Raw genomic sequence first — 56,425 nt, 5'->3', positions numbered from 1 at the left:
CCAGCTTGTTGCCCGTAGGGTCGCGCAGATAGGCCGCGTACCAATGCGGCCCATAGTCCGGGCGCGGTCCCGGCTCGCCCTCGTCGGCGCCGCCGTTCGCCATTGCGGCGGCGTGAAAGGCGTCGACTTGAGCGTGATCGCGCGCCGTAAAGGCCACCATCATGCCGTTGCCGACGGTGGCGGGCGCGCCGTCGAACGGCTTGCATACCCACACCGATTGCCCCTCGCCCTTTCCGTCCAGCGAATAACCGCGCCATTCGCCGAAGGTCATGTGCGCCTTCCAGCCCAGCGTGCCCAACACGGCGTCATAAAAGCGGTGCGCGGTCTCGGCGTCGTTCGCGCCGATCGTGACGTAACCCAGCATGTCGTTCTCCCTGTCTGCCGGAAGCTTCGCCTTATTGAGGGAACACATCAAGAACAAATGTGCCCAACACGCCATACGCCAGCCCGCCTGTCGTCTCATCCCCAGGCCAAGCTTGCATCATCCCCAATTTCCTCCGTCAGAACCACAACATATAGCGCCATAGAAAAAAGTGATCACAACATAGGTGATTTCCGGCTTGGCGCCGTCGCCGCCGTTGCGCATGGTGATCGCCTCCTTCCGGATTCGTTTCAGGTCTCGCCCCGATGAACGCCATCACCCCGATCATCCGTCCCGAAGCCGCCGGTCTTCTGACCCCGTCCGTCGCCTACAAGCCCTTCCGCTATCCGTGGGCGTTCGACATGTGGAAGAAGCAGCAGCAGGTCCACTGGATGCCCGAAGAGGTGCCGCTGGGCGAGGACGTCAAGGACTGGGCCTCGACGCTGAACGACGGCGAGCGCAACCTGCTGACCCAGATCTTCCGCTTCTTCACCCAGGCGGACATCGAGGTTCAGGACAACTACATGGAACGCTACGGTCGGGTGTTCAAACCGACCGAGGTGAAGATGATGCTGGCCGCCTTCGCCAATATGGAGACGATCCATATCGCGGCCTACGCCCTGCTGCTGGAAACCATCGGCATGCCCGAGAGCGAGTTCGGCGCCTTCATGGAATACGAGGCCATGCGGGACAAGCACGACTATATGGGCCAGTTCGGGGTCGATACCGACGCCGACATCTGCCGGACCCTGGCCATGTTCGGCGGCTTCTCCGAAGGGGTTCAGCTGTTCGCCTCCTTCGCCATGCTGATGAACTTCCCGCGCCAGAACAAGATGAAAGGCATGGGCCAGATCGTGTCCTGGTCGGTGCGCGACGAGAGCCTGCACTGCGAGGGCATCATCAAACTGTACCACGCCTTCAACAAGGAGACGGGCGCGGTGACGCCCTCGGTGGCCGACGACATCGTCGACTGCTGCAAGACGGTGGTGAACATGGAGGACAAGTTCATCGACCTGGCCTTCGAAATGGGTTCGGTCCAGGGCATGACGCCGGACGACATCAAGCAGTACATCCGCTTCATCGCCGACTGGCGCCTGCGTCAGTTGAAGCTGCCGGAAGTCTATGGGGTGAAGGAAAACCCCCTGCCCTGGCTGCAGTCGCTGCTGTCCGGCGTCGAACACGCCAACTTCTTCGAGGCTCGCGCCACCGAATACTCCAAGGCCGCGACGCAAGGATCCTGGCACGGCGCCGACGGCGTCTGGACCGAGTTCGACCGCATGATGGCCCGCCGCGACATGAGCCTGGTCGCGGGCTGACACCCATCGCCTTTCAGGCGTAGGCTCTGCCGAAAGGGAGAGCTTGCCATGACCGAAGCCGAGATCGTCTTCTACACCAATCCCATGTCGCGTGGACGCATCGTCCGCTGGATGCTGGAAGAGGTGGGGCGGCCCTATCGCACCGTGGTGCTGGACTACGCCACGACGATGAAGTCGCCGGATTATCTGGCGATCAATCCGATGGGCAAGGTGCCGACCGTCACTCATCGGGGCGCGGTCGTCACCGAATGCGCCGCCATCTGCGCCTATCTAGCCGACGCCTTTCCCGAAGCGAACCTGGCGCCCGCGACGGACGATCCGCTGCGCGGCGCCTATTACCGCTGGATGTTCTTCGCCGCAGGGCCTGTCGAGGCGGCAGTGACGGCCAAGTCCGTAGGCCTGCTGCCGCCGCCCGAAAAATCCACCATGGTCGGCTACGGCTCGTTCGATCAGGCGGTGGAGACCCTGGACTACGCCGTGTCCCAGGGCGGCCCCTGGTTGTTGGGCGACCGCTTCACCGCCGCCGACGTCTATGTGGGCAGTCAGGTCTCCTGGGGCCTGATGTTCGGAACCCTTCCGACCCGTCCCGTCTTCCAGGCCTACGCCGAGCGTTTGGCCGCCCGTCCGGCCGCGGTTCGCGCGCGAGAGATCGACGACGCCCTGGTCGCGGCCCAGAAGAAGGGCGGGGCTTAACGCGGCCCAGGCGTCGGGGCCGCGCAGGCGCTGCGGACGCCCGATTCGCATAGGCGCACCTGCTCGCGCCAGGCGGCGTAATCGCGGTCGTACTGTTCCTGGGCGGCGCGGGTCGCCTGGGCGGCGGCGTGAGCCTGTTCCTCGTTGCGGCGCACCTCGGTCTGATAGCGGGCCAGGGCGGCGTCATAGTCCAACTGGGCGGCCGCGTCCGCCTTGTCCGCCGCATCGTTGGCCGCGGCGATCCGGTCGTTCAGCCTGCGGGTCTCGGCCATCTCCGCCTCGCTCTGCTGGGAATCGGGCGCGCGGTGATAGGCCTCTCCTCGCGCCTTCAGCACGGCGTCGCGCGACGCCGGGTCGGACGGGTCCGGCAGGGCGCGCTGATCACGATAGGGGTCCGCGGCGGCCGGGCTCTTGGCCTGACCCGCAGCGGCGGCCGAAAGGGGCGCGGCCAGAAGAGCGGCGGTCAGGACCATCCCGATCGGGGCGGAGTTACGCAGGGCGATCATGGGGGCTTCTCCAAAGAGGCGGACGATCCGGCGGCCGGCTAGCTTGGCCGTTGAAGCGCCGATCCGCAACAACGCGCCGCACATGAAAAGGTGGCGCACGGTCTCGCTTCGCGGCATGGTTCCGGCGACCTTAGCGCACATTCGAGACACCCCATGATCCTCAGCACCGCGTCCGGCGACTATCCCATTCCGGCCGAGGTCGCGCGCCAGCTGCCGAACGTGCCCGCCCTGCCCGATCCGACAGCGCCGGACGCGCGCCTGCAGATGGAGGATTTCCGCCACTGGCTGGACGCTTCGCCCGAGCATGCCATCGACTATGAGCGGCTGCGGCGCTGGCATCTGGTGCAGGAAGAGCTGGCCGCCCAGGCCAAGACCGAGAACCGTCCCTTCGTCGTCTCGGACGACGGCCTGGAATAGGGCTCAATCCGGCAGGCGCAGTTCGAAGGTCGCGCCGCCCTCGCTGGCGACCAGCCTCAGGTCGCCGCCGTGCAGGGCCGCCAGCTCGCGCGAAATGGTCAACCCCAGCCCCGTTCCGTCCGAACTCTTGGAACTGACGAAGGGCTCGAACAGCCGTTCGGCCAGGCGCGACGGAATACCCGGCCCGTCGTCGGCGATGCGGATCACGCAGAATCCGTCGTCACCGAAGGCGCTGACGGTGATCGCCCCCTTGCCACGCCGCTCGGGGGGACGGCCTGGATCCGCCTCGATGGCCTGTCGCGCGTTCCGCATCAGATTGACCAGGATGCGATACAGTTGATCCGGATCGGCCTCGACCGCGAACCGGGGCGGCAGTTGCTTGATCAGGCGCACTCCTTCGGGATCCAACCCGGCGTCCTCGGCCGCCAGGGTCAGGGCCTTGGTCAGGACGACGCGGGTCTTCTGCGGCGCCGGCTCCTCGCTCTTGCCGTACTCCAGAACATTGCGCGACAGGGCGGCCGCCCGGCTCAGCGCCCGCTCCAGCCGCGGCAGAGCCTTGGCCACCTGCGGGTCGGCCGAGGTCGCCAGCCGCTCGGACGCCATCTGGGCCGAGGTCAGCATATTGCGCAGGTCGTGGTTGATCTTGGCCACGGCCTCGCCCAGCGCCACCAGGCGGGCGCGCGAGCGCAGGGACTGGCGCACCTCGTCCTGCATCCGCGCCAGTTCGCGCTCGACCCGGCCGATCTCGTCGTGCCGGTCGGAGGGCGCTTCGGGATCGCTCTCGGGGTCGGCGGCGAACCGCTCCATCGACCGGGTCACGCGCCGCAGCGGACGCAGCACCAGAAGCGCCAGGCCGCCATAGAGCAGCGCCCCGGCCGTCGCCGACACCAGCAGCGACACCAGAAGACTGTTCAGCAGAAAGGCCCGCAGTTCGATCTTCAGCGGCTGAGCCGGGGTGACGATCTCGATGAAGTCGCCCGACCGGTAGCGCGGCTTGGCCTGAACCCGCAGCGAGCGGTCCGGATGGCCGAACAGGGTGCGCCACGGATCGGTCAGCCGCGCCCAGGTGTTCTCGCGCCGCAGATCGATCAGTTCGGGCGCGCGCGGCAGGTTGGGGGCCTGAAGCAGCAGCCGGCGCACCCCTTGTTCGGTCAGGGCCACGGCCTGAACCCCGCCGATCCGCATCAGCTCGGCCGCCGTGTCGTCCTCCACCGCGCTATAGGGCAGGGCCTCAACCCCGACCGAGGCCAGTTCGGCGGCCTGCAGACGGTCGCGCAGCCAGCGTTCGTGGAAGGCCGCCAGATTGGGCGCCAGAATCACCGCCTCGACCGCCAGGGTGAAGGCGACCGTCAGCAGCAGCAGCCGCGCCGACAGCCCGTCCGGCGCGCGCGGGCGCAGACGTTCGCGCCAGGTCTCGGCCGCCTCGGGCGACAGGCCCAGCCGCCCGGCGATCCGGTCGAACAGGGCGCTCACGCCGCCCGCCCCCCAGCATCCCTGGCCCCGGCGCGCCGGTCGCGCGCCATCTGACCCAACTTCAGTCCCAGCGGCAGCAATAGCGACAGGAAGACCACCCCCATCAGAGGCCAGAAGAACTGCTTCAGCAGCATCGGCAGGTCGGGCCGCACGCCCGCCTTCAGAAGGTCGCCCAGCTCGGACCCGATCCAGGTGTAGATGAAGGTGGACGGCAGCAGACCCACGAAGGTGGCGACGATGTAGGGCCTCAGCGGCACCGCCATCATCCCCGCCGTGGCGTTGACCAGAACGAAGGGCACGCTAGGGATCACCCTGAGGGTGAACAGGGTGGTGAAGGCGTTGCGGTCGATGCCCTTGGCCAGCCGGTCCATGAAGCCCGCGTCCGCCGCGAACTTGGCGCGCAGCCACGTCCCGATCGAGGTGCGATAGACGCAATAGATGACGACCGAACCGATCGTGGCCCCCGTCGACTGGGCCAGGGCGCCGACATAGGGACCGAACATCATCCCGCCCAGCAGGGTCAGGAACACCGGCCCCGGAATGGTCGAGGCGGTCGCCAGGGCGTAGACGCCGATGAAGCCCGCCAGGGCGATCCACCAGTGGTCGCGCGCATAGGCCTGAAGGTTCAGCCCGTGCTCGCGCAGCATGTCCATCGACAGATAGCGATTCCAGCCCAGGGCGAAGAAGGCGACGGCCAGGCCGGCGACGGCCGCCAGCGGCAGCAGCCGCAAGGCCCATTCCTTCGCCGTTCGTTTCGCCATACGCTCTTCGTTCCCGAAATGCCGGCCGAGCGTTGACTCGCGCGACCATGCGACTTATACGCCCGCCCTTCCTGCGGCGGACGCCCTGTTGCCCCGTCGCCCAACCTTTTAACGTCAGGAGCCGACCGTGAAGCGGACCTATCAGCCGTCGCGACTCGTGCGCAAGCGCCGTCACGGCTTCCGCAGCCGGATGGCCACCAAGAACGGCCAGAAGATCGTTGCGCGCCGTCGCGCCAAGGGCCGCAAGCGCCTGACGGCGTAAGCGGCTCTCGCGTCCGGGACCAAGGACGCATGAGCGACCCTTTACAGATCAAACGTCTGTTGCGGCGGCCCCAGTTCCTGGCGGCCGCCAAAGGCGTTTCCGAGGCCCGCGGCGGCGTGGTGATCCAGCGGCTGGAGCGGGGCGACGGTTCGCCGCACGTCGGCATGGGCTTCACCGCCACCAGGAAGATCGGCGGCGCCGTCCAGCGCAACCGCGCCAAGCGACGCCTGCGTCAGGCCGCCCGCGCCCTTTTGCCCGACCACGGCGTCCCCGGCAGCGACTATGTCTTCATCGCCCGCATGGGCACGACCGAGCGCGCCTGGGACCGTTTGCTTGACGACGTGAAATCGACGCTTACAAGGCTGGCGAGACCGAAGGCCGACACGCCCTCGCCCGCCCGCGCCCCTTCCGGCCAGGACCGCCAGAATCCATGAAAAACGAGAACTCGCGCAACACGATCATCTTCATCGTGTGCTCGGCCCTGATCCTGGGTATCTACTATTTCACCGTCCTGCGCCCGCAGGCCGAGCGCCGCGCCATGCAGCAGCGCGCCCACGCCGAACAGTCGCAGTCGGCCGACAACGCCGCGCGCACGGCGCTGAGCCCCCAGGCGTCGACCTTCGTGACCAGCCGCGCCCAGGCCCTGTCGGGCGCCGCGCGCGTGCCGATCCAGTCGGGCACGCTGAAGGGCTCGCTGTCGCTGCAGGGCGGCCGCATCGACGACCTGTTCCTGACCGACTATCGCGAGGCCCAGGACAAGCCTGACCCGGTGGAGCTGTTCCGCCCGCAGGGCATGCAGAACGCCTATTTCGCCCAGTTCGGCTGGACCGGCCCCAACGTCCCCGGCGGCGTTCCCGGCCCCAACACCGTCTGGCGCCTGACCAACGGTTCGACCCTGACGCCGACCACGCCGATCACCCTGACCTGGGACAACGGGCAAGGTCTGCGCTTCACCCGCGTGGTGTCGGTCGACGACAGATACGTCTTCTCGGTTCAGGACACGGTGCAGAATCTGGGAACCCAGGCCATCACCATCGCCCCCTACGGCAGCGTCCAGCGTCTGGGCGTGCCCCAGGCCGCCGGCTCTTCCCACATCGTCCACGAAGGCGCCATCGGCACCTTCGGCAAGCCGGGCGACTATCGGACCGAGCAGAAGAAGTACAAGGACTGGCTGAAGGAGCCCCGCATCGAGAACGCCTCGACCGGCGGCTGGCTGGGCATCACCGACAAATACTGGCTGGCGGCCCTGCTGCCCCAGCAGAACGAGGCGGTCGAAACCGAGTTCCGCGTGCGTGAGAACGGCGGCGCCCAGCAGCTGGAAGCCAATGTCCTGGGCACGACCCGCACCATTCAGCCGGGCGGAACCGCGACCGAGACCCAGCGCCTGTTCGCCGGGGTCAAGCGCGCCGAGGTGCTGAAGGCCTATGAGCAGTCCCTGCACCTGCCGCGCTTCGTCTATGCGATCGACTGGGGCATGTTCTGGTTCCTGACGCGCCCGATCTTCTGGGTGCTGGAGAACGTCTATGGCTTGGTCGGCAGCTTCGGCGTCGCCATTCTGGCCCTGACCGTCATCGTCAAGCTGATCATGTTCCCGCTGGCCAACAACGCCTACGCCTCGATGTCCAAGATGCGGAACCTCCAGCCCAAGATGGAGGAGATCAAGAAGAAGTTCAAAGACGACCCGCAGAAGCAGCAGCAGGAGACCATGGCCCTGTATCAGCGGGAGAAGATCAATCCCGTGGCGGGCTGTCTGCCTCTGTTGCTGCAGATTCCGGTCTTCTACGCCCTCTACAAGGTGCTGACCGTCACCATCGAGATGCGCCACCAGCCGTTCCTGGGCTTCATCCACGACCTGTCGGCGCGCGACCCCTCGTCGATCTGGAACCTGTTCGGCCTGATCCCCTGGGATCCCGCGGCGGCGCCGCTGATCGGCGGCCTGCTGGGCGGTCCGCTGCACCTGGGCCTTCTGGCCATCGCCTACGGCTTGACCATGTGGCTGCAGACGGCGATGAACCCGCCGGCGGCCGACCCGATGCAGCGTCAGATCTTCCAGTTCATGCCGCTGGTCTTCACCTTCATCATGGCGCCCTTCGCGGCGGGCCTCTTGGTCTACTGGGCCTGGTCGAACATCCTGACCATCCTGCAGCAGTACGTCATCATGCACCGCTACAAGGCCGAGAACCCGATCGACGCTTTCTTCGCCCGCTTCAAGAAATCACCGGCGTGATCGAAGAGACCGAGTTCACGCCCGAGGACATCGAGGCCGCGCGCATCCTGTTCGCGCGGCCCGCGACCTTCGTCATGGGCGCGGCCAAGATCGAGCAGCTGCCCGATCCCGACCTGCCCGAAATCGCCTTCGCCGGCCGCTCCAACGTCGGCAAGTCCAGCCTGATCAACGGCCTTGTGGGCATGCACAAGCTGGCCCGCGCCTCCAACGAGCCGGGCCGCACGCGCGAGGTCAACTTCTTCGATCTGGACGGCCGTATGCGTCTGGTCGACCTGCCCGGCTATGGCTGGGCCAAGGCGTCCAAGACCACGGTCAAGAAGTTCCAGGACCTGGGCCGCGACTATCTACGCGGGCGGGTGACGCTGAAGCGGGTCTATCTGCTGATCGACAGCCGCCACGGGCTGAAGAGCGTGGACGCCGAGGCGCTGGACGCCCTGGATATGGCCGCCGTCAGCTATCAGATCGTCCTGACCAAGGCCGACAAGCTGAAGAAGGGCGAGGGGGAGAAGGTTCAGGAGGCCACGCTGAAGGCCATCTCCAAACGCCCCGCCGCCTTCCCTGTGGTCGCCCTGACCTCGTCCGAAAAGGGCCTGGGCCTGCCCGAACTGCGCGCCGAGATCATGCGCACGACCGGCGCGACGCTGGACTGAAAACCGCCGTCACGGGCGACCCGCCGCCGTGTAGGTCCAAGCGACATTCAGCCTCTAATCGTCATTCCGGGGCATGCGCGTCTGGCGTTGAATGCATCCGGCTGGGTGGCCGTATCACTGGCTTTCGGGTTCTTCGCTCTGCTCAGCCCCGGAATGACGAATCAGGATGTCGGCGCACCGGATGTCGATTGGACCTGACGCCAGAAGCCAAAGAAAAGGCCCGGAGATCGCTCTCCGGGCCTTCGTCGTTTCGCCTGTCGGTCCTTACTGCGTCGCCGCAGCCCGCACCTCGACCGGAATGCCTAGCGCGTCCAGCTGCGGCTTGACCTTGGCGGCGTCGCCCACGACCACCCAGACGAACCGGGCCGGGTCGATGGCGGCGCGCGCGGCGGCGTCCAGCTGGTCCGCCGTCAAGGCGTTGGTGCGCGCCGCGACCGTTTCCGGATAGTCGTCCGGACGACCCAGCATGTCGTTGGTCCGCAAGGCCCCCAGCACGGCGCCGGAGGTTTCGTAGCTGCCGGCCAGACGGCGGGTGTTGCCGTTGACCGTCCGCTCCAGCTCGGCCGGGGTCACGCCCTTGCCGCCCTTCAGGAAGTCGTTGAACTGGGCGTTCAGGGCCGCAATGGCCGGGCCCGTCTGGTCGGCCTGGACCGGCGCCGTCACCAGATAGGGCACGCGGTGCTGGAAGCCGGAGACGGAGGCGTTGACGCCGTAGGACCAGCCCTTGGTCTCGCGCAGGTCCGAGTTGATGCGTGACAGGAAGTCGTTGCCCAGGACGTTGTTCGCCGCGTTCAACACCAACAGGTCGTCCGTACCCGAGGCGTCCAGCACCTCGCCGCCCATGATGAAGGACTGGGGCGACTGCGGACGGTCGATCAGCACGATCTTGGGCGTCGCCGCCGGGATCGGGGCCGAGAAGTCCTTGACCGGCTTGGCCGAGGCGGGCGGGACCCACTGGCCCAGCTGGGCGTTCAGGATCGGCAGGATTTCGGCCAGAGGCTTGTCGGAGACGACGAAGATCTTGGCGTTGTCCGGGCGAATCCACTTGGCGTAGTCGGTGCGGATGTCGGCTTCGGTGATCGACCGAACGCTGGCCTCGTCGCCGTTGCCGCTGAACGGACGGCCATAGGGGCTGTTTGCCCCGTACAGCAGTTCCGGCAGGGCGCGACTGGCCAGGGCGGCCGGCTGGGTCCGTTCGGCGGCGATCCGCGACAGCCGCGCGGCGCGCAGGCGCTCCAGTTCGGCCGGGGCGAAGGCCGGGGTGCGGATCACCTCGGCTAACAGGCCGACCGACGGGGCCAGGTTCGGCGTGACCGCGTTCAGGCTGATCACCGACCGGTCCATCGTCGCGCCGGTCGATATCGTGGCCCCCAGGGCTTCCTGCGCCTCGGCCAGCTGGGTGGCGTTGCGCGTGCGGGTGCCCTCGTCCATCAGGTCCAGCATCAGGGTCTGCAGCCCCAGTTTGGCGACGTCGTCCGCCGCCAGGCCGGCGTCGAAGTCCACGGCGATCTTGGTCACGGGGACGGCGTCGCGTTGGGCGTAGACGACCTCCATGCCGTTGGACAGCCGCGCGCGCTCGACGGCCGGGAAGTCGACGTTGGCGACCTGGCCGATCTCGGGCTTGGCCATCCGCGCAACCCGCTCGATGGGGGGCGCGGGGGTGTGGTTGGCGCCGGCCGGATTGGTCGCCGCTTCCTGATAGGCTTCGCGATCCCCGACCAGGGTCGTCAGCGTATAGGCCGGACGGGTCAGCCACTTCTGCATGGCCGCCTGGACCTGGGCCGGGGTGACGGCGGCATAGGCGGCCAGCTGCTTCTTGTAGAACTCGGGATCACCCGCATACAGTTGACCCTCGGCCAGAGCCACGGCCTTGCCGCCGAAGCCGCCGACCTGTTCCAGCCCCTGGATGCGGCGCGAGACGTATTGCGTCTTGACCCGCTCGACCTCATCGGCCGTCGGGCCGTCGGCGATCAAGCCGTTCAGGATTTCGCGCGCGCGCGCCTCGACGGCGGCAGGATCCTGTCCCGGCTTGATGTTTAGCGTGATCTCGAAGATGCCGATCCGGTGGTAGGCGCCGTTGCCGGCGCTGACCGACACAGCCGTCTGCTCGCCCCGCACCAGTTCATTGTCCAGGCGCGAGGACGCCAGGCCGCCCAGCACCGAGGCGCCGACGCTCAGCGGCACCGAATCCGGGTCCAGCATGCCGGGCACCGCCCAGCTGATCTCGACCTGGGCGTTGGCGACGCGGTCGCGTATGGTTTCGTTGACCGGCGCGGCCAGGGTCGGGACGGGCGCCTGTGCCGGGTTGTTGACCGGGCCGCGCGGGATCGGACCGAAATACTTCTCTGTCAGCTGCCGCGCCTGGGCCGGAGTGATGTCGCCGGCCAGCACCAGCACGGCGTTGTTCGGGCCGTAGTTGGAGCGGAACCAGTCGCGCACCGTCTCCATCGAGGCGGCGTCTAGATCGGCCATCGAACCGATGGTCGAGTGGCGATAGGGATGCCCTTCGGGGAACAGGGCCTCCAGCTGCTTGTACTGGTTCAGGCCGTAGGGCTGGTTGTCGCCCTGGCGCTTCTCGTTCTGGACCACGCCCCGCTGCAGATCCAGCGTCTCCTGGGTGATGGCGCCCAGCATATAGCCCATGCGGTCGCTTTCTAGGAACAGGGCCTGTTCCAGCGCCTGGGTCGGCACGGTCTCGAAATAGTTGGTGCGGTCGAACCAGGTGGTGCCGTTCATGTCCGTCGCGCCCATGTTGCGCATCGGGGTGAAATAGCTGCCGGGGGCGTTTTCCGAACCGCCGAACATCAGGTGTTCGAACAGGTGGGCGAAACCGGTCTTGCCGGCCGGTTCATCCTTGGACCCGACATTGTACCAGACCGAAACGGCGACGACCGGCGCCTTGTGGTCTTCGTGGACCAGCACAGTCAGGCCGTTGTCCAGAGTGAACCGGGTGTAGGGAATATCCACTTCGCGGACCAGTTCGGACACGGGCGCGGCCTGGACGGCCGGCGCGGCGGCCGGGGCGTTCCGGGCGGCGGGAGCCGAGGCCCAGACAGGGGTGGAAACCGCCAGAAGGGCGGCGGCGGCGACGAGAGACCCGGTGCGGCGCATGAAAGCAGACATCCTTGGATTCCAGATGCCCGAACCATAACCGGGGTCGCCCGTGTGACAACGCGGCGGATTGACCATGACAAAAGCTTAATCTTGGTGTGTCCCGTTGTCGGAAAAGGGGGCGGAAAAGGTTGCATCACCGGACCCCCGGTCTTATGCGCGCGTCAACTTCCCGTCCGCCGCCACCGCCTTGCTGAAAGAGCCGCCATGTCCGCCCCCGCCGACAAGCCCGTCAAGAAAGTCGTCCTCGCCTATTCCGGCGGCCTGGACACCTCGATCATCCTGAAGTGGCTCCAGACCGAATATAACGCCGAGGTCGTGACCTTCACCGCCGACCTGGGCCAGGGCGAGGAGCTTGGCCCGGCGCGCGAGAAGGCGCTGAAGCTGGGCATCAAGCCCGAGAACATCTTCATCGACGACCTGCGCGAAGAGTTCGTGCGCGACTTCGTCTTCCCCATGTTCCGCGCCAACGCTCAGTACGAGGGCGACTATCTGCTGGGCACCTCCATCGCCCGTCCGCTGATCTCCAAGCGCCAGATCGAGATCGCGCGTCAGGTCGGGGCCGACGCCGTCTGTCACGGCGCGACCGGCAAGGGCAACGATCAGGTCCGGTTCGAACTGGGCTACTATGCGCTGGAGCCCGACATCCGCGTCATCGCCCCCTGGCGCGAGTGGGAGTTCCGCAGCCGCGAGGCCCTGCTGGACTTCGCCGAAAAGAACCAGATCCCGATTTCCAAGGACAAGCGCGGCGAGGCGCCGTTCAGCGTCGACGCCAACCTTCTGCACTCCTCGTCCGAGGGCAAGGTGCTGGAAGACCCGGCGGTCGAGGCCCCCGAGTTCGTCCACCAGCGCACCATCAGCCCCGAGGACGCGCCGGACGTGGCGACGGTCATCGAGATCGGCTTCGAAAAGGGCGATCCCGTCTCGATCAACGGCGAGGCCATGAGCCCGGCGACCCTGCTGACCGCCCTGAACCAGTATGGCCACGACAACGGGATCGGCCGTCTGGACCTGGTCGAGAACCGCTTCGTCGGCATGAAGTCGCGCGGCGTCTATGAGACGCCCGGCGGAACTATCCTGATCGCGGCCCACCGCGGCATCGAAAGCATCACCCTGGACGGCGGCTCCATGCACCTGAAGGACCAGTTGATGCCGAAATACGCCGAGTTGATCTACAACGGCTTCTGGTTCTCGCCCGAGCGCGAGATGCTTCAGGCCGCCATCGACCTGAGCCAGGAAAAGGTCTCCGGCACGGTCAAGGTCAAGCTGTACAAGGGCAATGTCTCGGTCATCGGCCGCGAAAGCCCCAACAGCCTGTACGACCAGGACCTCGTCACCTTCGAGGAGGGCGTCCAGGCCTACGACCACAAGGACGCCGCCGGCTTCATCAAGCTGAACGCGCTGCGTCTGCGCGTCCTGGCCAAGCGCGAGGCGCGCGAGGGCTAATCCGTTGGCCGGGCGATCCTCAGGATCGCCCGGCTGCGGTCGTCCGTGACCCAGATCGCGCCGTCGGCGGCGACGGCCATCACCACCGGCGATCCGCGCGGCTGGCGGCCCGCAACGGTATCCCAGCCGGGCGTCAGCACCTTGCCGCGTACGCTGGGCGCGCCAGTCGGATAGGGCGCCGAGCCGCGCGGATACAGGGCGTAACGCCCGCCGATGTCGGTCAGGGGCCGTCCCTGGTCGTCCGTCTCGGCCGCCACGATCCGCCCGCCCGTGCGGCGATAGCCGTGCCAGCTCATCAGCAGCCGGCCGCGAAGTTCGGGGAACATCGTCCCCTCGTAATAGATCAGGTCCAGCGGCGCGGCGTGCGGCGGCAGAAGCGCCACGGGCCGGACGCGCTGGCCGCACCGCGCCTGGGCCGCGCTCCAGCCCGGCAGGGGCGTGGCCAGATCGACGCAATAGGGCCAGCCGTAATCGCCGCCCCGGCGCAGGACGTTGATCTCGTCATAGGGATGGTCGGGCGTGGTCAGATCGACCGAATTCTCGCCCTGCAGGATCGTGCCCGACGGATGCCGAACCAGGGCGATGGAGTTCCTAAGGCCCGAGGCGAAGACCGTGCTGTCTTCGGCCCAGCGGCCGTCGCCCAGATAGGCGTGACGCCGCACCTGGGCCGTCCCGGCGCTGTCGATGCAGGCGCCAGAGGCCGTCGTGCGCGGCCGGCCCCGGTCGTCCACGCAGCGGTCGCTGGGCGCCCCGACATTGACCAGCAGCGCCCCGTCGCCGTCGAAGACGAAGCTGGACAGCGGGTGGCGATTGTCGTGCAGCCGGTTGTCGGGCAGGCCGCCGATCACCGTCCGCACAGTCGCCGCCGGATCGGCCGCGTCTGGGTCCAGCGTCAGGATGCGGTTCATCTCGGACACATAGACCCGCCCGTCCGGACCGCGCGCCACGGTGTGGGGCATGGACAGGCCCTGGGCCAGCCTGCGCCAGCGCGCCGAGCCGTCCGGCGCGAACGACAGCCGCCACACCGAACCCCGCCCCGCCTGCCAGCCGCCCAAGTCAGTGACCAGCCAATCGCCGCCGGACAGCGCCAAAAGACCCCGCGGCATCCGGGGGCCGTCGTTTGCCGTCCCCTGCCACACCAGCCCCAGACAATAGCCCGGCGCCATCCGCACCGTGGTCATCGGCCGCCCGCCGCACTGGCCTTCCGTCGCATAGACCCACTGGGCTGCACTGGCGCTGGCTGGGGCGCCGACGGCCGCGGCGATCAGAGCGAGGATCAAGAGCAGGGGACGCAGCATCAGGCGGCCAGCTTCTCCCTTTCCCCATCCTGCGGCAAGTCGACTTCAGTCCAGATGCGCCCAGAACCAGTCGCCGCGTCGGTCGACCGTGACGGGCAGGCCGAACAGGTCGCTGAGGACCGGGCGGGTCAGCAGGGCGTCCTTGGCCCCGTCCGCCAGCACCCGACCCTCGCGCAGCAGGACCAGATGGTCGATCTCGGGCAGGATTTCCTCGATGTGGTGGGTGATCAGCACCAGGGTCACGCCCGACCGCGCCACGTCGCGCAGCGCCTCCAGAAATTGCCGCCGCGTCGCCGGGTCCAGTCCGCCGCAGGGTTCGTCCAGCAGCAGGGCGCGGGGCTGGTGAACCAGGGCGCGGGCGATCAGCACCCGACGCGCCTCGCCGGTCGACAGGGTGGCCATCTTGCGCCCGATCAGATGTGCGACGCCCATCCGCCCCAGCGCCTTGCGGCTGGCGTAGCGCATCGCCTCGGTCACGACGTGGTTCCACGCGCCGCGTGCGGCGAAGAAGCCGGACACGACCGCGTCGAACACCTCCAATCCCTCGTCGCTGGTGAAGTCGGACTGGACAGCGGGCGACACCACGCCCAGCAGGCTGCGCAGCTCGAACACGTCCCAGTGGGCGCGGCCCAGAATGCGGACCTCGCCCAGGCGGCCGTCGCCGCCTGCGCCGACGGTCGGATAGATCTGGCGGGTGATCAGCTGGACCAGGGTGGACTTGCCCGACCCGTTGCGGCCCAGGATGGCGGTGTGGCGCCCCTCGGGCAGGGTCAGGGTGACGCCGTTCAACAAGGCGCGGTCGCCGCGCGCGACGCTGACGCGGTCTATCGACAGAAGCGGTGGAGGCATGGCCAAAAGCTTAGCCTTAGGCCGCACGAGACGGAACCCTTCGGGTCGGCTTCAGATCAGGCCCTGTTCGCGCGCCTCTCGCGTCAGGCCGTCGCGGAACTCGGGCGCGGCCAGGGCGATCAGGGCGCGCGCCCGTTCGCTGGTCGACTTGCCCTTCAGGTCAGTCCAGCCGTGTTCGGTGACGATGATGTGGGTGTCGTTTCGCGGCGTCGTCACCGGCCCGTCCAGCCGCGCCACGATGCGCGAGGCCGTCCCCTTCGCCGCCGTGGAATGGCAGGCGATGATCGACTTTCCGCCCTCCGAGCCATAGGCCCCGCGCACGAAGTCCAGCTGGCCGCCCGAGGCCGTGAACTGTCGTCCGTTCAGATACTCCGAACAACAGGCCCCGGTCAGATCGATCTGAAGCGTGGCGTTGACCGAGATCATCTTCGCATTGCGGGCGATCACCGCCGGATCGTTCACATAGGAGACCGGATGGGCCTCCAGGCCGCGATTGCCGTTCAGGAAGTCGTAGGTGTTCCGGTCCCCCATCGAAAATGCGAAGACGCCGACGCCGGGGTGCAGGGTCTTTCGGGAATGATCGGCCGCCCCCGCCTGCATCAGCTCCACCAGGCCGGGCGTCAGCATCTCGGTATGGACGCCCAGATGGCGGTGGTCCTTCAGCGCGTCGCAGACAGCGTTGGGCAGGGCGCCGATGCCCATCTGCAGGGTCGAGCCGTCCTCGACCAGATCGGCGATGGTCCGGCCGATGATCAGGTCCGCCGCCTGGGGCTGTGCCTTGGGCACGACCAGAAGCGGGGCGGCGTGTTCGACGATGGCGGCGACCCGTGACACATGAACGGTGCAGTCGCCGAACACGCGCGGCATATGCGGATTGACCTCGACGATCACCGTGCGCGCCGTCTCGGACACCGGTTTGGCGTAGTCGGTGTTCGTGCCGAAGGAGAAGAAGCCGTCCTCGTCCATCGGCGACACGGTGCAGATCAGCGTATCCACCCGGACCTCGTGGCACAGCAGGCGCGGCGACTGCTGAAAGCCCGTGGGGATGAACTGGACCGGATTGGGCCGGCCGGCGTCGCGCGCCCTCTGCTCCAGCCCGCGTTCGATGGCCGTATGGAACAGGCTCCACGGCCGGATGCGCCCCATCAGTTCGTCGCGCAACACCGTCTGGCCGGCGATGGCGGTGCTGAGCAGATAGTAGAGGTTGACGTCCTCGACCTCTCCCCGCTCGGCCCGGTCGGCCAGGGCCTTCAGCAGGGCCGGCGGCTGGGACGCCCCCAGCCCCATGACGACCTTGGCGCCCGAGGCGATCAGGGCGGCGGCCTGGTCGGGGGTCTTCAGCCGTTCGGCGTAGAGGCGGGCGGCGGTCATGGGGTCTCTCCGTCCTACGCCCCTCTCGCGATCCCGGGGGCGTCCAGAATCACTATCCTCTCTCGAAAGCGGCGCGCGCCGCTAGACTTTCGTCGCGGCCTGCGTTCGTTCCCGCGCCTCATGATCCTGCAACGATGCATGACGCCGCTTCTGGAACCGCTCGACGGCGTAGGCGGCCAGCCACAACACCATGGCCCAGGCGGCGCCCACGGCCCAGCCGGCGATGACGTCCGAGGCCCAGTGCGCGCCCAGATAGATGCGCGTCACCCCCACCAGCAGGGCCAGAAGGACGCCGACGCCCAGCACCAGAGCTTTCAGCCGCTTCTGTGGAAAGGCGCGGGTCAGCATGACGGCGACGGTCAGATAGAAGACAGTGGACAGAAGCGCATGGCCGGACGGGAAGCTGGCGTTGATCGTCTCCACCGCCTGGACGGCGACGGGCGGTCGTTCGCGTTCGAACACCGCCTTCAGCCCTTCGCTGAGCGCGACCCCGCCCGCCAACCCCAGCGGCAGCAGGACCGCCGACAGCCATTTGCGCTGCGCCACCAGAAAGACGATCACGATCAGGGCGAACAGGCCCAGCACCGATATGCCGCCCAGCGCGGTGATGTCGGCCGCCGCCTCCTTCAGCCACCACGGCCCCCACGGTCGGCCGGGATCGTCGGCGTAGGGCCGCATCAGGGCCAGGACATGATGGTCGAAGGCCTGGCCGTCGGCCTCGGTCATGTCGTCGGCGACCTCGACGAAGACCAGCACCCCGGTCGCCGCGACGAACAGGGCGCTCAAGACGGCCAGTTCTGTCCGGGCCTTCGCCACGAGACGTGTCAGAAAGGGACGATCGAGCGCAGGGGTCATAGGGGACTGGAACGGCGAAGCTGGCGGCGCGTTCCGATCACGCGTTCGTGATGTTTTGACGCAGGGCCGTCATCGGCATGTCGCAGGCTTGAGCTCAGGCTTTTCAACAGCGTGAGAACAGTTGTCCGACCGATTCGCCCACAAAGGCCGACGTCAACCCGTTGACGGGTCATTAGGCATATGCGCCCTATATGTGGGCTCGGGGAGCGTGAACGCCACTAGATGATGTGGTCGAAGCGCAGGTGGCTCTAGGCTGTTTCTGTTCAGGACGCGGATGATCATGGCTGGCGGCGAGGCGTTGAAGACGACCGAATTCCAAGGTGTTGCGGCGACGCCGATGCCTGAACGGCCGCATCTGACCGTGGTGAAATCGGTCCAGGTGGACCGGTCGCGCGACGATCTGCTGACCGATTTCGGCAAGAAGACGCTGGAAGACCGCTATCTGCTTCCGGGCGAAAGCTATCAGGACATGTTCGCCCGGGTATCGACCGCCTTCTCGGACGACGCCGACCACGCCCAGCGCCTGTATGACTATATGAGCCGCCTGTGGTTCATGCCCGCCACCCCGGTCCTGTCGAACGGCGGCGCCGACCGCGGCCTGCCGATCTCCTGCTTCCTGAATGCGGTGGGCGACAGCCTGGACGGCATCCAGAACGTCTGGAACGAGAATGTGGCCCTGGCCTCGAACGGCGGCGGCATCGGCACCTACTGGGGCGGCGTCCGCTCCATCGGCGAAAAGGTCAAGGGCGCGGGCAAGACCTCGGGCATCATCCCCTTCATCCGCGTGATGGACAGTCTGACCCTGGCGATTTCGCAGGGGTCGCTGCGTCGCGGTTCGGCCGCCGTCTATCTGGACATCCACCACCCGGAAATCGAGGAGTTCCTGGAGATCCGCAAACCGTCGGGCGACTTCAATCGCAAGTCCCTGAACCTGCACCACGGCATCAACGTCACCGACGAGTTCATGGAGGCCGTCAAGGTCGGCGGAACCTTCGACCTGAAGTCGCCCAAGGACGGCGCGGTCATGAAGACTGTCGACGCCCGTTCGCTGTGGACCAAGCTGCTCGACATCCGCATGCAGACCGGCGAGCCCTATCTGATCTTCTCGGACACGGTGAACCGCCAGATGGCGCCGCACCAGCGCGACCTGGGCCTGAAGGTCAAACAGTCGAACCTGTGCGCCGAGATCATGCTGCACACCGGCCGCGACCACCTGGGCGTGGACCGGACCGCCGTCTGCTGCCTGTCGTCGGTCAACGCCGAGACCTTCCTGGAATGGCGCGAGGAGCCGCGCTTCGTCGAGGACCTGATGCGGTTCCTGGACAATGTTCTGGAGGATTTCATCCGCCGCGCCCCGCCCGCCATGGCCGCCGCCGTCTATTCGGCCAAGCGCGAGCGTTCGGTGGGTCTGGGCCTGATGGGCTTCCATTCCTTCCTGCAGGGTCAGGGCGTGGCCTTCGAAAGCGCCATGGCCAAGTCGTGGAACATGCGCCTGTTCAAACACCTGCGCCGCGAGGCCGACAAGGCCAGCCGCCTGCTGGCCGAAGAGAAGGGCCCCTGCCTGGACGCCGAGGAGCGCGGCGTGATGGAGCGGTTCAGCCACAAGCTGGCCATCGCCCCCACCGCCTCCATCTCGATCATCTGCGGCGGCACGTCTGCGGGCATCGAGCCGATCCCGGCCAACATCTACACCCACAAGACCCTGTCGGGCTCGTTCGCGGTCAAGAACCCCTATCTGGAGCGCCTGCTCGACGACAAGGGCATCAACACCGAGGCGGTGTGGAGCTCCATCCTGGAGCATGAGGGCTCGGTCCAGCACCTGGACGCCCTGACCGAGGACGAAAAGGGCGTGTTCAAGACCGCCTTCGAACTGGACCAGCGCTGGGTGGTCGAACTGGCCGCCGACCGCGCGCCGGAAATCTGCCAGGCCCAGTCGCTGAACCTGTTCATCCCCGGCGACGTCAACAAGTGGGACCTGCACATGCTGCACTGGTCGGCGTGGGAGCGCGGCGTGAAGTCGCTGTACTATCTGCGCTCCAAGTCGGTTCAGCGCGCGGCTTTCGCCGGCGCCGAGGACAAGGCCGAGGCCGAGATCGATCCGAACCAGCCCGACCTCTTCTCCATGCCCAAGACCGACTACGACGAGTGCCTGGCCTGCCAGTAAGGCCGACGCCGATCAGACCGTACAAAGGGCTCCGCAACGCGGAGCCCTTTTCGCATCGGGAACCCCGACCCGGTCGCCGTCGTTCAAAAGTGACGAAACCGTGTCGATAATGTCTGTTGGACTCCTGCGCCGGGTGGTGCAGGGTAAGGGCCAGCGGACGGTGGGGAGACCGAATGCGTTCGACGGCCTGGATCATCGGAATGGGAGGCGTGCTGGCGATGGCCGGCGCGACCGCCGCGACCGCCCAGATCCGGGTTCCCAACGCCTTTGACGACAGCCCGGCCCGGCCGGCCCTGCAACCCGGCGTCCACATCGACCCCCAGGCGCGTTTCGGGGGTGAAATCGACATCCCGTCGGCTTTGCGTCCCGCTGACAATAGCGCGGGCCTCGTCGCCACCACCCGCCACGACGTCTGGATCGACCGCGCCGACTTCACCGACCGGGTGACGCTGGAGACCGCCGGCCGCCTGCGTCGCGCCGACGGCTCGCCCCTGCCCGTCAGTCTGGGCGAGCGCGCCGAACTGTCGCCCGAAGCTTACGATCTGCGCTATGTGCGGGGCTTCCGAGGCGCGCATGGCCATACGCCCTCGGGCCTGGAGGTCAGCCTGACGCCCCACGCCGGCGTCGGCGTCGGCAGCGAGGGACGTTCCGCCGAGGCGGGCGTGACGCTGAAGATCGGCGAGGGCCTGGACCGGTTGGCGCCCGATGGCGACGAACGATTCGGCCAGCGTCCACGCTGGTATGTCTACGCCGCCGGATCGGGGCGGGCCGTCGGCTACAACTTCGCCCGCACGCGTGACGGCGACTACGCCCGCTCGGGCTACACCCAGGACCGCGGCGCCTTTCTGGGCGACGCCTCCATCGGCGTGGCCTATCGCCGGGGCGACGTTCAGACCTCGGTGGGCGTCGTCTATCGCGAGATCGACGCCGGCAAGGGTCTGCGCGGCGCGAACGGCCTGGACACCGACGTCAGCGAAGGGCTGATCGCCTTCCAGCTGTCGATCAAACCGCGCCGCTGATCCGACCCTAGCGGGCTTCCGACACCGCCACCCCTTCGCGTCGCGGATCCGCCCCGCCGTCCCATCGCCCATCGCGCCAGATGGCGCCATGAAGGCCCGAGGTCTCAGTCGCATTGGGTCGCAGCGTCATGCCCGCCCGCCCCAGGGCGTCGCGGATGTCCGGCGCCATCTGCTCGGTGTCGGCGCCGACCATAGACCCCCGCACCACCAGATTGGGCAAGGCGACGGCCTCGGCCATCGACAGGTTCCAGTCGATCACGCCGATCAAGGCCTTGGCCACATAGGCCAGGATGCTGGAGCCTCCCGGCGAGCCGACCGCACCGACCAGATTTCCCTGCCGATCAAGGATCAGCACCGGCGTCATGCTCGACCTCGGTCGCTTTCCAGCCGCCACCGCATTGGCGGCCGGATGGCCGTTCTCGGTCGGCGTGAAGGAGAAGTCGGTCAGCTGGTTGTTCAGGAAGAAGCCGTCCGCCATCCGCCCGCTGCCGAACAGGCTCTCGACCGTCGTGGTCATGCTGACGGCGTCGCCCTCCGCATCCACGACGACGAAATGGGTGGTGCCGCCCGGCTCGGCGGTGCGGTCCTCGCCCCGCGGAGGCGAGCCCGTCGGCCGGCCCGGCGACGCCGGTCCGTTCAGATTAGGCGCCAGGGCAGCGCGAGACGCCATATAGTCCGGGTCCAGCAGGCCCGCGATCGGCACGCCCACGAAGTCGGCGTCGCCGACGTAGCGGTCGCGGTCGGCGTACATCAGCCGCTGCAACCGCCCGAAGGCCACCCAGGCCTCGGGACTGTCGGCGCCCTTGGTTAGGTCCGGGGTCTGTTCCGCCATGCCCAGAAACTGCAGCAGCGACAGGCCGCTGGACGGCGGCGGCGGCACGCAGACGACATAGATTCGATACGGACGGCAGATCGCGTCGCGTCGCAGCGGACGATAGGCGGCGATGTCCGCCTCGGTGAGGCCGCCGGGGCGCGGGCCTTCCGCCACGGCGGCGGCGATGTCGCGTCCGATCGCCCCGCCATAGAAGACGCCCGGGCCGTCCTTGGCCAGACGCGCCACGGTATCGGCGTAGGCGGGGTTTTTCAGCAGGTCGCCCGCCTGATAGCGCCGTCCATCCGGGCGGGTGAAATAGGCGGTCGCCGCCGGCGTCTTGGCTTGGGGCGCATTGCCGTTGATCATTCCCGCCAGACGCGGGCTGACCACGAAACCGTCGCGCGCCAGACGCTCGGCGTCGCCGAACAGGTCACGCCAGGGCAGTTTGCCGTGATCCTTCTGCGCCATCGCCAGCATGGCCACCGCGCCCGGCGCGCCCGTCGACCGGCCGGACAGGATCGCATCGACGAAGCCCAGAGGCTTGCCATCCTCATAGAAGAGTTCGGGGGTCGCCGAGGCGGGCGCCGTCTCGCGTCCGTCATAGGCCGTGATCGCCCCGGTCCCTGCGTCATAGGCCATCAGGAAGGCGCCGCCGCCCAGACCGGACGATTGCGGCTCCACCAGGCCCAGCACCGCCTGGATCGCCACGGCGGCGTCGACGGCCGATCCCCCGCGCCGCAACACTCGCATCCCCGCCTCGACCGCCAGCGGATTGGCGGCGGCCACGAACGGCCCGTGCGCCCTGGTCCCCGTCGGATGCGGCGCATCAGCCAGGACGGAAGCCTGCGGAACCGTCGGCCCGGTCACGGGCCCGGTCTGAGCTCCGGTCTGGCAACCCGCCAGGACGACGGGCGCAAGCAAGGCGGCGAGGCAGCGACGAAGGGCGGTCATGAAAGAATCCGGACGGTGGGAAAGACGTCGTCCTCGGACCTAAGCCGTCATGACCGCCGAGCCAACCGTTCAATGCGGATAAACTGCAATCGCCCGCTTGCGTCCGCCCGATCCAGCGGTTAAAGACCCGCCCTCGCCGCAAGGCATGCGCACCCGTAGCTCAGCTGGATAGAGCACCAGACTACGAATCTGGGGGTCAGGAGTTCGAATCTCTTCGGGTGCGCCACTTCGGTTTAAAACCGAGAACTCCGCCAGCGGCGGCGTAACTTCCACCATCGCTAGACGCTAAGGCCCGCAGAAGCTCGGTTCGTGAGCCGATGATGCGCGCCTCTGTCTTGCTGATGACCTCCACCCGCTGGGTCAGAGCTCGGAGGTGATCCCGCCGATAGCCGCTGGTGCGATCCCGCAGCTTGCGCCGCGCGGCGCTGGCAAATCGGTTTAGAGCGTCCGTTGTGATCGTGGGCGCCAGCCGATCCACGGACGCGCTGATCCGCTCAGCATCTGCTCTGGCCTGATCGCGGACGCTGGAGAGTTCAGCGACGCGATCCTTCAGCGAGGCGTCGTCCGGCGACAGCAGACCGTTCTCGATAGCCTCGTAGAGCCGATTGAGCTTGGCGTCGGCCTCGGTGGCGCGCTTGCGCATCTCCGCTATGTGGCTGCGCCGCTGGTCGGCCCATTCCTCCCGCCGATCTAAAAGCTGTTCCATCAGCGCCGCTAGACGATGCGGATCGAGCAAGCGAGATTCGAGGTGGTCGATGATGGCGTCATCGAGTTTGTGCATCGGGACGGCGAGGCCCTTGCAGCCTGCCTCGCCCATGCGGGCCTTGGTCGAACAGGCGTAGTAGCGGTACTGGCCGCCCGCGCTGCCCTTGCCGGTTCTCAGCGTCATGGCGCCGCCGCATGCGCCGCAGAAGCAGATACCCGTCAGCAGGTTCGGGCCGGTGGAGACTCGCGGCGGCGTCCACTTCGGATTTCGGGAGGTGAGGCGCGTTCTGACAGCCTCGTGGTCCGCCTTCGAGACGATGGCGGGCACAGCCATGATGGCGTGTTCCGACTCAGGCTTCGGCGCCTTGGTCTTGTGGTCGCGAGTGTTGAACCGGTGCTCGCCCATGTAGGTCGTGCGGGTCAGGATCTGATGGACGGCGCTGATGCCCCAACGCCCGCCGTCGCGAGTGCGGACGTTCTGATCGTTCAGGCGTGTGGCGATGGTCTTCAAACCCATCGGCCCCTGCGCTCCGTCGCCGGTCAGCGCCCAGCGGTAGATGGTGCGGACTGTCTCGGCTTGGAGCGGGTCGATCTCCAAGGTCTTCTTGATCTTGGCCCCGCGCTGCTCGGCGGCGACGATGCGGTAGCCGATGGGCGGTCGGGCGCCGTTCCAAAAGCCCTGGCGGGCGTTCTCCTTCATGGCTCGGAGGGTGTGCTTGGCGTTCTCGCGAGATTGGTACTCGTCGAAGAGGGTCATGATCTGGCGCATCATCACGCTCATCGGATCGTCACCCAGCTCCTGGGTGATGGAGACGAGACGCACCCCGTTCTTCGCCAGCTTCCGAACGTAGAACTCAAACTGGAACTGATCGCGGAAGAAGCGTGAGAAGCTGTGCACCACGATCATGTCGAAGGCGGGCGGCTTCGTCAGCGCCGCCTCGATCATGGACTGAAAGGAAGGGCGCCGGTCGTCCGTAGCGGTGTTGCCCGGCTCGACATACTCAGCCGTCGCTTCCCAGCCCTTGACCTCGCAGTAGGCCTCAAGCTGGCGGCGCTGGTCAGGGATCGACAGATCGTTAACGGCCTGCCGCCCGGTAGAGACGCGGAGATAGAGGGCGGCGCGGGTCTGAACGCCGCTGGTCACTACGTTGCTGCTCATGTCCTGCTCCTCTCAGAGGCGCGGACCCAGAACCTCGTCGAGCACCTCGCCAAGCCACGCCTCCACCGCCTGAAGTTCAGCCGGGGTGATCGGGAGATCATCAGGCCAGGTGTCGGTGACGCAGACGGCCGATTGTACGCCAACTCGCCGGGCTTGCGGAGTCCGGCGCCGACGCGCCTCCGGCTCTGATGACGGCTGGACGTACATAGCCGCCAAGCTGATCGCTCTGAAACTGCGCGCATACCCGTAACCTTTCCCTCGGAAATCCTCGGCCGCCGCTTCATCGCAAAGCGGATCGATCCATCGATCACGCCCAGCCCTCAGCGGCGGCGGCAGACCGGGTCAACGCCTGCGGCGCTTGCCGCAGCCCGCAGGGCGCGAAGCGGGGTTGAAGCGGGCGGGCGGCGCTGCTCTCCACCCCAAAAATGAGGGTCAATACGGCTCCGCTTGTCAGACAATGCCGGCGCAAAGCCTATCCTGCCCTAGACCCTCATTTGCGTTTTAGCGGCTCCAATCCACTTGCTCCCTCGACGGCGCGGCTCAGCCGAACCAGCGCCTCCGCCAGACGCGTTTCGACCACCCTCTTCTCGATGCCCAAGTGCTCGGCGATCTGCTTCAAAGGCAATCCCGCGAAGCGATGGAGGACAAAGACGTCTCGACAGCGCCGGGGCAGTCGGTGGATCGCCCGAACAAGAACTTGGCGCTTGCGGTCTTCTTCGGAGGATGAGGGCGGCAGGGTCATTGATCTGTCCCACTGTCGATTCCTATCGCGGCCTCCACGGCGCTCAGAAAATCACAGATCACTTGGTCGGCGACTTCGGGCGGAAGCGGGAGGTCGGGCTTCATGCCGGAGCGCAGGGCGCCAGAAACATAAAGCGGGCCGAGCGCGGTAGCGAGTTCGGCAATGCCGTCAGGGACATCCTTGAATCCCAGCATCCGGACGCAGCGGAGCGACTTGCTAAGGTCGTGACGAAGCCAGACACGGGTCCAATCGTCAGAGAAGCCGCGATGCAGGAGATAGGCTTTGAGGCCCAACTCAATGGCGATGGCGGAGTGATAGGCCGACTGGGCGCCGACGCGGTCATCGCCTGTCCATGCCATCGCGTGGAAGCCTCGGGCGTTATGGGCGAAGGCAATGGCCAAGCGGCGCGCCGGAGGGCATCGCCTCCACTTCCGCTGCCTAGACAGTAGCCTCTGATCCTTAGGCATGCGTGACCTCCCGCGCAGCCGCCCGGTCGCTCAGAACATGCTGAACGGTGGAGTTTCGGAGTATTTCAGTTAGAGTTCAGCGGAATTCGCCGACTAAGTCAACGGAATTCCGCAACTAGTCGGAGATTTTCTCTAAAAATGATCAACCCCGCTCAAATTCGTATGGCTCGCGCTGGCCTAGGCATAAGCGTTAAAGTGCTCGCTGAACGTTCAGGTGTCGCTGACTCAACGATCCATCGGTTTGAAACGGGTCGCGGTGGCATGCATACGGGGACACTTGAACGCCTGCAGTCAGCGCTGGAAACTGCTGGTGCGATCTTTTTGCCTTCAGACACCTCAGGCGGACCGGGCGTTCGGTTACGGTCATGATCCGATCATGACAACTCTTGTGCTCGCCGATCACGAAATCCGACTTTTCATTGTCCAGTCTAATGGGCGTCAGATCCGGGTTCGGGAATCGTTACGGGATTGCCGAAATCGGGTTTATCGTGAATCGCTTTTTGAGAGCCAGAAAGGCCGTTTTGCTTCTCTCAGGGCTGAGGCAATGTTAACTGCGGCAGATATCCAGCTTCCATATCGGGCAATCTTGTTGCCGGGGGCACTTTGTATCGACCGTGGAGAGCCTCCGGCTATTCCCGGCGCAACGCTTAGCCGGGTGCTGTCTTGAGCGACCTTCACGTAAAACTCGCCAAGGATAATCCGAACTGGGCGAATGAAGAGGAAGTGAGGAAAGGCTGGCTCAAGCACATTGAGAACAGCCTGGGCATCACCTTCCACGCGGAACGCGGGCGCAACGACGCCTCCTACAACCAGGTCATCATCGAGTTCAAAGACCGAGGTTTGTTCAAGGGCAGCACGACCAGCGCCGCCTTCAGGGAAGCGGTCTTCGACCGGCTCGACAAATACATTCGACGTCGTGCCAAGGACGAGGGCCTTCCCGAAGAAGACTATATCGGGATAGCCATCGACGGGATGCACATCTGCTTTGCCTTCATGAAGGCTGGCGAGATCACCCACCGCAATCTCCTGCCGTTCAACGAAGCGTCGGTCGACCTAGTGGCGCAGGCCTGCGCAGACTCCAAACGGCGCGCCGTCACGTCAGACAATCTCGTCGAGGATTTCGGCCACAAGGGCGAGATCGGACGGACGGCGATGGCCGCGCTGGTCGCGATCTTGGAGCGTCAACTGACCGCGCCGGGCAATAACAAGATCAAGCTGTTGTTCGTCGAGTGGCGCACGCTTTTCGGCCAGGTCGCGGACCTGTCGAAAGCACAGGCGGCGGAGATCAGGAAGCACATCCCGTTCTCACCTAAACTGCCCCTTGCGGATGTGGTGTCAGCGTCGCTGTTTGTGATCCACTCTTACAACGCGTTCGTCATGAAGCTTCTGGCCGCAGAGATCGTGGCTCAGTATCGACTGACGGCGTTTCCGGACTTCTGCGAACACCTCCTTAGCTACGACGACGCAGGACTTCTCCACGCCCTGGACGTCGAGGTTGAACGCGGCGCCTTCTTTGAAGCTGCCCGCATCAAAGGCTTCGTCGAGGAAGCCGTCTTCTCCTGGTACGTTGACGGCAGCATTCCAGAGAAAGAGCGAGCCGACCTGTGCGCTGCGATCCGTCCTCTCCTGACGCAACTGGCGCTCTACAGGATGGACGACCTGACGGCCGCGCGTTCCCGCGACGTCCTCAAAACATTCTACCAAGCGCTCGTCCCCGAAACGCTGCGTAAGGCGCTTGGGGAGTTCTACACCCCTGACTGGCTCGTGGATGTGGCTTGTGATCGAGCCGAGATTGCCGACTGGAGCACCGCGCGGGTTCTTGATCCGACGTGTGGGTCCGGTTCTTTCCTCCTGGAAGCAATCCGACGCAAACGCCGGTTGGCGGAAGCCGCCGGTCGGTCCCCAGCCGAAACCCTAGCCGGGTTACTCAATCAGGTCTGGGGCTTTGACCTCAATCCGCTGGCTGTTCAAGCGGCTCGGGTGAATTTCCTGATCGCCGTGGCGGACCTTGTGGCGAGCGTCGGGATTGAAGTCGAACTGCCCGTCCTCTTGGCTGACGCGGTCTACTCGCCCGCGCAGCAGCCCGGAAAGGACGAGGACTATGTGGAATACGGCATCGGCAGCGCGCAGGCTAATCTCAACATCCGTCTACCGGCCGCCCTCGCTTTCGACCGTGTTCGCCTCGATGCGGCGTTCGTCGTCATGCACGCGGCCGTTCAGCAGGAAGACCCCTACACCACGGTCGAACAGCAGCTTGTGACCATGGGGCTCCTCAAATCGGAGGAAGCTGTCGAGTGGCGAGACGCCCTCACATCGACATACGACCAGATTCTGGAACTTCACCGGCAAGCCTGGAACGGCATCTGGTTCAGGGTGGTCCGAAACTTCTTCTGGTCCGCTGTCGCTGGCGAGTTTGATGCCGTAGTCGGCAACCCTCCGTGGGTGAGATGGTCCAACCTGCCGGAAGAGTATCGAGAGCGGATCAAGCCGACCTGCGAGCGCTATACGATCTTCTCGGAGACCCCGTATCACGGCGGCAACGAACTCGATATTTCGGGAATGATCACTTACACAGTCGCCGACAAATGGTTGAAGAACGGCGGTGCACTGGTCTTCGTGATCACCCAAACGCACTTTCAGTCGCCGTCATCGCAAGGCTTCCGAAGCTTCCGCATCGACCAAGATTCAAACCTCATCCCCGAACGGGTCGATGATCTGAAGCTTCTAAAGCCGTTCTCTAAAGTCGCGAACAAAACAGCGATTGTACGGATGCGGAAAGTGAGCTCCGACACCCTGACGGCATATCCAGTCCCCTATGCGGTCTGGGAAAAGAAGCCAGGCACCAGCGGGAGCATCCCCGAGGCCGAGACTAAGGCGGCGGTGCTCGCCCGCGTCACCCAAAAGTCTTGGGAAGCCACGCCGGTTGACGGCAGCAACTCACCTTGGGCGATCCTGCCGCCGGGACGCTTTCAGGACATGGCGAACATCCAAGGCAAGAGCGACTGGATTGCCGGAAGGAAGGGCATCACGACCGACCTGAACGGCGTCTACATGGTTCGAGTGCTCGCCGAGAACGCACAAACGGGACTGGTCCAAGTGGAGACTAGACCCGAGGCGGGTAAAACCGACATCGGCCCCGCCCGCACGTTCTGGATCGAGCCCACCTTGCTCTATCCGCTTCTCAAAGGTGCCGCCGACTTCTCGGCCTGCCACGTCCACATCAACGAGCAGCTATACGTGCTGGTGCCGAACACCGGCATCAATAAGGCTGACTACGTGGAAGCTGATCGAGTTTTGAACCAACTTCCGCAGACGAAACGATATTTTCAGCACTTCCAGACGCTTCTCGGCCGTCGCTCCACGTATAAGCAGCGCCAGAGCAGTGCGCCCTCGCACGTCGTCTACAATGCCGGTGCCTACACATTCGCCCCCTACAAGGTCGTATGGGCTGAACTATCGAACACTTTTGAGGCCGCCGTGGTGACAGATGCCGAGGTTCCTTTGGTCGGGCGGCGACCCTTTGTGCCCGACCACAAGGTCTACTTCGCCGACTTCGACGACGAAGACGAAGCCTACTTCGTGGCGGGGACGTTAAATTCGTCGCTGATTCAAGAGTATGTCGAGAGCCACACGATCCAGATTCAGGTAAGCAATATCTTCAAACACCTGAGCATCCCCACTTATGATCGTGACAATGTCGACCATCAGTCGCTGGTCAGATTAACGAAAAAAGCCCATGCAGCTGTTACGTCGCAGGAGCGTCAAGGTCTCCTGGCTGAAATCGATGTGGTGGCTGATCGGGTGTTGATTAGTATCATTGCAGCGTAGGGCAGTTCCTCTGCCGAACGCTGTCTCAGATGGTTATGTATTTAGCTCATCACCCATTGTAATATCGACGAAATCAAGGTGCAAACCTCCGGGCGCCGCATCTTGAAGCCCGCAGCCTGCATGAGAGATAACTGGGGTCGGGCTATTGAGCACGGAAGGCATCCCCTTTCGTCGCGCGGCCCAAAGCCAGTTCGACGATGCGATCAATCACCCTCTCTCGATCCTTCCATTTCATCACTAGCTTGCCGGGGTCCATGCCGTATTGGGCGACGACATCAAGAAGCTGCTCTAGATCAAGCCCGGAAAGCCCTCGTCGCAGGTTTGCCTCACCATTTTTCGCCAGATCAACAGGATCAAGAACAGCTGGGGTCCGCCGCCCGCCCTTGCGCTTTGTGTCCCCGTCAGGCTTCGGCGACACCTTCATCGCCGACTTCACTGCGGGTTTCGGCTTCGGCGCGGGTTTGGCCAGACTGAGCGCGGCCTCGATCCGATCGCGGAACTCGGCATTGCGGCCCGCTTCATCGACGATGATGGTGACCAGCGCCGTGAGAGTGCGTTTCAGGGTCATGCGTCGATCTCCAGCTTTTCGAGCAACTCCTGCGCCAGATCGATGTAGCGGGTAGCCAGATCGCCATATCCGTACTTCTGCTTGAGCGTGCGCCGGCTCGTCTGCAACTCTGCCGCCGCCGCAATCTGGTTAGCCTGACGGATCACCGTGTTAAATACTGGCGGATCGTTCTCGCGGCGCAGATCGCGCGAGACGTTGACGTGGATAGTCGATGATTCCTGATACTTCGTGATCACGATGCCGAGCGGCTCGATGTCCTCGCCGACCTCCTTCGAGAAATTCCCGACCCGCTTCACGATCTGCGGGATGCCGTAGGTCGACAGGACGTCCGGCACGGTGGGAATGATATAGCCCTCCGAAATGCGTAGGCCGTTCAGCGTGATAATGCCGAGGTTCGGCGGGCAATCCACGAGAACCAGATCATAGTCATCAAGGATCGATTTGACCGCGAGGCGGAGCAGGTCGATCGGCGTGACCGAATAGAACTGACCGGTAGGCGCACTGGCCAGCTTGTCTTGCACGTCGATGAGGTCGAGGCTCGACGGCAGAAGATCGACTTTCTCGGCACCCTGCACGTCGGACACGCCCTTCTGAAGCGTCTTCTTCAGGTCGAATGCCTTATGGTTGGGATCTAGCGCGTCCTTGAACAGCGTTGCGAGCGTCCAACCCTTCTCGTTGATCGCCTTCCACTTCTTCTCGCCAATCAGCATCGTGGTGGCGTTGGTCTGCGGATCGAGGTCGATCACTAGAATGCGCTTACCGAAACGCGACGCGAGCGTCTCGGCAAGCGCCACGGTCGTCGTCGTCTTGGCGACGCCGCCCTTCAGATTAATCAGCGAGACAACACGAGCCATCGGCACTTTCCTTTTCCTGAGCCAAATTTTGATCTGCCGCGTACGAAAGACGGGGCCAGCCTTGAGTTCTGTGAGCGGCTTGGGAAAATCGGAGAAGCGAACCCGCCAGTTCGCAACCGCCTGGCGCGATACGCCCGCGATATTAGAGGGGGCCGCAAAGCTGGGCACCCGGTGCCGGGCGCGCTGGTCAGTGGCCGACTCCGGGGCCGGACGGCCCGCGACGCCGACTGGGCGCCGCAGGCTTCAGGAATCACCCAGCCGGGGACGGGCTGAGCCGTCTCATCGACTCGCCGGCCAACTGTATCCGGTGACTGGTGTTGACCATCCGGTCGAGAATGGCGTCGGCGACCATCGGATTGTCGATGTAGGCGTGCCATTCCTTGAACGGGAGTTGGCCAGCCAACAGGATCGACGCCGAGCGGGTTCGGGCGTCCACGATGTCCAGCAGGTCGTGTTTGCCCAGCTCGGTCAGCGGCGTCAGGCCGAAGTCGTCCAGGATCAACACATCGAAGCGGGCGAGCGCCATCCGCAACCGCGCGAGGCTGCCGTCCTGATGAGCGATCGCCATGTCTTCCAGCAACTGATGGGTTCGATAGTACCGGACCGTCAGGCCGACGCGGGCGGCATGACCGCCAAAGGCGCACGCCAAATGGGTCTTGCCTGTCCCCGTGGCCCCCGTGAGAATCAAGTTCTCAGCCTGTCGCACCCAGGTACAGGTCAGAAGCTCGGCCATCTGGGCCCGGTCCAGGTTGCGGGCGGAGCGGTAATCGATGTCCTCGGCCGCCGCGGGAATCTTCAACCGCGCGGCTTTCAGGATCCGCTTCAGGCGACGATCATCACGATGGGCAGCTTCGGCCTGCAACAAATGCATCAGCCGGTCGTGGAACGGAAGATCGGCGAAGGCCGGAGCGGCGTAGTGATGCTCGATCGCTCCAACCATGCCGTTGAGGCCGAGGTCGCGGAGTTTGTCGATGATGTGGGTGGTGTTCATGAATCAGACTCCGGTGAAATAATCGGAACCGCGCACGTTCTCGTTCGTGGCGGCGGCGGCGTTGGGCGTGACGAAGTCAGCCGGGTCGGTGAACTCCAGGTTCCGATCCAGGATGTTGCGCACATGCGCCAGTCGGGGTTCGCCGCTCCGCACGGCGCGAGCGCAGGCCGCTTCCAGCCTTACGGGACCGACACGCCGCGCCAGGTCGCGAAATGAACGATAGACGGAGGTCTTGGCCGCGCCGAAGAACGGACGCTCAGCCTCTCCCTGGACCACGGCCTGAACGCCGGGACCATGGAGGCGTGACCATAGGACAAGATCTTCGTCCTCCCCCGCGCGCCGCGCCAAGTGGTTAGGCGGCATATGGGCCGGGTCGGTGGAGACCCCGCCGACGACCCCGACGCGCGGATGGACGCCGACCGGTTTCCCGTCGTGCCAGACTTCGACCGTGGCGGCATTCCCGCGCACATCGACCCGCCGTCCGATCAGCGTGTGCGGCGCCGAGTACCGGCGCTGGTCATGCATGATGTGGTAGTCCGGCCCCAGCAGCAGCTGACGCCGGACTTCAAAGAAGGCGAACGGCTCCGCCTGGAGAGGCCGCAACGCCGGGCGATCCAGTTGCTCGAACAGGGTGCTGCGGGACTCTCCGGGCGCGCGCCGCAGCGCCTTTGCGTTCAGGCGGGCGAGCAGTCCGGCCAGCAAGACGTTCATCTCACCGAGAGACATCGCTGGTCGATCCGCGAGCGCCAGCCGGAGCAGGCGCTGAATCAGCTTCACGCCGATCTCCACCTTCGCCTTGTGGGTGGGACTGTAGGCCCGGGCGGGGCGGGCGAGCGTTCCGTGATGATCGCAGAAGGCCTGGAACGTCGGATTGATCACCGCCGCCTGTCCGCGCCTGTGAGATATCACTGCGGCCTTGAGATTGTCGGAGATGATCACCTGGGGGATGCCGCCGAAGAAACAAAGCGCTTGGTCGTTCGCCCAGATCCAGTCGGCCACGCGTTGGGAACGGGTGACGCAGGCAAAGGTGTAATCCGAGGCCGGAAGCACCGCGACGAACAGTTCGAACGGGACCAGGCTGGCCGGGTCGTCGTCGCGCCCGCGCGGCCGAAAGCCGGCGAAATCGACCATCATGGTTTCGCCCGGCCGATGACGCTGTCGCATGATTGGATGGGCGGCCACGTCGTAGTCGCGGAATTTGCGGCAGTAGTCGCGATAGGACATCGTCGGCTGATAGCCCGCCGTCTCGATGTAGGCGTCGTGCAGATCCTTGAGATGATGGCCGGCCTTGACCTTCACGGCCACGGCCGCCCAGTTCGGCTGTAGCTGTCCAGTGGCCCTTGGCGCCGATCGGCCCGGATTGAAGAAGCCCGTCAGATCACTGTCCGCGAGCGCACAAAGGCCCTCGCTGGTCAGAGACAGCTCCAGGGCAAGTGAACGATAGCGGGCGACGGTTGTGTAGGAACAGCCGATCATGCGACCGATCTGCCGGTTTCCGTGGGCCGTGGTGAGGATGAGGCGAAGCAGGCCTCGCGGGTCGAACATGGAAGCTCCCGTTGTTCAGTTTCGATGATGGGAGCCTGAAAGGAAGGCGCGGGTCAGCGGTCGTCGTCGCGCTGATGCGACGGAGTTCCTTGACGGCGATGACGCTTTCGGGGAGATTGGTGGGGTCGCTGTCGCAACGACGAACCATTCTTCCGAAAGGGTCCGCGCTTTTGCCGAGCGCGGGCCTTTTCACTTTCAGGCGTGGATTGCGTGAGATTGGTCAGGGGGCGGGCATGGCTGCCTCCTCACGGCGATCGGCCGAGCCGCTGCGGTAGCGGTCGGGCCAGATTTCTTCCGGCCGCTGTCCCAAGGCGTCCGCGATAGCTTGCTCGACCCGTCGCGAGCGTCTGAATCCGCGCGATACGATGGACACCGTGGAGGGCGTCACGGCCAGCGACCGGGCGATGTCCGACAGGCTGATGCGTTTGAGACTGAGAGCGGACTTGATCCGTGCATGCCTTTTGTCGTCTATCATCGCTCCAGCTCCATCTTGTGCGGCGCAGAGACCATAGTGTGCGAAATACCAACACCGCAACCGTCAATGATCCTGGCCTAGGCATCGCCCGACGGTTGATCGCCGTGCGGCAGCACAGTGGTCTCAATCAGTCCGCCTTCGCAGCCCGGCTCGGCTTCGCCCGCCGCACCTATCTGGGGTGGGAGCGCGGCGAATCTGATCCCCCAATCTGGCTGCTCGACGCTCTTCACCAGGAGTTCGGCATCGATCCTCACTGGATGCTGCACGGCCCAGGGGACCGACCTCGTCAGTATGGCGCCGGGCTCGACTGGACCCGGTTCAGCCGCCTGCTCGTGGCGGTCGATCGAGAAGCGCGAACGGCTGGACTGGCGCCCCGGCCCGAACAACTCTGTGAACTGACACGCGCCGTTTTCGAAGGGCCGCCCGAAGACGAAGACGGGGCAATCGAGCGTCTGGCGCTGACTTTCAAAACAATGAAGTCGCGGGGGCGACGATGACGGACCTGGAGGCCCGCATCGTCCCGTTTCCGGCCCAACCAGACCCCGCGCCGGTCTCGCGTGAAGATCCGGTGGCAGACGCCTTGGCGCGCGTCGGTGATATACCGCTCGCGGAGGTCGAGCCCGGCGTCGCCCAGCAACGGACACCCAACTGGCCAGCGATCATCACGTTCTCGGCGCTTTCGGTGCTGTCGCTGGCGGCGGCGCTCGTTTCGACGGGTCCGGAAGATGACGTGCGATGGGGCGCGGCTATGGCGCTGGTGATCTCAATTTTAACGGGCGGGCTGGCCGTTCTCTATCGCCATGCGCCGGCATTCTGGCGTCTCGCACGCCCTCGCTTCTGATCATGATGATGGGGCTACGCATCGCTTGGGCGATCGACGCGGGTGATCACCGCATCGGGTTGTCGATTGCTGACGTTCTCGCGGCGCTTGGCCGTTTCCCGCGGGCCGGGGTTGACAAGGCCGCATCGTTCGTGGTCTTCGGCCGCATCATGTCGCCGCGCAACAGCCAGTCGCAGACCCTCATCAACGCGCTTTCGCGCGTGACGGTCGTGCGCGGTCTCGCGCTCGCCGCCGCTGCTCAGATTATTACCGTGCATCACAGCGCGGGGTTCGGGCACGTGTAGGTAACAGACCACTACACAACACCCAGGAAGCAAGAACCTGAACCCCGCGCCCGACAAGGGCGCGGGGTTTTTCGTTTTGGCGGCCTGGATTCCATCCAAAAGGACATCCAATCCGTGAGAAGCAACGCCATCAAATCCGGTCCCGCCCGTGCGCCCGCACGCGCCATGCTGCGCGCCACGGGGCTGGACGACGCCGCCATCGCCAGACCGCTGGTCGCTGTGGTGCACACGTGGAGCGACGTGTCGCCCTGCAACATCACGCTGCGCGACCTCGCCCAGCATGCGCGCGCCGGGGTGCAGGCCGGCGGCGGCACGCCGGTCGAGTTCAACACGATCGCCGTCACCGACGGCATCGCCATGGGCAGCGACGGCATGCGGGCCTCGCTGGCCTCGCGTGAGACCATCGCCGACTCGATCGAGCTCGCCGTCAGCGGTCATTGCCTCGACGCGATGGTGCTGCTGGTCGGCTGCGACAAGACCATCCCCGCCGCGGCCATGGCGGCCGCGCGTCTCGATGTTCCGACCGTGATCCTCTACGGCGGCACCATCCTGCCGGGTCAGTGCCGCACCCGCGACGGCGGGACAAAGTCGGTCACGGTGCAGGACGTGTTCGAGGCGGTGGGCGCGCATGCAGCGGGCCGCATCGACGACGCCGAACTGCGTCATGTGGAAATGCACGCCTGCCCTGGCGCCGGCGCCTGCGGCGGTCAGTTCACGGCCAACACCATGGCGATGGTCCTGACCTTCCTCGGCCTGTCTCCGTTGCAGCTCAACGACATCCCGGCCGTGCACCCCGACAAAGCGGGGGCGGCGCACGCCTGCGGTGAGCTGGTGATGCGGCTGCTGCGTGACGGCGGGCCGACGCCGCGCGAGCTGCTTACGCCCGCGGCGCTGCGGAACGCTGCCCGCGCGGTTTCCGCAACCGCCGGCTCCACTAACGCGGCGCTGCACCTGCTGGCCATTGCCCACGAGGCCGGCGTCGAATTCGGACTGGAAGAGTTCGAGTCGGCGGCGAGTACGCCGGTCATCGCCGACCTGAAACCCGCTGGCCGATATACGGCGGCCGAGCTGTTCGCGTCTGGCGGCACGGCCTTGGTGGCGCATGAACTGCGCGTCGCCGGGCTGCTCGAAGACGTCGCAACGGTTACCGGGCGCTCATTCTTCACCGAGCTCGATGCGGCCTGCGCGTCCCTCTCGGAGGCCAGCGCCGACGGCTGGTCGATGCCGGCCCAAGACATAGTCCGGCCGGTCACCGACCCGATCAAGCCGTCTGGTGGCTATTCAATCCTGTATGGCGACCTCGCGCCTGACGGCTGCATCGTCAAGCTGGCGGGGCACGGGCGGACGCTCTTCGAAGGTCCGGCGCGGGTATTCGATTCCGAAGAAGCCGCCTTCGAGGCCGTGCAGACCCGGTGCATCGCCGCCGGCGACGTCGTCGTGATCCGCTTCGAAGGTCCGGCCGGCGGACCCGGCATGCGCGAGATGCTCGCCGTCACCGCCGCGCTCGTCGGTCAGGGCCTCGGCGACGAAGTCGCGCTGATCACCGACGGCCGTTTCAGTGGCGCGACCCACGGCTTCATGGTCGGTCACGTGTCACCGGAGGCCATGCACGGCGGGCCGATTGCCCGGTTGCGCGACGGCGACCGCGTGCGCATCGACGTCACCGCGCGCCGCATCGATGTCGCGGCCGATCTGGCCGCGCGCGAACCCGCCCGCATCGCTCCGCGCGTCACCACAGGCGTGCTGGCCAAGTACGCGCGCAGCGTGAGTTCGGCTTCGCGCGGCGCGGTAACCGCCCCCGGACCACTTCAGGACGAGACCCTACCAGCCGCTTCAATCCCGGTGCTTTCCGCCATCTGAGGCAGCGGCCCCGCCCAGTCATTTTCCTTCGCCCATCAACGCCCGGAGATCACCAACATGACCACCCCTTCTCGCCCTCTCGTCGCCATCGTCGGTTACGGTAGCCAAGGCCGCGCCCAAGCCCTCAACCTGCGCGATTCCGGCTTCGACGTGACCGTCGGCCTACGTCCGGGGGGGCCGACCGAGCTCAAGGCCACCGCCGATGGCTTCACCGTGAAAGCTCCGGCCGAAGCCGTCGCCGGCGCCGATCTGGTCGCCTTGCTCACGCCCGACATGGTGCAGCCGCAACTCTACCGCGACGTGATCGAACCCAATCTGGCGAAGAGCGCATGCCTGCTGTTCGCCCACGGCTTCAACGTCCACTACGGCCAGATCACCCCGCGCGCGGATCTCGATGTCGTGCTGGTGGCGCCGAAGGGACCGGGCGTGCTGGTGCGCCGCGAATATGAGGCCGGGCGCGGCGTCCCCGCTGTCTACGCCACGCACCAGGATTGCAGCGGCAGGGCCGAGCAACTGGCGTTGACCTATTGCACCGGCATCGGCGGCGCGCGCCAGAACGCCATCCGCACCACCTTCCGGGAGGAAACCGAAACGGACTTGTTCGGCGAGCAGGCGGTGCTGTGCGGCGGGGCGACGAAACTGGTGCAGGTCGGCTGGGAAACCTTGGTCGAGGCTGGTTACCAGCCCGAGGTCGCCTACTACGAGTGCCTGCACGAACTGAAGCTGATCGTCGATCTGTTCTACGAGGGCGGGGTCACGCGCATGCACGAGTTCATCAGCGAGACCGCGCAGTACGGCTCGCTTACACGCGGCGCCTACGTGATCGATGATAGCGTCCGCGCTCAGATGAAGAAGGTGCTGGCCGAAATCCAGGACGGCACCTTCGCGCGGGAGTGGATCGCCGAGTATCAGGCCGGCAATGCCAACTACCGAGCGCTCAAGCAGGCCGACCTCGACCACCCCATTGAGGCCACCGGCAGGAAGCTGCGCGCGTCGATGGCTTGGCTGACGACTTCGCCACAGGGCGCTGAGCATCCCGCGCAGGCCGCGACATGAACGGCGTCCAATGGCTTGTACGCGCCTTGGCCGCCGAGGGCGTCGATACCCTATTCGGGTATCCGGGCGGCGCGATCATGCCCTTCTACGACGCCCTGTATGGCGCGGACCTGAGACATGTCCTGGTCCGCCACGAGCAGGGTGCGGCCTTCGCCGCCAACGGCTACGCCCGCGCCAGCGGCAAGGTGGGCGTGTGCGTGGCGACCTCCGGTCCGGGCGCCACCAACCTGGTCACGGGGATCGCCGACGCGATGCTGGACTCCGTGCCAATGGTGGTCATCACCGGCCAGGTCGCCACCACGCTGATGGGCACCGACGCGTTCCAGGAAGTCGATGTGTTCGGCATGACCCTGCCGGTCGTTAAGCACAGCTTCCTTGTCCGCAGCATCGACGCTCTGCCAGAGGCCGTGCGCGAGGGGTTCCGTCTGGCGCGCTCGGGCCGGCCTGGGCCAGTGCTGATCGATCTGCCGAAGAACGTGCAGACAGCCGACGCGTCGCACCTGGCGCCGCATATCGCAGCCCCGGTGGACACCCCCGAAACGCCACGTCCGGAGGACCTTGTCGCCGCCTTGAGCCTACTGTCGCAGGCGCGCCGCCCGGTCGTCTATGGCGGCGGCGGCATCTCGCTGGGCGACGCGGTGGCGGACTTCCGCGCGTTCGTGGACGCCGTCCAGGCGCCGACGGTGCTGACCTTGCGCGGCCTGGGGGCGCTGCCGGCCCAGCATCCGCTCGATCTCGGCATGCTCGGCATGCACGGGGGTCGCTCCGCCAACCTGGCGGTGCAGGAGGCCGACCTGCTGGTCGTGGTAGGCGCGCGGTTCGACGACCGCGTCACCGGCAAGCTCAGTGAGTTCGCGCCAGACGCGCGGGTCATCCACCTCGACTTCGATGCTGCAGAGATCGGCAAGCTGCGCACCGCCGATGTCGGCGTGCGCGGCGACCTGCGTCCCAGCCTCCAAGCGCTGGCCTCGGCGAGGCCGGCCTGCGAGGCGTGGCGAACGACCTGTCTGGCGCGGCGACGACGCTTCGCCGCGCGCTATGACGCACCGGGCGAGAATGTGTACGCCCCGGCACTACTCCGCCGCCTGTCGGAACTGGCGCCGGAGGCGATCGTCAGCTGCGACGTGGGCCAGCACCAGATGTGGGTGGCGCAGCACTGGCGCTTCAGCGATCCGCGCAAGCACCTCACCAGCGGCGGCCTCGGCGCCATGGGTTTCGGCCTACCCGCCGCTTTGGGCGCACAGCTGGCCTACCCGGAGGCGCAGGTGATCTGCGTCAGCGGCGACGGCTCGTTTCTGATGAACGTGCAGGAACTGGCTACCCTCGGCCGCTACCAGCTGCCGGTGAAGATCGTCCTGCTCGACAACCAGCGCCTCGGCTTGGTGCGGCAGTGGCAGGAGCTGTTCTTCGACGAGCGATACTCGGAGACCGACCTGTCGGACAATCCGGACTTCGTCGCCCTCGCCGCCGCCTTCGGCGTGACGGCCTTCCGCCTCGACGAGATGAGCGCGGCCGACGACGTTCTTCGGCAGTTGCTGCAAAGCCCCGGCCCCGCCCTGCTGCACGTCGCGATCGACACCACGGCGAACGTCTGGCCGCTCGTCCCGCCCAATCACAACAACGCGCAGATGCTGCTCGACCCCCGCCCCCATGACCACGAGGACACCCATGCCACGCTATCGACTTGACCTCACCCTGCGCCACGCCGAGGGCGCTCTGATCCGCGTGCTGGGCGTCGCCGAGCGCCGGGGCTTCCGCCCGCTCAGCGTCAACGGCGCGACCAACGCTGGCGGCGAACGCTGGCGTCTGCACCTGGCGGTGGAGGGCGACCGCCCTGCCGAGGCCCTGCGGGTGCAACTGGCCAAGCTGTACGACTGCCTTGCCGTGGAGGTCTCGCCGTGCTGACCGAAACTCCCCGTGCCTCTGAACAGACCGAGCCGGCGACGCCGCCAGCGAGCAACCCATCGCAAATCTGGTTCGACGGCGCCTTCGTCGACGCTGATTCCCCCCGCGTCCCCCTGACCACCCACGCCATGCATTACGGCAGCGGCGTGTTCGAAGGCATCCGCAGCTACGCCACTGCCGACGGGGGCGCCGCCGTGTTCCGCCTGCCGGAGCATCTGGAGCGCATGCGCCAGGGCGCCGAGCTGCTCGGGATCGCTTTCGACGTCGCACGCGCCACTGAAGCAACGCTGGCGGTCCTGCGCCGGAACGGGCAGCGCGACGCCTATGTCCGGCCGCTGGCCTGGTGCGGCACCGGCTCGATCGGGCTGGACGTCGGCGCGAACGTCCAACACCTGATGGTGGCGACCTTTCCCACCAACGTGCACCTGGGCCAGGACGCGGTGCGTCTGGGCGTGTCGAGCTGGCGTCGCAACCCGGCCAGTTCTCTACCGCCGCTGAAACTCTGCGGCGCATACGTCAACTCGATCTTGGCCAAGCGCGAGTCGCGCCAGAACGGTTTCGACGAAGCGCTGTTCATCGACGACGAGGGCTATGTGGTCGAGTGCACCGGCGCCAATGTGTTCATGGTTCAAGACGACCGGATCACTGCCGTGAACCATCGCGACGCCCTGCCCGGCATCACGCGCGCCACCGTGATCGAATTGACCGGCGCCGAGTCTCGCGCGGTGACGCTCGACGAGTTGCTGGCGGCGGACGAGGTGTTCATCGTCGGCACCGCCGCGGAAGTCACGCCGGTCGCCGGCATCAATCAGCGCGCCTATGGCGACACCCACACCGGACGCGAGATCGCGCGTCTGTACCAGCGCGTGGTGTGCGGCGAGGACGGACGCCACGGCGCATGGCTCACCCATGTTTGACGCCAGCGTTGCGGACGCCGAGGTCAGTGCCGCCGACGTGCTGGCGGCTCAGGCGCGGCTGCGGCCATACTTGGCGGCGACGCCGCTTCACTACGCCCAACGCTTCGGCTGCTGGCTCAAGCTGGAGAACCTCCAGCGCACCGGCTCCTACAAGGTGCGCGGCGCGATGAACGCCCTGCTCGCCGCGCGCGAGCGGGGCGATGCGCGGCCGGTGATCGCCGCCTCCGCCGGCAATCACGCGCAGGGACTGGCGTGGGCCGGCCATCGGCTGCGCACACCGGTCATCACGGTGATGCCGCGCACCGCGCCGCAGACCAAGATCGCCGGTGTCGCCCACTGGGGCGCGGCGGTTCGCCTGCACGGCGACAGCTACGAGGAGGCCCGAGCCTTCGCCGCCGAACTTGCGGCAAAGCACGAATACCGTCTGCTCTCTGCGTTCGACGATCCCGATGTGATCGCCGGTCAGGGCACCGTAGGCTTGGAACTCGGAGCCTTGGCGCCGGACGTCGTGCTGGTCCCGATCGGCGGCGGCGGCCTCGCCGCCGGCGTCGCGCTGGCGCTCAAGGCTCAGGGCGTCCGCATTGTTGGCGCACAGGTCGAGGGCGTGGATGCGATGGCGCGCGCGTTGCGCGGCGACCACATCCTGCGCGACGCCGCAAGCACGCTCGCCGACGGAGTCAGGGTCAGCGAGCCGGGCCGCCTGACCCAGCGCATACTGCGCAACCTGCTTGACGATGTCGTCATCGTGGGTGAGGCGGAGCTGCGGGAGACACTGGTCAGGCTGGCGCTGGAGGAACATGTGATCGCCGAAGGCGCGGGGGCGCTGGCGCTGGCCGCCGGTCGGCGCGTGGCCGGCAAGCGCAAATGCGCTGTGGTTTCCGGCGGCAACATCGACGCCGCCGTGCTGGCGCAACTTCTGGCCGACGTTCGCCCGCGCACACCCCGCCGGCCGCGCCGAGCGAACCGCGACCAATGCGGCCCGGTCGAGTGCAATCGGGGAACAGCTCATATCGCATCGGACCTTTGAGGCCGGAATGTCCTTGAGCCGGCTGGTCCGGGCCATGCCGCTGTCGTCGCGGACATGGCCGAATTCGCCGTGTCAGGGGTCCCGATCCTCGACGAGTAGTGTCGGTGCAAGCCGCCCTCCGACGTGGCTTCGTTGCGGCCTTTGCCGATCCCGCCGCCGTCGGCTCCACCACGAAACGAGGGTCCGGCGCGCAGTTAAGCTGCGCCATCGTGCCGCACAATTGCGCCCGAGATGCGGTCCGGCGGTCCACGGACCGCCGGACTGGCGCTGTTATCTCTCTCCGGCCAATTCCAGCATTGTGACTCTGGCGGCCGGAGCAACCTTTTGCGCCCCTGCCAACTGCCACAAACGGATCAGACCTCAGCGTCTGGACTATGGCGCGCTGGCGCCGCCCCAGTTTCTGGTTCGCGAATCTTCGGCCAAGCCGGGAAGCGGGATCTAAGCGAGCGGCCCGGCCACGAGGCCGTCGCCGCTCCTCACCGTCATCCGCCCATGCTGTTGTTTGCAATGATCGTCTGAATGTCCCTCGGCTTGGCAATGTCAGGGCCTGGAGTCTTGCTAACGGACAGCCTGCCATTCTCCCAGTAGCCGACTTCAATCGCCTTGGCGGACTGATCGATCAACAGGTAGGCGGCGTTCAATCCCCCTTCGTGGGCCTTGTTGCCGGATGTGAACAGCGTCGAGCCCTCCCGTTGAAGCGCCGACGACGTTTCAAGGTTTGCTCGGAGCGTGGCGAACTCGTCGCCTAGCAGCGCGCGCAGCTCGCCCGAAATCGCGCTCCTGTCCAAAAGACCGCTCTCGAGCGGGTGTTTGCCCACAAATCCATCGAGAGATTCCCAGCTGGCGCTTTCGTCGCCATCGGCTGCGGCTACAGTAGAGCTTGGGCTGGTTTCGATCAGCATCGGATCTTCTTCGCCGGGGCGGGTCGCCTGTTCACAGGCGGAGAGAGCCAGCGCCGCGAAACCAATCGCGGTCATCAGGATGGGCGTGCGCATGGAGGCGTTCTTCCCCTTTCGATCGAGCCGATCCAACGTGAGCCCGAAACACAGGGGAGCATGGGATTGTTCCATGCGCGCGCCCGCCCCTTCGGCTGTCCATGGGTGCACGTAAGTGTAGGCCAGCACGAATTTGCGCAAGCTACCCTGATTCAAGGTGAACATTTCGATGCCCCACCAACGCAGGGAATATCGAGAGGTGTCGTTGCGGAGCCGCGATCGGGCGACGGCGCTTTGTTGAATAGCTCTGTCGCCCGATCGCTACTGTTGAGAGTGTCCAATGGCATTGGACGTCCAGCTGACGTGGCCAGCGCTGCCCATAAAGTTGGCGTTACGCACGATATCGGCAATCTCGTTGATCCCGATCAGATCATCTTCGGCAAAGGCCAACCGCCACTCCTGTTACCGCCGTTCACGCAAACTGTTTACATCGTTCACAATCTGGGCGCAACATGGCGTCTGGAACCTATTGGAGAGGCGGATGTCGAGGACCGGAAGAGACGGAAAGACCATTACCATCCCACCAGGCGCGACCAGCCGGGAGGACGCGGACGGACATGTCGTCGCCATCCGCAAGGGCTGCACATCGCGCGAGGGCAGCGACGGGCGCGTGGTAGCCATCCCTTCCGGCGGCACATCCCGCCAAGGCGCAGACGGCCGCGTGGTAGCCATCCCGAAAGGCTATACTTCCCGGCAGGGCAGCGATGGCCGCGTCACCGCCGTTCCGACGGGGGGCACGTCACGCCAAGGGTCGGATGGACGGGTTGTCGCCATTCCGAAGGGCTGCACTTCCCAGGAAGACAAAACTGGGCGGGTGAAAGTGGTACGCCCCAGATAGACGAAGCGCCGTTGGCGACCGTCCCGTTTCTGCGCCACCACGGAAAGGTGCTCGCCGCGCAAAGCCACGTCCCTGTAGGCCCTGCTTCCCGCACTGACGGAAACCACTGACCTCGTGTCGATCCATACCGGCGCTCCGAAGGAAATTAGACCCCCAGTTTTCGACACGCCCGCCGGTCGGCCTGCGCGTCGCCACCGAAGACGGGCCAACAACCGCTTAAAACGGTATGATACCCGCGTGATAGCCCGAAATCACTCGGGCACGGTCAACGAAATCTCGCTCTGTCTCGATTTCCCATTCGGGAAATTCATCGAGAAATAGCTCGTGTGCCAGCACGCCTATGATTGGTTCATGCCCAGGAAACTGTTGCGCAGTGAGGTCATAGGTCAGATCGCCGACCATGACCCAAAAGTGGTGTTCGTAGACGTCTCGCCGCGTACCCTTGATGATTGTGACGTTATCGAGCGGGTATTTCTCTTCTAGGAGAAAGGTCAGGATCAGACACACGCTCTCGCAGCAATTATAAGGATAGGAGTGTTCGAAAGGGTATTCGAAGAACTTCTCCGTTCGATTACGTTCTAGAAAAGCTAGCAATGCTAGGGCCGAATTATCTAGATCTGCCTTCCTAGGCCCTGATCTAGGATTCACTCTGACGTTGTCCATCTCAGGAGCCTGTTCTGCCCATCACCAGCGGTAGGATAATCAGTGCCGAATATTAAGGATCTAACTCACAGCAGCGTTTGGCGGGTGCCGTTAACAGCGTTGGATTCTCGCTCTGGGAATGTCGCGTACCGTGATTTTTTTATGATTTCGCGTTGAGGATAGGGTGATGGCTTGGGTGCGCTACGAAATGTGGGACCGATGGCGGGACCTCACGCGGTTCCGCTTTGCATCTGAAATGGCGCTCGCCTCATATCGAACGTACGTGAACAGCTTCCCAATCACATCAACGGCGCCGCTGGTGATGACAGACCCCAGCGGGTCCGCGTTCAAATGCGACCTCGCTGATTTCACGGCAGTGCTGAATGATGATCAGCAGCTCTATCGCGTATTGTTCCCATCCTACGTCGCGCTGGTAGAAGATCTTGGGCGCGAGTTGGTCGAGACAGCCTGCATCCTAAAGGGAGCGCCACGCACGGCGTTCGTCGGACTGGATGCCGTTGCGCCAATTGACTCAGCAGCCGAGCATTGGATCACTGGCGCGCCGGTTGAAGTCTGGGGCGCGGCGCTTCTCAAAGTGGGTGATCGGAATTGGTCGAGCCTCAAAGGCGGCCGTCGCGGCGTGGTAGAGGCTGTGACAGTGCGTAATCTCTGCGCTCACGGCATTCCCGTCTATAATCAGAAGGCGATTAACCGACTGGCCTCAGCTTCCACTCCATCGCAGAAGCTTCCGGCGCTCGGCGAGCCGATTGTCATGGATCGAGCCACCTTTACGCGCCGCGTCGCCAACCTGCGCGGATTCGCGCGGTCGATTGCGGACGGCGTGGCCAATCTGCCGGACGCTCCATGATTTATAAGACTGCGGTCTAGATCGTTCGGGAAGTTCGCGTCAGAGCTTGCCCACATCCAGTTTTCCCGCCCGGAAATCGACCCATACCGCTTCGCCCGCCTTCCAGCTGTTCTCGATTAGCGATCGTTGAACGTCAGGGTCGCCCTGTTTGCTGAAGAGTTCGTTGAACGCCAATGCCACGCTGTTGAGATACGTGGACAGCGAAACCAGGAGCCATCCGGTCGCAGCAGACGGCGGGCGGTCGCGAAGATACATGTCGGCGATCGCCTTCTGATTGGTGACGAGCCGGTCCAACTCCAACCACTCGGCTTGCCCGGCGGTGCCGTTATCGACAAACTGATGCGTCTCCCGCAGAACCTCCAGTGTATCGATTGAGAGCCGCGTCCAATCACCAACGGCCGCCGCTTGACGGCCAGCCTCCTGCTCAGCTGCCCGACGTGCGCTGCCGCGATCAATCCAGACGGCCGCGAGGATGGCAGCAATCGATCCAACGGCCTGGATCCACGCGGCTGTTGCCGGGTGCTGAATAAACGCCCCGACATCGCCATTCGGTCGAAAGACGGCGCACAGCCAAATGATGATGAGGATTGTGGCAACAGCAACGCCGGTCAGGATAGGTTTCATAGTCTAGCAGGGTGCCACGGCAGAACAGACGCGCCAACAGGGGTTCGATCTTCGGCCGGTGACGCCTCTGATGTCTGCTCTTCGACAAGGCGGTAATTCCCGCTGCTGGCGCGTTTCGCGCTTAAGCTGCCCAGCCTACGACGACGGAATAGTTCTCAGCATCATCCACAGCGGCGCGCCACTTTCCCACGTCATGATTTGAATAGCCGAGCGTCCGCTGTGGACGTCGCTATCGGCTGTCCCGAGGTCGCAGGCGCTTCAGGACGTCGGCCGGGGTGTCGGTCTGGGCGACGGGCGACGGGCGTTCGAACACACGCCTGACCGGCTTTGGCCGCTGCACGGGCCGGCCGGGGTCGTGGAAGGGATTGGCGTCGAACAGGCCGGCGAAGATCGGATCGGCGCGATAGTTGGGCAGGCGGGCGATCACCGGCATGTCGCCCGACAGCTGAAGCAGGATTTCGTCGTCGTCCAGATCCAGCAACTGTTCGGGCGAACCGAATCCGACCAGCTTTGACATGGATTCGGCCGCCAGCATGGTGTTGGCGCCGAAGCACTGCACCGCGCGGCAGTTGTTGACCATGGTTTGCCAGTCGCGCGGATAGAGATTCCGCAACTGGCTGGGATCCTGCCAGAAACTCCAGGTCTGCAAACCGTAGCCGCGCATCAAGGTCACGGCGCGGCGCAGATCGTCGAAGGCGCCGAGTTGGGCCGCCTCGTCCAGAATGAACAGGGTGGACTTCCTGGGTCGGCCGCTGCGCCCGGAGATCAGGGTCATCAGGGTATGAACCCACAGCCTGAGCAGCCGGCCGTGGCTTTCCAGCATGTGCGGCGGGAGCACGAGATAGATCGAGAGCGGATCGCCGCGCTGCACCGCCCCCAGGTCGAAGCTGGTGTTCTCAGCGCCGGTCCGATCATGCCCGACCGCACGACATCGACCAGGCTTTGCGAAAGGACAGGATGCCGCCCAGGGTCGAGACGGCGCCGATCCGCAGCATTCGCCCGATATCCCGCGCCTCGGTGTTGCTCGAGGCTTCCAGCATCGCCAGCACGGTCCCAGCCAGGGCGTCCGTCTGTCCGCGCTGCTCGGCCACCGCCCCATAGACGCCGATTTCGCCGACCGCCTGGTTGACCAAGGTGCGTACCGTTTCCAGGTGGCGACGATCCGGGGGAAGGTCGCTCATCACATGCAACAGGACGCCCAGCACGAAGGTCGCGCCGCGTTCGCGCCAATAGCCGCCGTCGCTGACCTCGGTGTCGACGTCGGGATTGGCCAGGGCCGAGACTACCGCCATCGCGTCGTCGACGAAGGTGGGACTGTCCGGATCCAGGATGTCGAGCGGATTGAGGGTGGCGGCGGGCAGACCCGTCACCCCCATGGGATCGATCACCGCCACCTCCTGACCCAGTTCCCTTCGCCGCCGAACGGTCATCAGGGCGTTCTCGCCCTTGGGGTCGATGATGATGACGGGCCCTTCGAACCGCAGCAGGGCGGGGACGATGCAACCCGTGCCCTTGCCCGCCCCGGTCGGAGCGATGGTCATCAGATGCCCCTCGCGCTCCATCAGGATGGGATCGATCACCGCCGACGCCGGATCGGCGGCGGCGCCGAATTTGAAGCCGATGGGCCGACGCCGAGGCTCGCGTTCCAGCGACCAGCCGACGATCAGGCCGTCCTCTTCGATACAGTCGGGAAGCGCCAGGCTGTTCTCTATCGGTATCAGCGTCATTCAACTTCTCCCTTCGGCTCCAGCACCACGAACAGGCCGTCCATGCGTTCGCGGCGCAACCGCACGTCCTCGACCAGCATTTCGTCGTCGGTCATCTCCAGCAGGCCGTCCGGCCTGAGGGCCAGGACGGCGACGAACAGCGCTCCGCCGTAGGCGATGGTCGCCACGAACCGCCAGCGGCCCTCCTCGTCGAAACCGGCCGGAGCGGGAGGGGCCGTGTGGTCGATGCAGAGGGCCTGCAGGGTCTCGGCGTCTTCGGCGCGGTCGGCCATAACCTGAAACGACTCCGCCAACTGGAACCGCTCGTCGTCATTGCGGACCAGGTTCATGAACAGACGGACGTATTCCAGCCGCGCCTCCTCGTCGGTCAGACGGACGCCGCGCGTCTCGTTCAGATCGTGGATCCAGGCAGAGGCGCCGTCCGCGCCGTGGATGTCGTCCTCGGTGATCAGGAAGGTCGCGATCCCCGACGTCCCTCCGACCAGGCGACCTTGAACCTCGACCAGAACGGCGTCGCCGTAGCAGCGCGCCGGACAGGTCCGGACGCGATCGCAGAAGGCGGCCAAAGGCAGGGGCGTCGACGACGGACCCAGGTGGAAGCGGGTCGCGATCAGCCGCAGCACCGAGGCCGCCGCCTCCGGCTCCAGTTCGGTCCAGTCGCCGGGGATCAGGGGCGGCCGGCTCCAGGGACCCGAAGGATGTCGGGCCGCGTCATCGATCTGCTGGACCTGAGCCTGGCTCAGCGGTCGCGCCCGGTCCCGCAACCTGTGCCAGGCCACCGCCAGCTTGCCGGACCAGACCGCCTGGGCCTGGGCGGGCAGGTCGTCCAGCTCGCGGCCGACAATGATGCGATAGACATCCTGGGCGGTTTCCCAGAATTCCGGATCGCTCGTGGTGCCGTCGATCAGCATGGGCGGAAAAGGACGTTCCCCTTCGCGGGGTCGTTCCAGCGTGCGCAGAAGCGGCGTCAGGGCGTCCAGCCTTGGTCCCAACGTCGCATTGGGCGCTAGGCGGATCAGCGCCTCGACCCGACGAAGGCCTTGAGCGTCCCGCAACAACCGGTTCTTCAGGGCGCCGTCGATCGCAGGAAGCATCTCCATGATCCGGGCCGTATCGGCCAGAAGGAAGACGGCGACCTCGGCGTTCGACCAGGTCTGTTCGGTCAGGGTGAAGAACCGACCGCCCAGGTCGTCGGGTCCCACGATGCGACGACAACTGCCCAAGGGCGCCCGAGCGACGGCTTCGGCCAGGGTGCGGCACATCCGGGCGTTGCCCGCCAGGGTCTCGGCGGCCGAAGCATCGTCGCTCTCGACTGTATCAAGAAAGCGAGCAGCGGCGAGGAGCGCGTCACTGGCCAGAACGCCGACGGTGTCGCCAACCCGCAACGCAGGCTCCAGCTCTGGCGCGAGGTCGCCTTTTCGCGCTTTGGTCATACGGTCGCGGCCCCTTTCTGCGACAAAGAGAACGCCGTTCATCAGCCCTTCGTCAAGCGGACGCGCACCCGGATTTCGACGCTCAGCGTCAGCAGATGCACTTGTCCAGAACGCGGCCGGCGGTGAGAGCCGCAGAAGCGCAACGGCCAAACGAACTCTTAACCGCGGCAGATATACAACCTATACGAGCAGTTCGCGGGGTTGCATCATGTTGCGCCGTCCCTTCTCTCGACCATACCGCCGCGCCAAGACAGCGCGCGAAGGCGCTGCGGCCGTCGAGTTCGCTCTGGTAGGCCCGATTCTGGTGTTTCTGTTGATCGGGATCGTCGTCTACGGCGGCTGGTTCCTGATGGCCCAGTCGGTTCAGGCCCTGGCGTCGGAAGGCGCCCGCGCCGCCGTCGGCGGTCTGGATTCGGCCGAACGGGAAAGCCTGGCCCGCACCGAGGTGGCCGACGCCGTCAAGGGCCTGCCGCTCAATCCCTCGCTGACCACCGTGCGGATCGCAGAGGACGGCGGGCGGTTGCGCATCGTCGTGACCTATGACGCCAGCCGCCATCCCCTCATGCTGCTGGGCGGCATGATCCCGCGACCGCCCGCCGTCATCGAGCGGTCCGCGGTGGTGCGGGTGGGAGAGGAATGATGCGCCAGCTGCTGCGACGCTGGCGCGGCGACCGTCGCGGGACGGTCGCCATCACCGCAGCGGTGGCGGGCGGACTTTTGTGCGTGGCGACGGCGGTGACGATCGATCTGGGCGTCCTGACCCTGCACACGCGCAAGCTTCAGGGCGCGGCCGACCTGGCGGCCCTGTCGGCGGCGCGCGACCTGGGCCACGCCGCCGACAGGGCCAAGGAGACGGTCCAGGCCAATATCGCGCCCGACGCGCCCGCCGAGGTGACGGCGACCCTGGGGGTCTATACGCCCGACCGCGCGCTGGCGCGGGATCAGCGCTTCGTCGCCGGAGGCGCGACGCCGAACGCCGTGCGCGTCGTGGCGACCAGTCCCGCCCCCCTGTTCTTCAGCCGACTGTTGCTGGGCCGCGACCGGGTTCTGGTCACGCGCCGCGCGACGGCCGCCATGCCCGAAACGCCCAAGGCCATGTTCAGCCTGGGCTCGCGTCTGGCCTCGCTGGACGGCGGCCTGGCCAATCAGTTGCTGAGCGGGCTGACGGGCAGCCAGGTGTCGCTGAAGCTGATGGACTATCGGCGGCTGGCCGATCTCGACGTCAATCTTCTGAGCTTCACCGACGCCTTGGCGACCGATCTGGGCGTCCAGGCCGGCGACTATGACCGGCTGCTGGACACGCGGCTGGACGCCGGGCGGGCACTGAAGGTGCTGGAGCAGGTCGCGGGCGGGCGCGACGGCGGGGCGCTGGGCAAGCTGACGGGGGCGGCGACGGGGCTGACCCTGCGGCTGGGCGACCTGATCGGCGTCGACGCACAGGCGCCGGACGGGGTGCGCGACGGGCTGGACGCCGCAGTCTCCGCCCTGGACCTGGCGACGGCCGTGCTCGAAACGGCGGGCGGCGAGCGGCAGATCACGCTGAACCTGGACGTTCCGGCCGGTCTGGCGGACCTGAAAGCCAGTCTGGCGATCGGCGAGCGCCCCAATCGTTCGCCCTGGCTCTCGGTGACGGCGAACGGCGAACCTGTCGTCCGCACGGCCCAGGCGCGGCTGTATCTGCAGGCGCGCACGGCCCAGTCGCTGGCCGGACTGACCCAGGTTCAGCTGCCGGTCCTGGTCGAACTGGCGTCGTCCGAAGCGCGGCTGCAGCGCCTGGCCTGCCGGCCGGGACAGTCGGTCGAGATCGGCGTCCGACCCGGCGTCGCTCGCGCCTTCATAGGCGAGATCGACGAGCGCAAACTGGGTGACTTCAAGAAGACGCTGACGCCGCGACCGGCGACCCTGCTGTCTGTGCTGGGCGTGGTCACGCTAACAGGCAAGGCGGACATCGAGGCGGGCGACGTCGGCTTTCGGCCAGTCAGATTCAACGCGGCCGACATCGCGGCGCAGCACACGAAGAGCGTGTCGTCCCGCGCCTTCGCCAGCGGCCTGGTGGTCAGCCTGCTGCAAAGGCTGGACGTCACCGTGGCGGGACTGGATCTGGGCGGCCTGACCCGCGCCCTGGGTCAGTTGCTGACGCCGCTGGGGCCGGTTCTGGATGCGGTTCTGAATCCGGTGCTGGACCTTCTGGGTCTCAAATTCGGCGAAGCCGACGTGACGGTGCACGGCCTCTCATGTCCGGCGGACGGTCGGACGCCGCCACGGCTGGTCGGCTGAACCCGTTCCAGGGACTTGCGAAAGAATTCAGCCCTGGGCGGGCCGCAGACCATCCGCCGACGCCTGCTGAACAGCCGGGCGCTTCTGGCCGCCCGAGGCGATGATACGGTCGATGCGGGCCTTTTCAGCGCGGAAGGCGGCCAGATCGGCGCCGGCCAGTTCGGTGCCTTCCTGGGTGCGGACCCCCGCCGGATTGATCCGTTGACCGCTCCGCCACAGCTCATAGTGCAGGTGGGGGCCGGTGGAGGCGCCGGTGGAGCCGACATAGGCGACGATCTGGCCCTGGCTGACCCGCTGGCCGGCGCGGATGCCCGAGCCATAGCGAGACAGGTGGCCGTAGCCGCTTTCCAGCCCGTTGTTGTGACGGATGCGCAGCCAGTTGCCGTAACCACCCCAGCGACGCGCCTCGACCACCACGCCGTCGGCGGGCGCCACGACCGGCGTGCCCGTGGTGGCGGCGAAGTCGATGCCCTGGTGCATCTTGCGATAGCCCGAGATCGGATGGGTGCGAACGCCGAAGCCCGAGGACACACGGCGGAAGGTCTGAAGCGGGGTTCGCATCATGGCCGAGCGCAGATTCTTGCCGTTGGCGTCGAAGAACTGAGCTTCCTTCGCCCCGGCCGGCTTGAAGCGATAGAAGGTCACGCCGCGCAGTTCGGCGTACATCAGGTCGCCTACGCTGACGGTGCGGCCGCCCTCTGTGGTCTCTCGGTCGAAGACCATGGTGAATTCGTCGCTAGCGCGAATGTCGCGCTGCATGTCGAACTTGGTCGCGAACAGGCGGCTGGCGGCGCGGACGATGGAGGCGGTCGCCCCCATTTCGCGGGCGCTGGACGACAGAGAGCGTTCGACGTCGCCCTTCAGAACCACCGTCTCGTGCGTCACCTTCTCTTCCAGAGAGCGCAGGCGCAGGGCGCCGTCGAAGCTGCGCGACACGGTCAGTTGTGAGGCCGGGCCGGTGCGCATGGTCAGGCCGATCAGGCGCGCGTCCCCCCGGCCGTCGCGCGGCTTGGCGATGGCGGTCTCGAACTTCAGGCCCGCGCGCAGATCGCCCAGGTCGAAGGCGTTCGCAACCGTGGCGGCCACGGCGCTGGCCTCCTCGCGCGTGACGCCGGTGCGCATCACGGCCTGTTCGAAGGTTTCGCCGGGCCGAATCTGGACATGGACGGCTTCCGGCGCCGTCAGGCCGGCGGGGGCGTTGGCCGCAGCGAAGGCCTTGGCCTCCATGGCCGCCATTTGGTCGGACGACAGGGCGGGAACTTCTTCGGCCTGAGCGGGTTGATAGGCTCTGCCAGCGATCAAGGCCACCGAGATCGCCGCCACGGCCGTCAGACAGTGAGGGGCCAGGCGCATCGGTTGGCGGCGAGGATCGAACTGAGCCATAGGTCCCAATCGTTCTGCGACGCCAAGGGCGCCAGAGCATATTTAGCCATGGATCGCGCGAGCCAGCGCGGCGCGAAGGCATGGCCTATAAACTGCTTGCCCCATTTTGGGAAGACGGACGGTTACAAACGGTTAACAAGCGTGAATCGCCCGTGCCGTCGGCGAGAATCCGCATTCAGTAATCGCGACGATCACTGAGGCGAACGACTCGCGCCCCGCCCTCATATCGCCCAGCTTCACTGGAACAAGCCCGCCGGCCGGTCATTTCAATCGCCGCGCTTTAATCTTGTGCTCACGCCTGGGGGTGCGATGCTGATCCGGCGACTTTTTTCTCATCGACGCGACCCCTGCGCTTGACCGAAGCCCCGGCTAGAAAAACCGTTCCCGCCCGATCGCGCGCGCCCCGTTTCATTCGGGCGGCGGGCCTTGGCCTGCTTGTCGTGATGCTGGTTGTCGCCTTTCTGATCGCGGCCCTTTACCTCAACCGCAGGGCGGCGGCGCGCAGCGTTCTGATCGGCTGGCTGGACGAACGCGGCGTTCCGGCCGATGTCGAGGTCGAACGTGTGGAGTTGGACGGCTTCGTCGGCCGCATCCGCATCGGCGACCCCCGCAATCCCGATGTGACGGTCGAAAGGGTCGAGGTCGACTACGCCGTCGGCCTGCCTTGGTCGCGCGCGGGCCTGGGGGTCACGCCCAGCCGCATCCGCCTGGTCCGGCCCGTGGTGCGCACCAGCTGGAAGGGGGGCAAGTTTTCGCTGGGCTCGCTGGACCCGCTGCTGAAGGAATTCACCGGCAAGCCTCCACGGCCGGACTCGCGGGCGCCGCTGGTGATCGTCGAGGGTGGCCGGGCGCGGCTGGAGACGGAGTACGGGCCGGTTCAGGTGCTGGGCGACGCCCGACTGGAGGACGGCAAGCTGATGCGACTGACCGCGCAGATGCCCGCCGCCGATCTGAAGAGCGGCGACATCGCAGCCCAAAAACTGGGCGCCGCCGTCGATCTGAAGACCGTGGGCGATCGGGTGGCGGTGACGCTTCAGGCCGAGGCCCAGGTTTTCGACTCCCCGACCCTGAACGGGCGCGAGACGCGGCTGAACCTGACGGGCGACCTGCCCTATCCCGATCTGAAGACGCGGCGCGGCGACGGGCGGGCGGTATTGGACCTGCATCTGACCGGAGCGGTTGTGGGGTCCGGCGCGACCCAGGCCAAGGGCGCCGACCTGACCGCGCGCTTCGACGGAACCACGGCCGGCTGGATCGAGACCTTCCGCATCGTCGGCGCGACCGGTCTGGCCCTGAAGGCCGCCCGCATCGATGGCCCCGCCCTGAACGCCGCAAACGTGACGGCGACAGCCGACGGCGGCCGTCTGACCGTCGCGCGCGACGAGACCCTGCGCTGGAGCCTGGATACGCCCGTGCGCCTGACGGCGGGCGCGGGCCGGGCCGGCGAGACGCGGATCGAGGGCCTGTCCCTGCGATCGGGCGGTCTTTCAATGGGCGGACGCAACGCCGCCTTCGAGGCCAGCGGTACGGCGGCGGTCGCTTTCGACCGGTTCGGCTTCGGCGATCTGACGCTAAGGCGCGGGGACGGAACCGTGGACCTGGACGTGGTTCAGGACGGCGCGACCCGTATTTCGGTCGAAGGCGGCCTGTCGGCCCGCGACGGCGCCTGGCCGCTGTTCGGCCCGCCCGGCAAGGACGAGGCTGCGGAATTGACGGCCATGAAGCGGGCGCTGGGCGCCTTTTCCCTCGAGGCCCCGTCGTTCCGGTTTGCGACGGGCACCGGCGGCGTCAGCGTCAGCCTGCCACGCCCCGTCGTGTTGCGGCCCGCGAACGGCGGCGTCCTGACGGTTGCCCAGTCGGGCGACGGGGTCTATCTGGCCGAGCCCGGACGGCTGGGCGGCGGCGGCCTGAAACTGACCGCGACGCGCGGCCAGGGCCTGCCCGAACTGGACGTGGTCGTGCCGGAGTGGCGACTGACCGACGGCGGGTTCGAGGCCCGGCTGAACGGCCGCGCCAAACTGGATTTCGACCTGGCGCGCGGCATCGACGCCCGGACGCGCGGGGTCCTGGCCCTGAGCGACGGGCGGCTGACCTATGTCGCCCAGGACTGCGCCGACCTGACGGTCGAGCGGCTGGAGCTGGACGAGAACGACATCCACCAGATCGCCGGCAAGCTGTGTCCCGAGACCACGCCCCTGCTGTCGTCCAAGGACGGCGTCTGGCGTGTCGTGGGCGGTTTCAAGGAAGTGTCGGCCCAGGCGCCCTTCCTGGGCGCGCGCTTCGCCCAGGCCGAGGGCCAGGTGACGGTGAGCGGCGCGCCGGCGGGCATCGGCCTGACGGCGACGGTGGCGGACGCCCGCATCGTGGACGCCCTGGATCCGAAGCGGTTCGAGCCCCTGACCGCCAAGGGCCAGGCGACCCTGGCGCGCGAGGCCTGGAACGGCGCCTTCGATCTGGGCGGCACGGGTCCGGCGGCGGGCGCGACCCTGGGCCGCATGACCCTGACCCATGACGGCCGCACCGGCGCGGGCGGAGTGGAGATCGACGTGCCGGGCGTGACCTTCGCCGAACATGGTTTGCAGCCCTGGATGCTGAGCCCCCTGGCGGACGATTTCGTCAAGTCGCCCGCCGTGGGCGAGGTCCGCTTCGCCGGCCGCTTCGACTGGACCAAGGACGCCGAGCCCACGTCCAGCGGCCGACTGGCGGTGCCCGGCCTGGACTTCGTCAGCCCCGCCGGGCCGGTGAAGGGGCTGAAGGGCGACATCGAACTGACCAGTCTGACGCCCCTGATCACCGCGCCGAACCAGAATCTGACGGTCGACAGCCTGGAAGTCGGCGCCAAGGCCACCGCCCTGGACCTGACCTTCGGCATCGAGGCCGGCGGTTTCCGCATCAACGGCGCCCAGCTGACGGCGGGTGGCGGGGTGATTTCGGTCGAACCCCTGCTGGTGCCGCTGGACGCGACCCAGCCCTACGGCGGGGTGATCGTGCTGGACCGGGTGCAGTTGGGCGACCTGGTCAAGGACATGGGCTTCGACGACAAGGTGCTGCTGGACGCCGTCGTGTCGGGCCGCCTGCCCTTCACCATGAACCCCGCGACAGGCCTGAGGATCGTCGCAGGCAGCCTGGCGGCGGTTCAGCCCGGCCGTCTGTCGATCCAGCGCGAGGTGCTGACCGATGTGAACGCCGGGGGCGGCGCGGCCGAGGCGCCCCCCGGCGTGGTCGAGGACCTGGCCTTCCAGGCGATGGAGAACCTGTCGTTCGATCAGTTGAGCGCCGATGTGAACAGCCTGGACGGCGGACGGATCGCGGTCCTGTTCCACATTCGCGGCCGCCACGCGCCGCCGCAGCGGCAGGAGCTGCGTCTGACCCTGGCCGAACTGATCAGCCGCCAGTTCCTGAATCGCAGCCTGCCCCTGCCGTCCGGCACCCAGATCGACCTGACCCTGGACACGACGCTGAACGCCAACCAGCTGATCTCGGACCTGATGGCGGTCAATCGCGCCCGGCAGGGTCAGCAGGCGGATCAGAGCGCGGCGCCGACCCCCGTGCCGACAGCCACGCCGACCGATGGGAAAAACGAACCATGAGCGGCGCCATTCAGCGACCGTTCACGCCGCGCCGTGCTATTAGACCTCTCAACCTTGGCCGAACCGGAGCCTGAACCATGATCAACAAGCGTCAGCTGGCCGGCCTCGGCCTGGGCGCCGCCGTCGCGGCGGTCGCCGCGTGCGCCCCCACGATCCGGCTGGAGGTTGCGCCGATCCAGATCTACGCCAAATTGGACGCAGACGTGCGCGTCAAGCTGGATCAGGAGCTGCAGCAACTGCTCCAGCAGAACCCGAACCTTTTCTGATCGCCTCGCTTCTT

At 66.2% G+C, this 56,425-nt stretch carries 52 protein-coding genes and 1 tRNA gene (1 of these 53 running past the window's edge); 27 read left to right on the top strand and 26 right to left on the bottom strand.

The window, feature by feature from the left end:
* Window positions 1–364 carry the 5' portion of a VOC family protein gene (locus tag ACWPV3_RS04720; RefSeq protein WP_313454344.1) on the bottom strand. It extends 23 nt beyond the left edge of the window, so 364 of the gene's 387 nt are visible here — the first part of the coding sequence; it begins with the start codon at window positions 362–364; its stop codon lies off the left edge, out of view.
* Between the two features lie 263 nt (window positions 365–627).
* Between ACWPV3_RS04720 and ACWPV3_RS04715 the strand changes: the two genes are divergently transcribed.
* Window positions 628–1,677, top strand: a complete 1,050-nt coding sequence (locus tag ACWPV3_RS04715) for a ribonucleotide-diphosphate reductase subunit beta (RefSeq protein ID WP_453977043.1) — start codon at window positions 628–630, stop codon at window positions 1,675–1,677.
* 48 nt (window positions 1,678–1,725) lie between these two features.
* The gene (locus tag ACWPV3_RS04710; protein WP_453977042.1) at window positions 1,726–2,370 is read left to right on the top strand and encodes a glutathione S-transferase family protein; all 645 of its coding nucleotides are present in this window, start codon (window positions 1,726–1,728) and stop codon (window positions 2,368–2,370) included.
* Here the strand turns inward: ACWPV3_RS04710 and ACWPV3_RS04705 are convergent.
* Window positions 2,367–2,876, bottom strand: a complete 510-nt coding sequence (locus ACWPV3_RS04705) for a hypothetical protein (RefSeq protein ID WP_292086156.1) — start codon at window positions 2,874–2,876, stop codon at window positions 2,367–2,369. The genes ACWPV3_RS04710 and ACWPV3_RS04705 overlap by 4 nt on opposite strands.
* Before the next feature lie 153 nt (window positions 2,877–3,029).
* On the opposite strand from ACWPV3_RS04705, the gene ACWPV3_RS04700 reads away from it, so the two are divergent.
* The gene (locus tag ACWPV3_RS04700; protein WP_292086157.1) at window positions 3,030–3,293 is read left to right on the top strand and encodes a hypothetical protein; all 264 of its coding nucleotides are present in this window, start codon (window positions 3,030–3,032) and stop codon (window positions 3,291–3,293) included.
* Window positions 3,294–3,296: 3 nt separating this feature from the next.
* Here the strand turns inward: ACWPV3_RS04700 and ACWPV3_RS04695 are convergent, their stop codons facing one another.
* On the bottom strand, window positions 3,297–4,766 hold the full coding sequence (locus ACWPV3_RS04695; RefSeq protein ID WP_453977041.1) for a sensor histidine kinase: 1,470 nt from the start codon (window positions 4,764–4,766) through the stop codon (window positions 3,297–3,299).
* A complete protein-coding gene (locus ACWPV3_RS04690) occupies window positions 4,763–5,527 on the bottom strand; it encodes a TVP38/TMEM64 family protein (protein WP_453977040.1) in 765 nt (254 codons plus the stop codon). Before ACWPV3_RS04690 ends, ACWPV3_RS04695 begins: the two co-directional genes overlap by 4 nt.
* A 127-nt stretch (window positions 5,528–5,654) precedes the next feature.
* Here ACWPV3_RS04690 and rpmH point away from each other — a divergent pair, with 127 nt between their 5' ends.
* From rpmH to yihA, 4 genes are read left to right on the top strand one after another with little or no spacing between them, the layout of a single operon-like run.
* The gene (gene rpmH, locus ACWPV3_RS04685) at window positions 5,655–5,789 is read left to right on the top strand and encodes a 50S ribosomal protein L34 (RefSeq protein WP_003164000.1); all 135 of its coding nucleotides are present in this window, start codon (window positions 5,655–5,657) and stop codon (window positions 5,787–5,789) included.
* Window positions 5,790–5,818: 29 nt separating this feature from the next.
* A complete protein-coding gene (gene rnpA, locus ACWPV3_RS04680; RefSeq protein ID WP_292179203.1) occupies window positions 5,819–6,223 on the top strand; it encodes a ribonuclease P protein component in 405 nt (134 codons plus the stop codon).
* On the top strand, window positions 6,220–8,016 hold the full coding sequence (gene yidC / locus ACWPV3_RS04675; protein ID WP_453977039.1) for a membrane protein insertase YidC: 1,797 nt from the start codon (window positions 6,220–6,222) through the stop codon (window positions 8,014–8,016). The genes rnpA and yidC overlap by 4 nt, the downstream gene beginning before the upstream one ends.
* Window positions 8,013–8,666 carry a ribosome biogenesis GTP-binding protein YihA/YsxC gene (gene yihA / locus ACWPV3_RS04670; protein ID WP_292086163.1) on the top strand — a complete coding sequence of 218 codons (654 nt, stop codon included), beginning with the start codon at window positions 8,013–8,015 and terminating at the stop codon, window positions 8,664–8,666. Before yidC ends, yihA begins: the two co-directional genes overlap by 4 nt.
* A gap of 264 nt (window positions 8,667–8,930) precedes the next feature.
* Here the strand turns inward: yihA and ACWPV3_RS04665 are convergent, their stop codons facing one another.
* Complete coding sequence (locus ACWPV3_RS04665) at window positions 8,931–11,777, bottom strand: M16 family metallopeptidase (protein WP_453977038.1); 2,847 nt, start codon at window positions 11,775–11,777, stop codon at window positions 8,931–8,933.
* A gap of 207 nt (window positions 11,778–11,984) precedes the next feature.
* On the opposite strand from ACWPV3_RS04665, the gene ACWPV3_RS04660 reads away from it, so the two are divergent.
* Complete coding sequence (locus ACWPV3_RS04660) at window positions 11,985–13,223, top strand: argininosuccinate synthase (protein WP_292086165.1); 1,239 nt, start codon at window positions 11,985–11,987, stop codon at window positions 13,221–13,223.
* Here ACWPV3_RS04660 and ACWPV3_RS04655 read toward each other — a convergent pair.
* The 4 genes from ACWPV3_RS04655 to ACWPV3_RS04640 form a co-directional block, all read right to left on the bottom strand.
* Window positions 13,220–14,521, bottom strand: a complete 1,302-nt coding sequence (locus ACWPV3_RS04655; protein ID WP_453977037.1) for a PQQ-dependent sugar dehydrogenase — start codon at window positions 14,519–14,521, stop codon at window positions 13,220–13,222. The two genes, ACWPV3_RS04660 and ACWPV3_RS04655, sit on opposite strands and share 4 nt — an antisense overlap.
* Before the next feature lie 45 nt (window positions 14,522–14,566).
* Window positions 14,567–15,370, bottom strand: a complete 804-nt coding sequence (locus ACWPV3_RS04650; RefSeq protein WP_453977036.1) for an ABC transporter ATP-binding protein — start codon at window positions 15,368–15,370, stop codon at window positions 14,567–14,569.
* A 51-nt stretch (window positions 15,371–15,421) separates the two neighbouring features.
* Window positions 15,422–16,741 (bottom strand): acetyl-CoA hydrolase/transferase family protein, encoded by a 1,320-nt coding sequence (locus ACWPV3_RS04645; RefSeq protein WP_453977035.1) that lies wholly within the window; start codon window positions 16,739–16,741, stop codon window positions 15,422–15,424.
* An 81-nt stretch (window positions 16,742–16,822) separates the two neighbouring features.
* Window positions 16,823–17,527, bottom strand: a complete 705-nt coding sequence (locus ACWPV3_RS04640) for a phosphatase PAP2 family protein (protein ID WP_313454221.1) — start codon at window positions 17,525–17,527, stop codon at window positions 16,823–16,825.
* 406 nt (window positions 17,528–17,933) lie between these two features.
* Between ACWPV3_RS04640 and ACWPV3_RS04635 the strand changes: the two genes are divergently transcribed.
* The gene (locus ACWPV3_RS04635) at window positions 17,934–19,760 is read left to right on the top strand and encodes a ribonucleoside-diphosphate reductase subunit alpha (protein ID WP_453978501.1); all 1,827 of its coding nucleotides are present in this window, start codon (window positions 17,934–17,936) and stop codon (window positions 19,758–19,760) included.
* 173 nt (window positions 19,761–19,933) lie between these two features.
* The gene (locus ACWPV3_RS04630) at window positions 19,934–20,779 is read left to right on the top strand and encodes a lipid A-modifier LpxR family protein (RefSeq protein ID WP_453977034.1); all 846 of its coding nucleotides are present in this window, start codon (window positions 19,934–19,936) and stop codon (window positions 20,777–20,779) included.
* A gap of 7 nt (window positions 20,780–20,786) precedes the next feature.
* Here ACWPV3_RS04630 and ACWPV3_RS04625 read toward each other — a convergent pair whose 3' ends face one another.
* Window positions 20,787–22,544 (bottom strand): gamma-glutamyltransferase family protein, encoded by a 1,758-nt coding sequence (locus ACWPV3_RS04625; protein ID WP_453977033.1) that lies wholly within the window; start codon window positions 22,542–22,544, stop codon window positions 20,787–20,789.
* Between the two features lie 149 nt (window positions 22,545–22,693).
* On the opposite strand from ACWPV3_RS04625, the gene ACWPV3_RS04620 reads away from it, so the two are divergent.
* Window positions 22,694–22,770: transfer RNA gene (locus ACWPV3_RS04620), tRNA-Arg, on the top strand.
* Here ACWPV3_RS04620 and ACWPV3_RS04615 read toward each other — a convergent pair.
* The 3 genes from ACWPV3_RS04615 to ACWPV3_RS04605 all read right to left on the bottom strand — a co-directional run bounded on the left by ACWPV3_RS04615 (window position 22,741) and on the right by ACWPV3_RS04605 (window position 25,551).
* Complete coding sequence (locus ACWPV3_RS04615; protein WP_453977032.1) at window positions 22,741–24,408, bottom strand: recombinase family protein; 1,668 nt, start codon at window positions 24,406–24,408, stop codon at window positions 22,741–22,743. The two genes, ACWPV3_RS04620 and ACWPV3_RS04615, sit on opposite strands and share 30 nt — an antisense overlap.
* A gap of 490 nt (window positions 24,409–24,898) precedes the next feature.
* The gene (locus ACWPV3_RS04610; protein WP_453977031.1) at window positions 24,899–25,150 is read right to left on the bottom strand and encodes a sigma-70 family RNA polymerase sigma factor; all 252 of its coding nucleotides are present in this window, start codon (window positions 25,148–25,150) and stop codon (window positions 24,899–24,901) included.
* On the bottom strand, window positions 25,147–25,551 hold the full coding sequence (locus tag ACWPV3_RS04605; protein ID WP_453977030.1) for a hypothetical protein: 405 nt from the start codon (window positions 25,549–25,551) through the stop codon (window positions 25,147–25,149). The genes ACWPV3_RS04610 and ACWPV3_RS04605 overlap by 4 nt, the downstream gene beginning before the upstream one ends.
* A 204-nt stretch (window positions 25,552–25,755) precedes the next feature.
* Between ACWPV3_RS04605 and ACWPV3_RS04600 the strand changes: the two genes are divergently transcribed.
* Window positions 25,756–25,986 carry a helix-turn-helix domain-containing protein gene (locus tag ACWPV3_RS04600; RefSeq protein ID WP_453977029.1) on the top strand — a complete coding sequence of 77 codons (231 nt, stop codon included), beginning with the start codon at window positions 25,756–25,758 and terminating at the stop codon, window positions 25,984–25,986.
* A gap of 294 nt (window positions 25,987–26,280) precedes the next feature.
* Window positions 26,281–29,445 carry an Eco57I restriction-modification methylase domain-containing protein gene (locus ACWPV3_RS04595; RefSeq protein ID WP_453977028.1) on the top strand — a complete coding sequence of 1,055 codons (3,165 nt, stop codon included), beginning with the start codon at window positions 26,281–26,283 and terminating at the stop codon, window positions 29,443–29,445.
* Between the two features lie 142 nt (window positions 29,446–29,587).
* On the opposite strand, the gene ACWPV3_RS04590 is transcribed toward ACWPV3_RS04595, so the two are convergent.
* The 5 genes from ACWPV3_RS04590 to ACWPV3_RS04570 all read right to left on the bottom strand — a co-directional run bounded on the left by ACWPV3_RS04590 (window position 29,588) and on the right by ACWPV3_RS04570 (window position 33,878).
* Window positions 29,588–30,013: a hypothetical protein gene (locus ACWPV3_RS04590; protein WP_453977027.1), complete on the bottom strand. Its 426-nt coding sequence runs from the start codon at window positions 30,011–30,013 to the stop codon at window positions 29,588–29,590.
* The gene (locus tag ACWPV3_RS04585) at window positions 30,010–30,867 is read right to left on the bottom strand and encodes a ParA family protein (RefSeq protein WP_453977026.1); all 858 of its coding nucleotides are present in this window, start codon (window positions 30,865–30,867) and stop codon (window positions 30,010–30,012) included. The genes ACWPV3_RS04590 and ACWPV3_RS04585 overlap by 4 nt, the downstream gene beginning before the upstream one ends.
* 250 nt (window positions 30,868–31,117) lie before the next feature.
* Complete coding sequence (gene istB / locus ACWPV3_RS04580) at window positions 31,118–31,858, bottom strand: IS21-like element helper ATPase IstB (RefSeq protein WP_453977025.1); 741 nt, start codon at window positions 31,856–31,858, stop codon at window positions 31,118–31,120.
* Window positions 31,859–31,861: 3 nt separating this feature from the next.
* Window positions 31,862–33,403, bottom strand: coding sequence for an IS21 family transposase (gene istA, locus ACWPV3_RS04575; RefSeq protein ID WP_453977024.1), 1,542 nt, complete (start codon window positions 33,401–33,403; stop codon window positions 31,862–31,864).
* A 220-nt stretch (window positions 33,404–33,623) separates the two neighbouring features.
* Window positions 33,624–33,878, bottom strand: a complete 255-nt coding sequence (locus tag ACWPV3_RS04570; protein WP_291720614.1) for a helix-turn-helix domain-containing protein — start codon at window positions 33,876–33,878, stop codon at window positions 33,624–33,626.
* Between the two features lie 38 nt (window positions 33,879–33,916).
* On the opposite strand from ACWPV3_RS04570, the gene ACWPV3_RS04565 reads away from it, so the two are divergent.
* The 9 genes from ACWPV3_RS04565 (at window position 33,917) to ACWPV3_RS04525 (ending at window position 41,768) form a co-directional block, all read left to right on the top strand.
* Window positions 33,917–34,375 (top strand): helix-turn-helix domain-containing protein, encoded by a 459-nt coding sequence (locus ACWPV3_RS04565; RefSeq protein ID WP_453977023.1) that lies wholly within the window; start codon window positions 33,917–33,919, stop codon window positions 34,373–34,375.
* Window positions 34,372–34,719, top strand: a complete 348-nt coding sequence (locus ACWPV3_RS04560; RefSeq protein WP_453977022.1) for a hypothetical protein — start codon at window positions 34,372–34,374, stop codon at window positions 34,717–34,719. The genes ACWPV3_RS04565 and ACWPV3_RS04560 overlap by 4 nt, the downstream gene beginning before the upstream one ends.
* 2 nt (window positions 34,720–34,721) lie before the next feature.
* Window positions 34,722–35,003 carry a hypothetical protein gene (locus ACWPV3_RS04555; RefSeq protein ID WP_453977021.1) on the top strand — a complete coding sequence of 94 codons (282 nt, stop codon included), beginning with the start codon at window positions 34,722–34,724 and terminating at the stop codon, window positions 35,001–35,003.
* Between the two features lie 114 nt (window positions 35,004–35,117).
* On the top strand, window positions 35,118–36,863 hold the full coding sequence (gene ilvD / locus ACWPV3_RS04550) for a dihydroxy-acid dehydratase (protein WP_453977020.1): 1,746 nt from the start codon (window positions 35,118–35,120) through the stop codon (window positions 36,861–36,863).
* Between the two features lie 57 nt (window positions 36,864–36,920).
* The gene (gene ilvC, locus ACWPV3_RS04545) at window positions 36,921–37,919 is read left to right on the top strand and encodes a ketol-acid reductoisomerase (RefSeq protein WP_453977019.1); all 999 of its coding nucleotides are present in this window, start codon (window positions 36,921–36,923) and stop codon (window positions 37,917–37,919) included.
* Entirely contained in the window at window positions 37,916–39,607 is a 1,692-nt protein-coding gene (gene ilvG / locus ACWPV3_RS04540; protein ID WP_453977018.1) for an acetolactate synthase 2 catalytic subunit, read from the top strand. Before ilvC ends, ilvG begins: the two co-directional genes overlap by 4 nt.
* Window positions 39,588–39,824 (top strand): ACT domain-containing protein, encoded by a 237-nt coding sequence (locus tag ACWPV3_RS04535; protein WP_453977017.1) that lies wholly within the window; start codon window positions 39,588–39,590, stop codon window positions 39,822–39,824. The genes ilvG and ACWPV3_RS04535 overlap by 20 nt, the downstream gene beginning before the upstream one ends.
* Complete coding sequence (locus ACWPV3_RS04530) at window positions 39,818–40,741, top strand: aminotransferase class IV (protein WP_453977016.1); 924 nt, start codon at window positions 39,818–39,820, stop codon at window positions 40,739–40,741. Before ACWPV3_RS04535 ends, ACWPV3_RS04530 begins: the two co-directional genes overlap by 7 nt.
* Complete coding sequence (locus tag ACWPV3_RS04525) at window positions 40,734–41,768, top strand: threonine dehydratase (protein ID WP_453977015.1); 1,035 nt, start codon at window positions 40,734–40,736, stop codon at window positions 41,766–41,768. Before ACWPV3_RS04530 ends, ACWPV3_RS04525 begins: the two co-directional genes overlap by 8 nt.
* 482 nt (window positions 41,769–42,250) lie before the next feature.
* Here the strand turns inward: ACWPV3_RS04525 and ACWPV3_RS04520 are convergent, their stop codons facing one another.
* From ACWPV3_RS04520 to ACWPV3_RS04510, 3 genes are all read right to left on the bottom strand, one after another.
* Window positions 42,251–42,928, bottom strand: a complete 678-nt coding sequence (locus tag ACWPV3_RS04520; RefSeq protein WP_453977014.1) for a hypothetical protein — start codon at window positions 42,926–42,928, stop codon at window positions 42,251–42,253.
* A 96-nt stretch (window positions 42,929–43,024) separates the two neighbouring features.
* A complete protein-coding gene (locus tag ACWPV3_RS04515) occupies window positions 43,025–43,153 on the bottom strand; it encodes a hypothetical protein (protein WP_453977013.1) in 129 nt (42 codons plus the stop codon).
* A gap of 664 nt (window positions 43,154–43,817) precedes the next feature.
* Window positions 43,818–44,108 (bottom strand): hypothetical protein, encoded by a 291-nt coding sequence (locus ACWPV3_RS04510; RefSeq protein ID WP_453977012.1) that lies wholly within the window; start codon window positions 44,106–44,108, stop codon window positions 43,818–43,820.
* 322 nt (window positions 44,109–44,430) lie between these two features.
* On the opposite strand from ACWPV3_RS04510, the gene ACWPV3_RS04505 reads away from it, so the two are divergent.
* A complete protein-coding gene (locus tag ACWPV3_RS04505) occupies window positions 44,431–45,111 on the top strand; it encodes a hypothetical protein (RefSeq protein WP_453977011.1) in 681 nt (226 codons plus the stop codon).
* 39 nt (window positions 45,112–45,150) lie between these two features.
* Here the strand turns inward: ACWPV3_RS04505 and ACWPV3_RS04500 are convergent, their stop codons facing one another.
* The 4 genes from ACWPV3_RS04500 to ACWPV3_RS04485 all read right to left on the bottom strand — a co-directional run bounded on the left by ACWPV3_RS04500 (window position 45,151) and on the right by ACWPV3_RS04485 (window position 48,895).
* Window positions 45,151–45,735 carry a hypothetical protein gene (locus ACWPV3_RS04500; protein ID WP_453977010.1) on the bottom strand — a complete coding sequence of 195 codons (585 nt, stop codon included), beginning with the start codon at window positions 45,733–45,735 and terminating at the stop codon, window positions 45,151–45,153.
* A gap of 229 nt (window positions 45,736–45,964) precedes the next feature.
* Entirely contained in the window at window positions 45,965–46,615 is a 651-nt protein-coding gene (locus tag ACWPV3_RS04495) for a type IV secretory system conjugative DNA transfer family protein (RefSeq protein WP_453978500.1), read from the bottom strand.
* A gap of 31 nt (window positions 46,616–46,646) precedes the next feature.
* On the bottom strand, window positions 46,647–47,462 hold the full coding sequence (locus tag ACWPV3_RS04490; protein ID WP_453977009.1) for a type IV secretory system conjugative DNA transfer family protein: 816 nt from the start codon (window positions 47,460–47,462) through the stop codon (window positions 46,647–46,649).
* A complete protein-coding gene (locus tag ACWPV3_RS04485) occupies window positions 47,459–48,895 on the bottom strand; it encodes a hypothetical protein (protein WP_453977008.1) in 1,437 nt (478 codons plus the stop codon). The genes ACWPV3_RS04490 and ACWPV3_RS04485 overlap by 4 nt, the downstream gene beginning before the upstream one ends.
* A 208-nt stretch (window positions 48,896–49,103) precedes the next feature.
* On the opposite strand from ACWPV3_RS04485, the gene ACWPV3_RS04480 reads away from it, so the two are divergent.
* Both ACWPV3_RS04480 and ACWPV3_RS04475 read left to right on the top strand, forming a co-directional pair.
* A complete protein-coding gene (locus tag ACWPV3_RS04480; RefSeq protein WP_453977007.1) occupies window positions 49,104–49,535 on the top strand; it encodes a TadE/TadG family type IV pilus assembly protein in 432 nt (143 codons plus the stop codon).
* Window positions 49,535–51,172, top strand: coding sequence for a TadG family pilus assembly protein (locus ACWPV3_RS04475; RefSeq protein WP_453977006.1), 1,638 nt, complete (start codon window positions 49,535–49,537; stop codon window positions 51,170–51,172). Before ACWPV3_RS04480 ends, ACWPV3_RS04475 begins: the two co-directional genes overlap by 1 nt.
* A 27-nt stretch (window positions 51,173–51,199) precedes the next feature.
* Here the strand turns inward: ACWPV3_RS04475 and ACWPV3_RS04470 are convergent, their stop codons facing one another.
* Window positions 51,200–52,555: a peptidoglycan DD-metalloendopeptidase family protein gene (locus tag ACWPV3_RS04470; protein ID WP_453977005.1), complete on the bottom strand. Its 1,356-nt coding sequence runs from the start codon at window positions 52,553–52,555 to the stop codon at window positions 51,200–51,202.
* Window positions 52,556–52,998: 443 nt separating this feature from the next.
* Between ACWPV3_RS04470 and ACWPV3_RS04465 the strand changes: the two genes are divergently transcribed.
* Window positions 52,999–56,145, top strand: a complete 3,147-nt coding sequence (locus ACWPV3_RS04465; RefSeq protein WP_453977004.1) for an intermembrane phospholipid transport protein YdbH family protein — start codon at window positions 52,999–53,001, stop codon at window positions 56,143–56,145.
* Window positions 56,146–56,222: 77 nt separating this feature from the next.
* Window positions 56,223–56,411, top strand: a complete 189-nt coding sequence (locus tag ACWPV3_RS04460) for a YnbE family lipoprotein (protein WP_292086180.1) — start codon at window positions 56,223–56,225, stop codon at window positions 56,409–56,411.
* The last annotated feature ends 14 nt before the right edge of the window (window positions 56,412–56,425 follow it).

The organism is Brevundimonas sp. Marseille-Q4549 (assembly GCF_976940555.1).
This window is presented reverse-complemented; position numbering and strand designations above follow the sequence as displayed.

Bases quoted from the DNA above. Each gene is read 5' to 3' on its own strand.
- ACWPV3_RS04705 (WP_292086156.1), bottom strand. From the start codon at position 2,876: ATGATCGCCCTGCGTAACTCCGCCCCGATCGGGATGGTCCTGACCGCC.
- ACWPV3_RS04465 (WP_453977004.1), top strand. From the start codon at position 52,999: ATGCTGGTTGTCGCCTTTCTGATCGCGGCCCTTTACCTCAACCGCAGG.
- ilvG (WP_453977018.1), top strand. From the start codon at position 37,916: ATGAACGGCGTCCAATGGCTTGTACGCGCCTTGGCCGCCGAGGGCGTC.
- ACWPV3_RS04690 (WP_453977040.1), bottom strand. From the start codon at position 5,527: ATGGCGAAACGAACGGCGAAGGAATGGGCCTTGCGGCTGCTGCCGCTG.
- ACWPV3_RS04555 (WP_453977021.1), top strand. From the start codon at position 34,722: ATGATGATGGGGCTACGCATCGCTTGGGCGATCGACGCGGGTGATCAC.
- rnpA (WP_292179203.1), top strand. From the start codon at position 5,819: ATGAGCGACCCTTTACAGATCAAACGTCTGTTGCGGCGGCCCCAGTTC.
- ACWPV3_RS04615 (WP_453977032.1), bottom strand. From the start codon at position 24,408: ATGAGCAGCAACGTAGTGACCAGCGGCGTTCAGACCCGCGCCGCCCTC.
- ACWPV3_RS04570 (WP_291720614.1), bottom strand. From the start codon at position 33,878: ATGATAGACGACAAAAGGCATGCACGGATCAAGTCCGCTCTCAGTCTC.
- ACWPV3_RS04460 (WP_292086180.1), top strand. From the start codon at position 56,223: ATGATCAACAAGCGTCAGCTGGCCGGCCTCGGCCTGGGCGCCGCCGTC.
- ACWPV3_RS04655 (WP_453977037.1), bottom strand. From the start codon at position 14,521: ATGCTGCGTCCCCTGCTCTTGATCCTCGCTCTGATCGCCGCGGCCGTC.
- ilvC (WP_453977019.1), top strand. From the start codon at position 36,921: ATGACCACCCCTTCTCGCCCTCTCGTCGCCATCGTCGGTTACGGTAGC.
- ACWPV3_RS04635 (WP_453978501.1), top strand. From the start codon at position 17,934: ATGCCTGAACGGCCGCATCTGACCGTGGTGAAATCGGTCCAGGTGGAC.
- ACWPV3_RS04480 (WP_453977007.1), top strand. From the start codon at position 49,104: ATGTTGCGCCGTCCCTTCTCTCGACCATACCGCCGCGCCAAGACAGCG.
- ACWPV3_RS04585 (WP_453977026.1), bottom strand. From the start codon at position 30,867: ATGGCTCGTGTTGTCTCGCTGATTAATCTGAAGGGCGGCGTCGCCAAG.
- ACWPV3_RS04520 (WP_453977014.1), bottom strand. From the start codon at position 42,928: ATGTTCACCTTGAATCAGGGTAGCTTGCGCAAATTCGTGCTGGCCTAC.
- ACWPV3_RS04610 (WP_453977031.1), bottom strand. From the start codon at position 25,150: ATGACCCTGCCGCCCTCATCCTCCGAAGAAGACCGCAAGCGCCAAGTT.
- ACWPV3_RS04700 (WP_292086157.1), top strand. From the start codon at position 3,030: ATGATCCTCAGCACCGCGTCCGGCGACTATCCCATTCCGGCCGAGGTC.
- ACWPV3_RS04490 (WP_453977009.1), bottom strand. From the start codon at position 47,462: ATGACGCTGATACCGATAGAGAACAGCCTGGCGCTTCCCGACTGTATC.
- ACWPV3_RS04505 (WP_453977011.1), top strand. From the start codon at position 44,431: ATGGCTTGGGTGCGCTACGAAATGTGGGACCGATGGCGGGACCTCACG.
- ACWPV3_RS04630 (WP_453977034.1), top strand. From the start codon at position 19,934: ATGCGTTCGACGGCCTGGATCATCGGAATGGGAGGCGTGCTGGCGATG.
- ACWPV3_RS04475 (WP_453977006.1), top strand. From the start codon at position 49,535: ATGCGCCAGCTGCTGCGACGCTGGCGCGGCGACCGTCGCGGGACGGTC.
- ACWPV3_RS04660 (WP_292086165.1), top strand. From the start codon at position 11,985: ATGTCCGCCCCCGCCGACAAGCCCGTCAAGAAAGTCGTCCTCGCCTAT.
- ACWPV3_RS04645 (WP_453977035.1), bottom strand. From the start codon at position 16,741: ATGACCGCCGCCCGCCTCTACGCCGAACGGCTGAAGACCCCCGACCAG.
- ACWPV3_RS04650 (WP_453977036.1), bottom strand. From the start codon at position 15,370: ATGCCTCCACCGCTTCTGTCGATAGACCGCGTCAGCGTCGCGCGCGGC.
- ACWPV3_RS04535 (WP_453977017.1), top strand. From the start codon at position 39,588: ATGCCACGCTATCGACTTGACCTCACCCTGCGCCACGCCGAGGGCGCT.
- istB (WP_453977025.1), bottom strand. From the start codon at position 31,858: ATGAACACCACCCACATCATCGACAAACTCCGCGACCTCGGCCTCAAC.
- ACWPV3_RS04590 (WP_453977027.1), bottom strand. From the start codon at position 30,013: ATGACCCTGAAACGCACTCTCACGGCGCTGGTCACCATCATCGTCGAT.
- ACWPV3_RS04715 (WP_453977043.1), top strand. From the start codon at position 628: ATGAACGCCATCACCCCGATCATCCGTCCCGAAGCCGCCGGTCTTCTG.
- istA (WP_453977024.1), bottom strand. From the start codon at position 33,403: ATGTTCGACCCGCGAGGCCTGCTTCGCCTCATCCTCACCACGGCCCAC.
- ACWPV3_RS04710 (WP_453977042.1), top strand. From the start codon at position 1,726: ATGACCGAAGCCGAGATCGTCTTCTACACCAATCCCATGTCGCGTGGA.
- ACWPV3_RS04600 (WP_453977029.1), top strand. From the start codon at position 25,756: ATGATCAACCCCGCTCAAATTCGTATGGCTCGCGCTGGCCTAGGCATA.
- ACWPV3_RS04470 (WP_453977005.1), bottom strand. From the start codon at position 52,555: ATGGCTCAGTTCGATCCTCGCCGCCAACCGATGCGCCTGGCCCCTCAC.
- ACWPV3_RS04485 (WP_453977008.1), bottom strand. From the start codon at position 48,895: ATGACCAAAGCGCGAAAAGGCGACCTCGCGCCAGAGCTGGAGCCTGCG.
- ACWPV3_RS04560 (WP_453977022.1), top strand. From the start codon at position 34,372: ATGACGGACCTGGAGGCCCGCATCGTCCCGTTTCCGGCCCAACCAGAC.
- ACWPV3_RS04525 (WP_453977015.1), top strand. From the start codon at position 40,734: ATGTTTGACGCCAGCGTTGCGGACGCCGAGGTCAGTGCCGCCGACGTG.
- ACWPV3_RS04665 (WP_453977038.1), bottom strand. From the start codon at position 11,777: ATGCGCCGCACCGGGTCTCTCGTCGCCGCCGCCGCCCTTCTGGCGGTT.
- yidC (WP_453977039.1), top strand. From the start codon at position 6,220: ATGAAAAACGAGAACTCGCGCAACACGATCATCTTCATCGTGTGCTCG.
- ACWPV3_RS04625 (WP_453977033.1), bottom strand. From the start codon at position 22,544: ATGACCGCCCTTCGTCGCTGCCTCGCCGCCTTGCTTGCGCCCGTCGTC.
- ACWPV3_RS04500 (WP_453977010.1), bottom strand. From the start codon at position 45,735: ATGAAACCTATCCTGACCGGCGTTGCTGTTGCCACAATCCTCATCATC.